This is a genomic window from Nonomuraea sp. NPDC001831 (genome assembly GCF_042892035.1).
Classification (GTDB): Bacteria; Actinomycetota; Actinomycetes; order Streptosporangiales; family Streptosporangiaceae; genus Nonomuraea.
Map to the genome: position 1 here is coordinate 1,000,174 of NZ_JBIATU010000002.1, position 54,872 is coordinate 1,055,045.

Sequence of the window (54,872 nt, forward strand, 5' to 3'; positions counted from 1 at the left end):
CAGAAGCTGCTGCGCATCGGCCTGTCCAGCCATCCGTTCAGCGACGCCCACCTGGCCCTGACCAGCGCGGCGCTGCTGCGGGACGGCGACGTCGCGGTGGCCATCAGCTGCAGCGGCGAGACGCCCGACGTGCTGGTCCCGGCCCGTACGGCGGCCGAGGCGGGGGCGCTGATCGTCGCCATCACCAACAACCCGCGCTCGTCGCTGGCCGACCTGGCCAGCCACACGCTGGTGTCGGCCGGCCGGGAGACCGCCTTCCGGCCCGGCGCGCTGGCCAGCCGGATCAGCCAGCTGCTGATCGTCGACTGCATCTTCGTCGGCCTGGCGCAGCGCACCTACGACCGGGCCGAGGCGGCGATCAGGGCCACCCGCGACGCGACCGACCGTTACCGCAACCGGTGACGGCGGAGACGGCGTCAGGCGCGGGTCACCGAGACCTTCGCCAGGTCGGCCTCGATGCACCCGGCCCATTGACGTGCAGCAGGCCGGGAAGCGGGTGCCGATGCTGATCGACACGCTCATGATCCGGGCGGTGGCGACGCGGGCGACGTACACGAGGTCCTCGCCGTCCTCGCCGTCGAGGACCGCGACCGAGGCCGACTCGTGCACCTCGGCGGCCAGGCGTTCCAGGTGGGGGCCGGCGACCTCGGGCAGCGACAGGCCGGACAGGTAGGCGTACCCCAGCTCCAGGACGCGCGGATCACCGCCAGCCCTCTGGCCGGCGACTGCACATGATCGCCCATGGTGATCCGTTGACAGAAGCCGACAAGGGCGTAGTTTCCGCCATATGGAGCTGTTCGGACAGAGGATTCCTGTGCGCATGGCGAACACCTAGGAGCAGCCGTGCGTCGCATGCAGCAGCGCGTGGCGATCGCACGGGCCGTGGCCTACGAGCCGCACGTCCTGCTCATGGACGAGCCGTTCGCCGCCGTGGACGCGCAGACCAGGCCGACCTGGAGGACCTGCCCATCGACCTGCCGCGCGACCGGGACCAGCTCACCACCCGGCCGCTGCCGCGTTTCGGCGAGCTGCGCGGGCAGGTCTACCGGCGGATCCAGCAGGCGAGAGGGGCACGATGAGCACGGTGCGGGCGGCGGCGTTCGAGGTGCTGCGGCGGTACGGCCTGACGACGATCTTCGGCAACCCCGGCTCGACCGAGGTGTCGCTGCTGACCGGCCTGCCGGACGACCTCCGCTTCGTGCTCGCGCTGCACGAGGGCTCGGTCGTCGGCATGGCCACCGGCTGGGCCATCGGGCACGCCGAGCCCGCGCTGGCCGTGCTGCACACCACGGCCGGGCTGGGCAACGCGGTGGGCGCCCTCGCCACGGCCCGGGTGAACCGGGCGCCCCTGGTCGTGCTGGTCGGGCAGCAGGACCGGCGGCACCTGGCGCTGGAGCCGTTCCTCGCCGGACGGCTGGCCGGGCTGGCCGGCGACTACCCGGTGTGGACCGACCAGCCGGTGCGGGCGCAGGACGTGCCGGGCGCGCTGGCCAGGGCCTTTCACGAGGCGGTCACGCACCGGGGCCCCGCGCTGGTCGTGGTGCCGATGGACGACTGGGACGCGCCCTTCGCCGGCGAGACGCCCGCCGCCCCGGCCCGGGTGCTGCGGCCCGCCGCCGTGCCCGACGCCGGCCTGGCGCCGCTGGTCGAGCTGCTGGCCGGGGCGCGGTCCCCGGTGATCGTGGCGGGGGCGGGGGCGTCCTGGGGACCGCTGGTGGAGCTGGCCGAGCGGCTGGCGTGCCCGGTGTTCCAGGAGTCGTTCGGGGCGCTGGCGGGGTTCCCGCAGGACCATCCGCAGTACGCGGGGGTGCTGCCGGCCGACCGGGGGCGGCTGCGGGCCGTGCTCGCGCCGCACGACGTCGTGCTGGCCGTGGGCGCGCCGGTGTTCCGGCAGTACCCGTACGCGCCGGGGCCGCTGGTCGAGCCGGGGACGGCGGTCGCCGTGGTCACCGACGACCCGGCCGAGGCGCACCGGAGCCCGGCCGCCCTGGCCGTCCTGGCCCCGCCCGGGGTCGTCTGCGAGCGGCTGGCGGCGCTGCTGCCGGCCCGTCCCGCCGCTCCGGCGGCCGTTCCGCCGGCTCCCGCTCCCGAGGTGCCCGGCGGGGAGCCGTTGCGGCCCGCGTACGTGCTGCGCGAGCTGGCCCGGCGGCTGCCGCGCGACGTCGTGCTGCTGGAGGAGACCCCGTCGTCCCGTCCTGACCTGCACCGGCTGGTCCCGGCACGGAACCCGCTGGGCTTCGTCTCGGCGGCCATGGGCGGGCTCGGGTTCGCCGTGCCGGCCGCGGTCGGCCTGCGCATGGCGCTGCCCGGACGCCCGGTGGTCACGGTCGTGGGCGACGGCTCGGCGCTGTACGGCGTGCAGGCCCTGTGGAGCGCCGCCCACTACCGGGTGGGCGCCCTGTTCGTCGTGCTCGCCAACGGCCGCTACGCCGTCATGGACCGGCTGGCCGACCAGCACGGCGGCAAGGCCCCCTGGCCGCCGTTCCCGGAGGTGGACCTGGCGGCGCTGGCCAGGTCGCTCGGCTGCCCCGCCCGGCGGGTGGACGGCCCCGCCGAGCTGGGGGCCGTGCTCGACGAGGTGATCCCGTCGCTGGCCGCCCGCGAGGAGCCCCTGCTGCTCGACGTCACCGTGGCCGTGGACCAGGACTTCCGGCCGTGAGCCGGGTCACCAGGCCGGAGGGCGGCGACCGTCGTCGGCTGCCGGGTCGAAGCAGAGCTCGGGGGTGGCGTCCGGCTTGAAGACCTCGTCCAGGGCCCACCGCTCGTACGGGCGGGCGCACGGCGGCGCGCCGGCGATGGCCAGCTCGCGGGCGTCGAGGTCCATGACGACGGAGTAGACCGTGTGGCACTCCTCGGCCGGGCCGGAGTCGGGGTCGAGGTGGCGGCAGACGCCGTCGGGGAAGGAGTAGTGGTCGCGTAGGGCGGCGACGACGTGTTCGAGGCCGACCGCGCGCTCGGCGGCGGTGTCCTCCAGCAGGTGGCGCACGCGTTCTGGGCGCAGCAGGGTCAGGCCGGACCTGGCCGCCTTCATGTCCTCCACCGGCAGCTCGGCCTCGAAGTGGTTGGCGTGGGTGAGCAGGCCGTCACGCGGCAGCAGCGCGCCGAACGCGCCCGGAGCCACCTCCAGGTCGATGGCCTCGCCTCCGGCGTCGGCGATGAGCAGGTTGCCCGAGGAGACGCGCGGCACGTCGAGCACCTTGCGGTGGGCCCGGCTCATGCGGTCGGACTGCAGCACCCCGCGCAGCAGGAAGTGGTACGGGACCCCCGCCCCCGCCTGGTCACGGTCGGACTGCAGGCGGTTGGCGCACACCCCGAGCCCCGCCGAGTTGAGCCCCGACTTGGCGAGCATGCCCGCCTCGGCCAGCGTGAGCACCGCGAACCCCTCGGTGTCGCGGGTGGCCAGCAGGAAGGTGACCGCGCCCTGCTCGGGATGCCAGTCCCAGTTCTGGGCGAGCAGGGTGTGGCCGTCGCGGGTGTACTTGGGCAGGACGGCCAGCGCGGTGCAGCCGTCGTCGTGGTAGCCGGTGCCGTCGAGCAGCTCGGTACGGGCGTTGAGCGCCGCGATGTGCTCGACCGGCTGCCCCGCGCCCGCCGCCAGCCCCTCCAGCATGGCGGCGATGCTCGGGTCGTACGCCCTGGCCACGTCGAGGAAGGTCTGGCCCCAGCGCAGCACGTCGGCCGAGGAGAGGCCGGACTTGTCGCGGAAACGCCGCAGGTAGGTCTCGACGCTCCGCGCGACCAGGTCGGCGGTGCGGTGGCCGACCTCGGCCCCCATCTCCTCGTAGGTGCCCTCGACAGCGATGAGCGGGGTGTCCATGAATCGGCCTTCCGTGATGGGGGTAGGGCTGGCTCTTCTTCCCATTCCCCCCATCAGGGCTGTATCCCCCGATCACTCAGGAACGCTCGGCCGCCTCCACGACGTTGGACAGCAGCAGCGCGCGGGTCATCGGCCCGACCCCGCCCGGGTTGGGGGTGAGGAAACCGGCGACCTCCTCGACGTCGGGCGCCACGTCACCGGCGATCTTGCCGTGGACCCGTGAGACGCCCACGTCGAGGACCGCCGCGCCGGGCTTGACCATGTCACGCGTGATGAGCTCGGGCACGCCGGCCGCGGCCACGACGATGTCGGCCCGGCGCACGTGGGCGGCCAGATCCTGGGTGCCGGTGTGGCAGAGGGTCACCGTGGCGTTCTCGCTGCGGCGGGTCAGCAGCAGGCCGAGCGAGCGGCCGACGGTGATGCCCCGGCCCACCACGACGACGTCGGCGCCCTTGATCGGCACGTCGTACTCCTGGAGCAGCAGCACGATGCCGTGGGGCGTGCAGGGCAGGGGCGCGTCGACCATGTGGACGAGGCGGCCGAGGTTGACCGGGTGGAGGCCGTCGGCGTCCTTGGCCGGGTCCATGCGCTCCAGCAGCGCCATCGTGTCGATCTGCTTCGGCAGCGGGAGCTGGACGATGTAGCCGGTGCAGGCCGGGGAGGCGTTGAGCTCGTCGACGGCCGCCTCGACGTCCTTCTGGGTGGCGGTGGCCGGGAGGTCGACGCGGATGGAGGCGATGCCGACCTCGGCGCAGTCGCGGTGCTTGCCCGCGACGTAGATCTGGCTGCCCGGGTCGTCGCCCACCAGGACGGTGCCCAGGCCGGGCGTGATGCCGCGGTCCTTGAGCGCGGCCACCCGGGTCGCGAGGTCTGCCTTGATCCTGGCGGCTGTCGCCTTGCCGTCGAGTTTCACTGCGCTCATGCCGTCAATCCTTCCATGACTGGTCGGCTTCCCGTCACCGGCCGCGCGCCCGTCCACAGTTTTTCCACAGATGGGAGGCAGGCGGCGTCCGTTGTCCACAGGCGAACGATGACATCGTTGTCATCGATCAAGGAAGGGCATATCGTGTCGGGCGCCGACACCATGCCCGTGTCGGGCGCCGACACCATGCTCTCCGGAGGTTCCCCTTGCGCGCCCGCTCCCCCCTGCCACGCCTCGGCGGCCTCCGCCGGCCCGGCCGCCGCGTACCCGGATGACCTGCGTACTCGCCGTCGACATCGGCGGCACCAAGCTCGCCGCCGCGCTGGTCGACGAGGCCGGCTCCCTGCTGCGCTCGGCCACGCGGCCCACGCCGCCCGCCGACGTCATGTCCGCGCTGGCGGCCCTGGTCGCGGAGGTGACCGGCGGAGGCCCGCCGCCGCACGCCGTCGGCGTCGGCTGCGCCGGCCCGCTCGACCTCACCACGGGCACGGTGAGCCCGGTGAACATGCCGAGCTGGCGCGGCTTCCCGCTGCGCGACGAGCTGCGACGGCTGACCGGCCTGCCCGTGGTGCTGGCCGGCGACGCCCAGTGCATGGCGCTCGGCGAACACTGGCTGGGCGCCGGGCAGGGCAGCACGTCGCTGCTCGGCGTCGTCGTGTCCACCGGCATCGGCGGCGGCCTGGTGATCGGCGGCGCGCCGCTGCTCGGCCCTGCGGGCAACGCGGGGCACGTCGGCCACATGAGCGTCGATCCCGGCGGCGAGCGCTGCGAGTGCGGCGGCCGCGGCTGCGTCGAGCGCTACTCCAGCGGCCCCAACCTGGCCCGCTGGGCCCTGGAGCACGGCTGGGCGCCCGCAGGCGACCGCGACGCCAGGGCGCTGGCCGCCGACGCGTCCGCCGGGCATCCGGTGGCGCTGGCGGCCTTCGAGCGCGGCGCCCGTGCGCTGGCCGGCCTGATCGCCTCCACGGCGGCCGCGGTCGAGCTCGACACCGTGGTCATCGGCGGCGGCGTGTCGGCGGCCGGCGCGGTGCTGTTCGGCCCGCTGGAGCGGGCGCTCGACGACGTGGCGGGGCTGGCGTTCGTCCGGGCGGTCCGGGTGCGGCCGACCACGCTGGGCGTGCGCGCGGGCCTGGCGGGGGCCGCCCGGCTGGCCTGGCGCCTGTCCGGCTAGCGGGCCGGGCGGCCTGGGCGGCGGCCTCCCGGACGGCCTCCGGGCTTCGACGCCCTAGCCGCTCTCTTCCTTCTCGGCCGCGGACATGGCGAGCATGTCGTCCACGCACCTGCGCATCAGTTGCTCGAACTGAACGAGGTCCCGGTCGCTCCATTCGGCGAACGCGGAGTCCACGAGCCGCTGCCGGGCCTCGTCGAGCGCGTCCGTGACGCGACGGCCCGCGCTGGTGATCACGGCTTCCTTGACCCGCCGGTCCGCCGGGTTCGCACGCCGCTCGATCAGGCCGAGCTCGGCGAGTTTGGCCACCTGCCGGCTGACGGTGGTGTGGTCGCGTCCCGCCCGTTCGGCGAGTTCGACCACGCCGATCGGCCCGAACCGCCGGATTCCGACGATCAGCTTGAACAACGCGCGGTCGAGATCGATGCCCGCTTCGGCCATGAGGACCTCGTCGCGTTGCGGCAGGTTCATGAGCGCGATCAGGTCGACGAGCGATTCGTGCAGGCGCCGGAACGTGATGTGCCGGCGGTGTTGGGAAGCCATGCTCGCCACCGATGCCTTACCTGCCCTTGCGGACGGACGGGGAGGTGCCAAGGATACCGGCCCCCTTCGGCACGCCCGCGAAGACGCCTCTTCGCACGGCGAAGATACGAAGACGTGCTCAGAATACACATAATTTCTGGCACCGGAACAGCGACACCTGGACCATGCGACTGCGCCATGCAAGCCCAGCTCAGCTCGCCCATAACGGTGATCGCGAAGGCTCCAAGGCACCAGGGGCGGCTTGACGGCCACTCCATCCACGGCACATACTCCGTGCTAAATACACATAATTTCGGATCGGGCGGGACCCCCTGCCCGGCCGACCGTCACCGACGGAGAGTGAACCGTGGCACGCAACGAAGACCTTGATGTGCTCGTCTGTGGTTCCGGCGCGGCGGGATTGACCCTCGCCATCGATCTCGCCCGAAGGAACATCGCGTTCCGGTTGATCGACAAGGCCCCGCACCCGTTCGCCGGCTCGCGCGGCAAGGGCATCCAGCCGCGCACCGAGGAGGTGTTCGAGGACCTCGGCGTGATCGACCGGATCGTCGCCTCGGGGGGCGAGTATCCTCCCCTGCGCACCTACACCCCCGACGGACCGGTCGACAGGCACGCCGGGATCCCGCCGGAGCCGACGCCCGCCGAGCCGTACCAGATCCCGCTGCTCGTTCCGCAGTTCCTCACCGAGCGCAGGCTGCGGGAGCGGCTGGCCGAACTCGGCCACGCCCCGGAGTACGGCTGCGAACTCGTCGGCTTCGAGCAGGACCCCGACGGCGTGACCGCGCGGATCGCCACCCCGGGCGGCGAGCGGAGCGTGCGAGCCGCCTACCTGGTCGGCGCCGACGGCGGATCGAGCTTCGTCCGCAAGGCCCTCGGCATCGAGTTCCGCGGGAAGTCCCTCGGCGTGCGGGCGCTCGTGGCCGACGTGCGGGCCGACGGCGCCTCCTCGCGCGTGTGGCACCGCTGGGGCGACGAGCAGCCCGAGCGCAGCGTCTCGCTGTGCCCGCTGCACGGCACCGACCTGTTCCAGTACATGGCCCCGGTCCCCCTCGACATGGACGTCGACCTCTCGGCCGAAGGGCTCACCGCCCTGCTCCACGAGCGCGGCGGCCAGGACGTCGTGATCCGCGAGGTGTCCTGGGCGTCGGTGTTCACGATGCAGGCCCGGCTGGCCGACGCCTACCGGCGTGGCCGCGTGCTCCTGGCCGGGGACGCCGCGCACTGCCATCCGCCGACCGGCGGTCAGGGCCTGAACACGAGCATCCAGGACGCCTACAACCTCGGCTGGAAGCTCGCCGCCGTGCTCGACGGCGCGCCGGAGTCACTGCTGGCGACCTACGAGGAGGAGCGCCGGCCGGTCGCCGAGGCGGTCCTCGGCCTGTCCGAGAAGCTGCTCGAAGCGGCCAGGAACCGCGAGATGCGCCGGGGCCGCGAGGTGACCCAGCTCGACGTCGGCTACCCGGACTCGTCCCTGTCGCCGGCCGGCCTGGAGCCCGGCGAGGGCGTGGCGTCCGGCGACCGCGCGCCCGACGCTCCCGTCACCGGCGCGGGCGGGCTGCCCACGCGGCTGTTCAGCCTGTTCCAGGGACCGCACTGGACCCTGCTCGGCTACGAGCCCGGCGCCGCCGCGGTCCCGGATCCGCGCAGGGGCCTGCGCGTCCACGTCGTCGGCGACGACATCCTCGACACCGGGGGCCACGTCCGGAGCGCGTACGGGCTGGCGCCCGGGCAGTGGGCGCTCATCCGGCCGGACGGATACGTCGCGGCCGTGGCCGGCACCGCCGAACTCGGCACGATCGAGACCTACCTCGACGGCGTCGGCGTCCGTCCCGTGCGGTGACGCGGCGCCTAGTCGCGCTCGGCGAAGCGGGCCTCGCGGCGCTCGATGATCCGGCGGGTGTACGGGATGAGCTCGACGACCCGGCTGCCGAGGTAGGCACCGATGAAGGCGAGGACCAGCAGGACGAACGGGCTGGTCGAGAAGCCGTTCATGGTCACGAAGGCATGCAGGGTCGCGTCGAGCATGGAAACTCCGGGGGAATCAGCACAGCAGGGCGGCAATCAGGGTAACCGGGGAGTGCCGATGCTCGCCGCCAAAAACGGATAAAGGGCAACAAGTGATCTCTTGTTGCCCTTTATCCGATGAACCGGTGATCAGTGGAAGAAGTGGCGGGTGCCGGTGAAGTAGAGGGTGACGCCCGCCTGCTCACAGGCGTCGATCACCTCCTGGTCCCGGATCGAGCCGCCCGGCTCCACGATCGCCTTGACCCCGGCCTCGATCAGCACCTGCGGCCCGTCGGGGAACGGGAAGAACGCGTCGGAGGCGGCGACCGAGCCGGCCGCCCGCTCCCCCGCCCGGCTCACCGCGAGGCGGCAGGAGTCGACCCGGTTGACCTGGCCCATGCCCACGCCCACCGTGGCGCCGCCGGCGGCCAGCAGGATCGCGTTCGACTTCACCGAGCGCGAGGCGCGCCAGGCGAAGGCCAGGTCGGCCAGCAGCTCGGGCGAGGCGGCCGCGCCGGTCTTGAGCTCCCACGCCGACGGGTCGTCGCCGGTGGCGTCGATCCGGTCGACCGCCTGCAGCAGCAGGCCGCCGTCGACGCGGCGGAACTCCAGCGGCTGGGACGGCCCCTCCGGGCAGCGCAGCAGGCGCAGGCTCTTCTTGGCCCGCAACACCTCCAGCGCCTCCGCGCTGAAGCCGGGGGCCACGACGACCTCGGTGAACACGTCGGCGATCTGCCGGGCCAGCTCGACGGTGACCTCGCGGTTGACCGCGATCACGCCGCCGTAGGCCGAGACGGGGTCGCAGGCGTGGGCCTTGCGGTGGGCCTCGGCCACGTCGGCGCCGACGGCGATGCCGCACGGGTTCTGGTGCTTGATGACGGCCACGCAGGGCTCGGCGAAGTCCCAGGCCGCCCGCCAGGCCGCGTCGGAGTCGAGGTAGTTGTTGTAGGACATCTCCTTGCCGTGCAGCTGCTCGGCGTTGGCCAGGCCGCCGGAGCCGGCGGTGTAGAGGGCGGCGCGCTGGTGCGGGTTCTCGCCGTAGCGCAGGGTCGCCTTGCGCTCGTACGCGACGCCGGTGAACTCGGGGAACTCCTCCTCCCCGCCCGCGTACGGCCCGGCGAACCAGTTGGCCACGGCGACGTCGTAGGCGGCGGTGTGGGCGTAGGCGACCCCGGCCAGGCGGCGGCGCTCGTGCAGCGTGAACCCGCCCTCCTCCAGCGCGGTGAGCACGTCGCCGTAGGCGGCGGGGTCGACCACGACCGCGCAGGTGGCGTGGTTCTTGGCGGCGCCCCTGATCATCGCGGGCCCGCCGATGTCGATCTGCTCGACGCACTCCTCGTCGGAGGCGCCGGAGGCCACCGTCTGCTGGAACGGGTAGAGGTTGACCACCACGAGCTGGAACGGGTCGATCTCCAGCTCGTCGAGCTGGGCCACGTGGCTGGGCTTGGTGAGGTCGGCCAGCAGGCCGGCGTGCACGCGCGGGTGCAGCGTCTTGACCCGGCCGTCGAGGCACTCGGGGAAGCCGGTGAGCTGCTCCACCTTGGTCACCGGGATCCCGTGGGACGCGATCGCGGCGGCCGTGCCGCCTGTCGACACGATCTCCACGCCGGCGCCGTCGAGTGCCCTGGCCAGCTCTTCGAGCCCGGACTTGTCGTAGACAGCGATCAGCGCGCGCCGGATGGCGATGCGAGTCACGTGCTTTCCCCTCCTGATTGGTTGCCGATGCGGACGGTGCGTCCGCTGACCGTCCAGCCCTCGCGGGCCATCCGGCCGACGATGTCGACGAGCAGGCGGCGCTCGACGGTCTTGATGCGCTCGTGCAGGACCGGCTCGTCGTCGTCCGGCAGCACGGGCACCGCCTCCTGGGCGACGATCGGCCCCGTGTCGATCCCCGCGTCGGCCAGCATCACGGTGCAGCCGGTCACCTTCACCCCGTGGGCCAGCGCGTCGCGCACGCCGTGGGCGCCGGGGAAGGACGGCAGCAGCGCCGGATGGGTGTTGAGCACGGGGAACGCGTCGAGCGTGGGCGCACCCAAAATCTTCATGAAGCCCGCCGACACCACCAGGTCGGGCTCGTACGATGCGATCCTGTCGGCGAGGGCGGCATCCCAGTCCGCCCGAGTCGCATGATCGCTCAGTTTTTCAACAAATGTCGGGACGTTTGCCCTGGTGGCCCTGGCCAGGCCCTCTATGCCGTCCCGATCCGCGCCCACCGCCACCACGCGCGCACCGTACGACGGGTCGGCGGAAGCGTCCAGCAGGGCCTGTAGGTTGGTTCCAGAGCCGGAGACGAGGACGACGAGCCGCCCAGCCTTTGACACGCACACTCCAAAGAATGGAAACAGGGTGGGGCTGACAGGGTATCTGTTCCTCGCCCGGCGACGCAGAGGAGGTCAGGTGTCGACACCGGTGCAGGCACCGGCGGGTCAGCAGCCCGCCGATTCAGCGGGTCGCCGTGCGATCTGGTTGTCCATCGCGGCGCTGGCCATGACGTTCATGCTGCCGCTCGCCGGCCTGGTCATGGCCCTGTTCGCGCTCATGTCGGGCATCCGCGCGCTGCCGCGGCTGCGCAGCGCCCACAAGCCCACCGGCACGGCCGTCGGCGGCATCACCATCTCCTCCATCGCGCTGGCCCTGTCGGCCATGGCCACGGGGATGCAGCTCTACCTGATGGACGAATACTCCGCCTACCAGGAGTGCATGAAGGGCGCGGGCACGGTCTCGGCCCAGGGCGAGTGCTTCACCCAGTTCAGGGACGCCGCACAGCGCAAGCTGCCGCCCGACGTCCTCCAGCTGCTCGGGGCGATGCAGTCCTAGACACCGGGCCGGCGGCCCGCACGTCGGGCGGCGTCCCGGCGCGGCTCGCCGGGCCCGGCTAGTCGCGGTCCCAGGCGTAGGGGTCGACGTAGATGACGTGACCGCCGCGGTCGTCGGACTCGTCCACGATGTCCTTGCGCGGCGGGCGGGCCGGGCCGGCTGAGGGCTCGGCCGGGCGCGGGCGGGCCTGGGCCAGGGTCTCGGCCTCGGCGGAGGCGTGCTCGTCCTGCCAGTCGTCCCTGATGACCGGGATCTCCTGGGTGTCGGCCTCGGTGGCGTCCATCCAGTGGCCGGGCAGCGGGCGCGGGTCGGACTCGGCCAGGCCCACCTTGCTGGCCGCCTTGGCGATGGCCGCCCCCGCCTTGCGGACCGGCGCGGCGGCCTTGTCGAGCGGCGCGCGAGCCTTCTTGTTGAGCAGCAGCAGGTTGGCCACGCCCGCCGAGATGCCGGCCGCCACGCCCACCTCCAGGGCCACCGACAGGGCCACCTCCCAGGGGGACGGGCCGATCGCCGACAGCCGGCCGCCGCCGATGGGCCCGCCGGACAGCGCGGCCAGCAGGCCGGCCACCAGGCCGGTGCAGACGCCGGTCAGGAAGCCCCACAGGGGGGCGGCCTCGTACGAATGCGAGGGCGAGATGCGGGCCACGAACACGCCCGCCACCGCGCCCGCCGCGAACGGCAGCGCGATCACCGCCATCATCCACGCGGGCACGGGCCCGCTCTCGGGCAGCGCGCCCAGCAGCGGCAGGCTCGGCACCGTGCCGAGCTCGACGCCGGTCGGGGCGACCAGCGTGTCCGCGCCGATGGCGAAGCCGGGGCCGGCGATGTAGGAGGAGGCCCAGATCACGGCGTTGAGCAGGTAGAGGAGCTGGAGCAGCAACAGCAGCACGCCGCCGACGAAGCCCGGCGCGAGCACGTTCGACAGCTCCCTGACCTGGCCGAAGTTCAGCACGACCGCGACCAGCACCAGCCCCAGCCCGCAGACCAGCAGCGCCGTGGTGGCGACCGCCGTGCCGACCGTGACGGCCCGCAGCCGCTCGGGCAGCAGCTTGAGCATGATCCGCCACGGGCCGATCATGCGCGCGGTGGCCAGCGAGCCCGCCAGGAAGGCCAGCACGAAGTGGCTGAGCAGCGCCTCGCCGATGAACGGCTGGGTGATCTCGTTGCGCGCCACCAGCGCGATCAGCCCGGCCAGCAGCGCGTACGGCGCCGCCAGCGAGACGCCCGCCTGGCCGACCAGCACGAGCTGCGCGCGGCGGCGGGCGTTGGCCTGCTCGCGCGGGCTGTTCTTGGGCAGCCGGGCGGGCAGGCGCAGCCGCAGGTCGGCGTCGCGGGCCATCCAGCGGCCGGCGCGGTAGAGCAGGAAGGCGGGCAGCACCATCAGCCCGAGGGGCAGCAGCCCGACCCGGCCGCCGGGCATCGCGAACCCCGCGTGGTGCGCGGCGAGCCAGAGCTGCGCCGCCGCGCGGAACACGCCGGGCAGGCCCGCGCCGAGCGTGCCGCGCGGCGCGGCGATCCAGCCGACGAGGGTGAGCGTGGTGAGCACGGCCAAGCCGACGCCGAGCGTGCAGGCGGCGGCGAGCATGCCCGACACGGGTAGCGGCCGCCTCGACTCGTCGTCGTCGGTCGAGACCCCGGGGAGCTTGCCGAGCACCGACTTGGGGGCGGTACGCAACTGGTCGAGAATGGCCGTCACAGATGCGATTTTCTCAATCTTTCCCAACCATCGCTTGGTTGACGCGCCGCAGAGGGTCCACTTTGTCGCCCGTGAGACCCCCGCGAACGCGCCTCGCCCCCTTTCCCCGCCCTTTACGCACCGCCCCGGCGGCCTCCGGACATGGAAAAGCCCCGCATGGCGGCGGCCAGACGGGGCTTTTCCATGCGTGACTAGCGGGACTGCATGATCTCGCGCATCAGGCGGGCCGTCTCGGAGGGGGTCTTGCCGACGCGGACGCCGACCTTCTCCAGGGCCTCCTTCTTGGCCTGGGCGGTGCCGGCCGAGCCGGAGACGATGGCGCCGGCGTGGCCCATCGTCTTGCCCTCGGGGGCGGTGAAGCCCGCGACGTAGGCCACGACCGGCTTGGTGACGTGCTGCTCGATGTAGGCCGCGGCCCGCTCCTCGGCGTCGCCGCCGATCTCACCGATCATCACGATCGCGTCGGTGTCGGGGTCGTCCTGGAAGGCCTGGAGCGCGTCGATGTGCGTGGTGCCGATGACCGGGTCGCCGCCGATGCCGACCGCGGTGGAGAAACCGAAGTCGCGCAGCTCGTACATGAGCTGGTAGGTCAGCGTGCCGGACTTCGAGACCAGGCCGATGCGGCCGGCGGTGGTGATGTCGGCGGGGATGATGCCGGCGTTGGACGCGCCGGGCGAGGCGATGCCGGGGCAGTTGGGCCCGATGATGCGGGTCTTGTTGCCCTTGGCCACCGCGTACGCCCAGAACTCGGTCGAGTCGTGGACCGGGATGCCCTCGGTGATCACGACGCAGAGCGGGATCTCGGCGTCGACGGCCTCCTTGACGGCGGCCTTGGTGTGGGCCGGCGGCACGAAGACGACCGACACGTCGGCGCCGGTCTGCTCCATGGCCTCCTTCACCGTGCCGAACACGGGCAGGCCCTCGTGCGTGATGCCCGCCTTGCGGGCGTTGACGCCGCCGACGACCTTCGCGCCGGAGGCGAGCATGCGGCGGGTGTGCTTGGTGCCCTCACCGCCGGTCATGCCCTGAACAATGATCTTGCTGTTCTCGGTCAGCCAGATAGCCATGACTCACGCACCTACCGCAGCGAGCTCGGCGGCCCGCTTGGCCGCGTCGTCCATCGTGTCAACCAGCTCGACCCGCGGGAGCGCGGCGTCGGCCAGGATCTGCCGCCCGAGCTGGGCGTTGTTGCCGTCGAGGCGGACCACCAGCGGGTGCGTGACGGCCTCGCCGCGGCTCTCCAGCAGCTTGAACGCCGAGACGATGCCGTTGGCCACGGCGTCGCAGGCGGTGATGCCGCCGAAGACGTTCACGAAGATCGACTTGACGCTCGGGTCGGAGAGGATGATCTCCAGGCCCGCGGCCATGACCTCGGCCGAGGCGCCGCCGCCGATGTCGAGGAAGTTCGCCGGGGACGGCTTGCCGGGGAACGCCTCGCCCGCGTAGGCCACCACGTCGAGGGTGGACATGACCAGGCCGGCGCCGTTGCCGATGATGCCGACGTTGCCGTCGAGCTTGACGTAGTTGAGGTCCTTCTCCTTGGCCTTGGCCTCCAGAGGGTCCTCGGCGGCCTTGTCGGCCAGCGCCTCGTGGTCGGCCTGGCGGAAGCCGGCGTTCTCGTCGAGGGTGACCTTGCCGTCGAGGGCCTTCACCTGGCCGTCGGCCGACAGGATCATCGGGTTGACCTCGACCAGCGTGGCGTCCTCGTCGACGAAGCAGTGCCACAGCTTCTCGATGAGCTCGGCGGCGCCGTCGAGCGACTTCTCGGGCAGCCCGCCGGCCACCGCGATCTCGCGGGCCTTGGCGCGGTCGATGCCGTCGAGGGCCGAGACCGGCACCTTGGCGACCTTCTCCGGCGTGCTGTGGGCGACCTCTTCGATGTCCATGCCGCCGGCGGCGGAGCAGATCGCGAGGAAGGTGCGGTTGGCGCGGTCGAGCAGGAAGGAGAAGTAGTACTCCTCCGCGATCGCGCTGGCCTCCTCCACGAGCACCTTGTGGACCGTGTGGCCCTTGATGTCCATGCCGAGGATGGCGGTGGCCTTCTCGACGGCGTCGGCGGCGTCGTCGGCCACCTTCACGCCGCCGGCCTTGCCCCGACCGCCGGTCTTGACCTGGGCCTTGACGACAACGCGGCCGGTCAGCTCCTCAGCCGCCGCCCGCACCTCCTCCACGGTGTTGGCGACGATGCCGCGTGGCACCGGGATGCCGTAGTCAGCGAAGAGCTCCTTCGCCTGATGTTCGAACAGGTCCACGAGGGTCCGTCCTTGCTTATCCGACTGATGTTCGACGGCCCGGGCAACTGCGCTGACGGTCGCGTCCGCTCGCCGCTCGTGTCGGCTTCGTGCCTCGCTCTCTCACGGCGAGCTCCTACGCTCAGGGGTGCGTGCCGGGCGTTTCCGCCAGTGAAGCCTAGCCCCAAGCTTGACCTGCACAGGTCATCGGGGCACGGTTCTTCCGCTATGTGACGGTGATCTCACTTCACCATGTCCCTCCCTGCACCGAAAGTGCACCAATTTGCCGCCTTATGCGGTGTCTGTCGATATATGGTCGTGATCTTCAATTGGCAGGATTCCTGCTCCCCTCATTCTTGATCTGAAGGAATCGGATGAAGCGAATTATCGCGGGCCTGGCCCTGGCCTCCGCGGCGGCGCTCGTGACCGCGACCCCGGCCCAGGCCGCGCCCGCGGACCCGGCGAAGGCGCTGAAGAAGCAGTACGTCGCCGGGCACGGCGTACGGTTCACCGAGACGTCCCGCTCCTCGATGGACGGCAAGAGCACCGGCGCCACGAAGACGTCCGGCGTTCTGGAGTTCGGCAGGTCCGGAATCGTCGCCTCGGACGTACGTAATCACGGCATCGGCAAGAACGCCGACGTGTTCGCGTCGCTCATGCCGGCCCGGGTCATCACCGTGGGCAAGCACGTATATGCGCAGGGCGGCCTTTACAGCGAGGGCCTGCCCGAGGGCAGGAAGTGGGTCCGCTACCCCGACACCGGCATGCGGATCAGCACCTCCAACCAGATGCTGGACGTCTTCGAGCCCAAGGTGCTGAAGGCCCTCGTCTCCCACGCCGCGAGCACCAAGGGCGGCATCTACCGCGGCTCGGTCACGGTGAAGGAACTGGGCAAGATCTACGGCCAGAGCGTCAACAAGAAGGTCGCCAAGGTCAAGGTCTCGTACCTGCTCGCCGTGGACTCCAAGGGCCTGGTCACCAGGGTCGTCAGCGACTGGACGCTCGACTACGGCATCCTCGGCACCAGCCACAGCACGACCGAGACCCGCTTCACCGGCTGGGGCGTCAAGGTCAAGGTCAAGGCCCCGCCGGCCGACCAGGTGACCGACGTCGCCGACCTCGGCGACGACAGCACGGTCCCGCAGAACATCCCGGACGGCTCACTCAACTCCCTGGGCAACGTCAGGTAGCCCCCCTCCTAAGGACCCCTCATGAAGCGAATGCTCGCGGCCGCGGTGACGGCCGCGGCACTCATCCCGGCCGTCCCCGCACAGGCGGCCACGGACCCGGTCGCCGCCCTGAAGCGGCAGTTCGCCCCGGGCCACGGGGTGACGATCTCGGAGACCGCGCGGACCGAGTCGAAGCGCCCGCGCGACGGCGAGGTCACCCGCATGGCCGGCTCCGTGCAGTTCGGCGCGTCCGGGCCCGTCGCGGCCGACGTCGTGTTCAGGACGATCGGCGAGGACGACAGCCGGCAACGCTGGATCAGCGTCGGCGGCAAGGTGTACGTGCAGGCGGCCGGCCTGGCCGACGACATGCCCATGGGCCGGACGTGGGTACTCATGGAGCACCTCAAGGGCAAGGTGATCACCTCGGCCCAGCCGGTCGACGTGCTGGCGCCCAAGACGGTCAAGGCCCTGCTCTCGCATGCCGCCGCCCCCGAGGACGGCCTCCGCCAGGGCGCGCTGACCCGCGCGCAGGCGCGCGGGGCCGGCGCGTACGAAGGCTTCCGCTACCGGCTGGGCCTGAACGCCCAGGCGTTGCCCGACCGCGTCGTCACCGGCCAGAACCTCGCGCCGGGCTCGCGGATCGTCGTCGAGACCCGGCTCTCGGGCTGGGGCGCGAAGGTCAGCGTCAAGGCGCCCCCGGTGGACGAGGTCATCACCTACAAGGACCTGATGGCCGAGCAGCGGGCCAGAGCCGAGAAGCTCCGCCAGGACATCCCCGACGGTTCCACCAGCTCGCTCGGCCTGTTCGACTGAGCCGCCGAGCTGTCCACACAATCCCCCTCGAACCAAGGACACAACCGCACATGAAGCGACCCCTCACCGGCGTCGCGCTGGCGACGGCCGCCGCCCTGGTGGCCGCCACCCCCGCGCTGCTGGCGGCTCCGGCCCAGGCGGCCGCGCCCAAGAACCCCGTGGCCGCCGTGAAGAAGCAGCTCGTCCCCGGCAAGGGGGTGAAGTTCAGCGAGCGCATCAGCGTCAGCGACGGTGTGCGCAGCGAGGTCTTCATCCGGCGCACGGGAACCTTCCAGTTCAGCAAGTCGGGCCTCGCCGCCTCGGACATCACCGCCAAGTTCGCCATCAACCTGTCCGACCTGGGCGAGGACGCGCCGGAGACGCTCAAGGCCCTGGCCACGCCCGAGCGCACGATCCGGATCGGCACCACGTCGTACCTGTCCGGCGGCATGTGGAGCAAGGTCCTGCCCGAGGGCGAGACCTGGTTCAAGGCCCCGCACGGCCCGACGGGCGGCCTCACCGGCACGTTCGGCCAGCCGGTGAACGTCGCCGAGCAGGCCACGCTCAAGACCCTGCTCAAGACCGCCAAGCCGGTGAGCGGCGGCTACGCCGGCAAGATCACCGTCCGCGACCTCCGGAAGATCTCGCCCTGGTACCGGTCGAGCGCGATCGACCCGAGCCCCAAGGCCAAGCAGCTGAAGAGCGTCATCAGCTGGAAGCTCACCGTGAACGCGGCCGGCCTGCCGGTGCGCCTGGTGGCCACGTTCCCGCAGACCGCGATCACCGGCTCGGGCTCCGCGAAGGACGGCGGCGTGCGGGTCGACACCCGGTTCACCGGCTGGGGCGACGCCGTGTCGATCAAGGCTCCGACGGGTGACGACGTCTCCAGCGAGTTCGAGAACGGCAAGGACGACATCTCCTCCCTCGACCTGCCGTTCGGCGTCAGCGTCGCCAAGTAGCACCCCGCCGCCGAGGCCCGCGCCTCTCCCGTCGCCGCTTGGCGGGAGGGGCGCGGCGCCCGGCGGGCGCGCGGGTCAGGCCGGGTCAGGCCAGGCGGGAGTCGCGCAGGGCGGCCCACTCCAGCGAGTGCCTGATGCCCTCCTCGACGGTGAACCTGGTCTCCCAGCCGAGCAGCCGCCGCGCCCGGTCGCTGCGCGTGTACGCCCCCGCCACGTCGCCGGGCCGGGCGGGCGCCTCGACCACGTCGATCGGCCGGTCGACGACCCGGTTGAACGCCTCGACCAGCTCGCGGACCGTCGTGCCGGCGCCGGTGCCGAGGTTGATCACGTCGGCGTCCAGGGAGTCGAACCGGCGCAGCGCCGCCACGTGCGCGGCGGCCAGGTCCCAGACGTGGACGTAGTCGCGGATGCCCGTGCCGTCGCTCGTCGGGTAGTCGGTGCCGGTGATCGCGAACGGCACGCCGTCCTCGTACGCCTCGATCATCTTGCCCAGGGCGTGGCTGGGACGGCGCAGTTGCAGGCCCGTGCGCATGGCCGGGTCGGCGCCGATCGGGTTGAAGTAGCGCAGCGACAGGATGCGGATCGGGCGGGTGGCGGCGATGTCGGCGAACATGGCCTCGCAGACCGCCTTGGTCCGCGCGTACGGGCTCTGCGGGGCGAGCGGCGAGCTCTCGTCCACGGTGTGGTCCGCGCCGGCCTGGTAGATCGACGCGGACGAGCTGAAGATCATCCGCTCGCAGCCGTTGCGCAGCAGGTGGTCGGTGAGCTCCAGGCTCTTGGCGACGTTCGCGCGGTAGTAGCCGACCGGGTCCGCGACGGAGTCGGGCACGACGATCAGGGCCGCGCAGTGGACGACGGCCTCGATGTCGGGTTGCTCGGCGAAGATCTTGTCGACGAGGGCGCCGTCGTCGATGTCGCCCTCGTAGAAGACCCGTCCCTCGGCGAACTCCCTGCGGCCCGTCACGAGGCTGTCGAGGATCACGGGCTCGATGCCGGCGTCGAGGCACGCCGACCCGATCGTGCTGCCGATGTAGCCCGCCCCACCGGTAATCAATACGCGCATGCCCCGAACCCTATGGGGATGTCACGGGGCCGCGCGCCGTCTCGATGATCTTCGTGGGATCCGGCACGCGGGGACATCGTGCCGATCTCCGGCTGGTCATGTCGGCCCAGTCGTGCGACATTTCCTGGTATGGGCAGGGACGTGCCAGTCGTCGTGTTCAGCCGGGACGATCGCCGGAAATATCGGGAAAAGGTGCGTCGATGTCTCGACGTCTTCGCCCAGATGTTGCGCGAGTCGCGCTTCGAGTTCGACCGCCCCCAGGCCGGCCTGGAGATCGAGCTCAACATCGTGGACGCCCGTGGCGAGGCCGCCATGCGCAACGCCCAGGTGCTGGCCGCGATCGAGCAGCCGGACTGGGCCACCGAGCTGGGCCAGTTCAACATCGAGATCAACGTCGAGCCCAGGGAGCTGACCGGCGACGGCCCGCTGCACCTGGAGGCGGACGTACGAAGGCGGCTCAACCACGCCGAGGAGCGCGCCCGCTCCCAGGACGGGCACCTGGTGCTGGTCGGCATCCTGCCCACGCTGCGCGAGCAGGACATCAGCGAGGGCACCCTGTCGGCCAACCCGCGCTACCGCCTGCTCAACGAGCAGATCTTCGCCGCCCGCGGCGAAGATCTGCACCTGTGCATCGAGGGCGTGGAACGCCTCGACACCCACGCCGACAGCGTCGCGCCCGAGGCCGCGTGCACCAGCGTCCAGCTCCACCTCCAGGTCAGCCCGGAGGCGTTCGCGCCGCACTGGAACGCCGCCCAGGTCATCGCGGGCCCCCAGGTCGCCGTCGCGGCCAACTCCCCCTACCTGTTCGGCAGGGAACTGCACCGCGAGACCAGGATCGCGCTGTTCGAGCAGGCCACCGACACGCGTCCGGCCGAGCTGAAGACGCAGGGCGTGCGGCCGCGGGTGTGGTTCGGGGAACGCTGGATCACCAGCGTCTTCGACCTGTTCGAGGAGAACGTCAGCTACTACCCGGCGCTGCTCCCCCTGTGCGAGGAGGAGGACCCGCGGGCCGAGCTGGACCAGGGCCGCATCCCCCAGCTGCACGAGCTGACCCTGCACAACGGCACCATCTACCGCTGGAACCGGCCGGTCTACGCGGTCGTGGACGGCGTGCCGCACCTGCGCGTGGAGAACCGCGTCCTGCCCGCCGGGCCCACGGTGGCCGACATCGCCGCGAACGCCGCGTTCTACTACGGCCTGATGCGCGTGCTCCCGTCGGCCGAGCGGCCGATCTGGAGCCAGATGTCCTTCCGCACCGCCGAGGACAACCTCGCCGCCGCGGCCCGGCACGGCCTGGACGCCCGGCTGTACTGGCCGGGGCTGGGCGAGGTGCCGGCGGCCGAGCTGATCCTGCGCCGGCTGCTGCCCATGGCGCGCGAGGGCCTGGCCGCGTGGGGGGTGCACACGCCGGTCGCCGACCGGCTGCTCGGCATCATCGAGGGACGCTGCCTGACCGGCCGCACGGGCGCGACCTGGCAGGTCGAACGGGTGCGCGCGCAGGGCGGCGACCGCCACGAGGCGTTACGCGCCATGACGTTGGACTACATCGACCGCATGCACGGCAACGATCCGGTGCACACTTGGGACGTGTGAACCTCGTGCGACCCCGCCTCCTCGTCCTGGCCCTCGTCCTGCTGCTGGCCGGCTGCGGCCTCACCCGGCCCGCGTCCAGGGACGTCCAGGGGGCCGACACGTTCGAGGACGACATCCGGGCCGCGCGCACGCTCACCGAGTCGTTCTGGACGGAGTTCTTCGACCAGCAGGGGATGAGATATCGGCCTATCGCCGACTTCATCCCCTACTCCGGGAGTTCGGGGCCTTCCTGTGGGGGCGAGCCGTCCGTGCCGAACAACGCCTTCTACTGCCCCGAGGGCCACTTCATCGCCTATGACCAGGCCTGGATGGAGTCCCTGTGGAACGACATGGGCGACGGCTCGGTGTACGTGATCATCCCCCACGAGTTCGGGCACGCCGTCCAGGCCCAGCTCAGGACCGGCTTCGAGCTGAACGTCCAGGCCGAGCTGCAGGCCGACTGCTACGCCGGCGGGACGCTGGCGGCCCTGGTCGGCTCAGGCTCCCTGCGCGCCCAGCCCGGCGACGAGGACGAGCTCATGACCAGCCTGGAGGCCGCCGGCGACCCCACGGACGACTGGCTGAACCCCGCCGCCCACGGCACCGCCGAGCAACGCCAGGCCTCCTTCGCCGGCGGCTACGAGAACGGCGTCCGCGCCTGCTGAGGGTGTACGCGCGGGTCAGCCCAGAGGATGATGTGTCTGATCATGACCTGCCTCTACGGTGGGTGCATGCCACTGGAGGAGATCGGCTGGCTGCGCAGAGGCGCGTGCAGGTCCAGCGACCCTGACCTCTTCTTCCCGCTCGCGCCCTCACCGTTGCAGGAGGCCCGCGCGAAGGCGGTCTGCGCCCGCTGCCCGGTCATCGACGAGTGCCGCTCCTACGCCTTACGTGAGGGCGAGACGGAAGGCATCTGGGGCGGCCTCACCCCGCAGGAACGCCGCCGCACCCGCTTCCCCGCAGGCTGGCGCAACTCCGCCGCCTCCTGACCCCGCCCACCGACCACCCCGCCCCCACCGGACGCCGCCGTACCGCGGTGCGACGTAGCCTGCAAGGGTGCTGTTGCGCTCGATCGCCGTCCTCACCGCCGCCAACGTCCTCAACAACAAGGTCGCCCCCAGGCTCGCCCCCCTCACGTCCGCCGCCGCCACCGCCGCGCTCGTGGCCATGGCACGCCGGCACGGGGTGTCGTGGCGTGAGCTGGGGTTGGAGAAGGCGTCCCGCGGAGCGGCCGTCGGCGGCGCGCTGGCGACGGCGGTGGCCGCCGTCTACACCGTGGGCATCGCCGTGCCCCGCACCAGGCCGCTCTTCCACGACGAGCGCGCTCTGTCGCTCTCGCGCGCCCGCGCCCTGGAGGAGGCCCTCATCCAGGTCCCCCTGGGCACGGTCCTGCTGGAGGAGGTCGGGTTCCGCGGCGCGCTGCACGGCATGCTGGCCCGCCGGCACGGCCCGGCCGCCGCCACGGCGCTCTCCTCGGCCCTGTTCGGCCTCTGGCACATCCTCCCGGCGGTCGACATGGCCCGCGCGAACCCGGCGCTCGGCGCGCTGACCGCGGGCGAGTCGCCCGGCCGGCTCGACGTCGCGCGGGTGGTGGCGGGCAGCGTGGTGTCGACGGCGGCGGCGGGGGTGCTCTTCTGCGAGCTCCGGCGCCGTGGCGGGCTGCTGGCGCCGTCGATGCTGCACCTGGCGACCAATTCGCTCGGTTACCTCTTCGCGCGGCTCTCCGCAACGGCTGCGAGTGACGGCCAGGTAGAGACTTCTTCCAGCGGGGGATGAGGTTTCCACCTCGGCGGATGAGAATCCTTCCTCTCAACTTTGGAACGGTCCAGAGAATTCGCCTCGATGCCCTTACCTTCACCCGAGACGCGCATTGCGGGAGCTCACACCGGCTCTCCGCATGCGTACATCAAGATCAGGACTTCTGATATGCGATGGAGGTACGGAGGTGGTGCTGCATGCGTACGGTGATCGACATCGACACAGGTCTTCTGGAGCTGGCCCAACACGAGCTGGGGACATCGACCCTGAAGGAGACGGTGAACGCGGCCCTGTCGGAAGTCGCAGCAAGGGGCAAACGCCGCGAAGCCTTCGAATACTGGCGTACCCGGGACAATACGCATCTTCTGGATCCATGGATCATGAAGCATGCGTGGTGACCACCGGAGTGCTCTACCTGATCGACAAGAGCGCCCTGGCCCGCATGCCGCATCCAGCGGTCCACCGGGCCCTCGAACCGCTCATCCTCAACAGGACGCTCGCGGTCTGCGAGGTCACGCAACTGGAGGTGCTCTACAGCGCCCGTGACCTCAAGGGCCACCAGCGGGACGCCCGCTACCTGCGGGAGGGCTTCCGCCTGCTGTCCATCGCGCACAAGAAGGTCGGGCCGAGGGCCCTGGAGGTGCAGGCGATGCTCGCCGGAAGGTCGCGCCACCGGGCGGCCGGGTCGGGCGACCTGCTGATCGCCGCCTGTGCCGAGGTGCATCAGGCGACGATCCTGCACTACGACCGGGACTTCGACGTCATCTCCGAGGTCACCGGGCAGCCGGCGCTCTGGGTGGTGCCGCCCGGCTCGATCCCCTGAGCCGGGGGCCGAAAGGCCGGGGTCAGGCCGTGGGCACGACCTGGAAGCCCTCCGCGTAGTGGCCCTCGCCGAACCCGGCCTGCTCGGCCCAGGCGGCGAAGCGGCCACGGACGAAGTCGACGAAACCCTCGACGTGGGCGACCTGGCTGACATGCGACTGCAAGGCCGCGAGCTTGCGGTCCATGACCGCGGTGACGTCCACCCAGTGGTTGGGGGTGGAGCCGCCGTTCAGCCAGACCTCCCTGACCGTCCACGCCTCCAGGCCCTCCTCGCGCAGCAGCTCGGGGAAGGCGTAGGGGTTGCGGGCGTCGGGGTAGACCGCGTCGAGCGCGGCCCCGCCCACGGCCCGGTGGTCGGGGTGGCTGGGGGCGACGAACTGGTAGTTGCGGTCGGGGTGGTGGGTGATGACCAGGTCGGGGCGTACCTGGCGGATCACCCGCGCGATGTCGCGCCGGAGGTCGAGCGAGGGCACCACCCGGCCGTCGGAGTAGCCGAGGAAGCGCACGTCCGTCACGCCGACGGCCTTGGCCGCGGCGAGCTGCTCGGTCCTGCGGAGCTCGGCCATGCCGGAGTTGTCCAGGGTGCGCTCGTTGCCGCCGGCGTCGCCGTCGGTGACGAGCAGGTACGTGACCTCCACGCCCCGCTCCACGAACAGCGCCACGCTTCCCGCCGCCGCGAAGTCGACGTCGTCGGGATGCGCGGTGACGACAAGTACCCGGTTGATCTCGGCTTCCGGCAGCATGGCTTCCCTTCCTGGACCCTGTACGGAGGACAACCGGCACCCCGTCGGAGTCATTCCGGGCGCCGTTTGTCGGTGGCGCGTCTTAACCTAGGTGGGTGCCGACCCAAGTCTCTGTTGACCACCCCTTGCTCGACGGCCTCAACCCCCAGCAGCGCGAGGCCGTGATCCATCATGGCAGCCCCCTGCTCATCGTGGCGGGGGCGGGGTCGGGGAAGACGCGGGTGCTCACCCACCGCATCGCCTACCTGCTGGCCGAGCGCAACGCCCATCCGGGCGAGATCCTGGCCATCACCTTCACCAACAAGGCCGCCCGCGAGATGAAGGAGCGCATCGACAAGCTCGTCGGGCCGCGTTCCAAGGCGATGTGGGTGATGACGTTCCACAGCGCCTGCATGCGCATCCTGCGGCGCGAGGCCAAGCGGCTGGGCTTCCCGTCCAGCTTCTCGATCTACGACCAGGCCGACTCCCAGCGGCTGATGGCGATGGTCTGCAGGGAGATGGAGCTCGACCCGAAGCGCTACCCGCCGCGTTCGTTCTCGGCGCAGGTCAGCAACTTCAAGAACGAGCTGATCGACTACGAGACCGCGCTCGACCGGGCGGGCTCGCACCTGGAGAAGACGCTCGCGCAGGCGTACAAGGCCTATCAGCTCAAGCTGACCGAGGCCGGCGCGATGGACTTCGACGACATCATCATGAACACGGTGACGTTGTTCCAGCTCTTCCCCGAGGTGGCCGAGCACTACCGGATGCGGTTCAGGCACGTGCTGGTCGACGAGTACCAGGACACCAACCACGCCCAGTACATCCTGATCCGCGAGCTGGTCGGCCATCCCGAGGTGCGCACCGCCGACGGCGACGTCGTGCGTCCGGGCGCCGACATGTCCGAGTTGTGCGTGGTGGGCGACGCCGACCAGTCGATCTACGCCTTCCGCGGCGCGACGATCCGCAACATCCTGGAGTTCGAGCGCGACTACCCCGACGCCCGCACGATCCTGCTGGAGCAGAACTACCGCTCCACCCAGAACATCCTGGCCGCGGCCAACGCGGTGATCGCGCGCAACGAGGGCCGCAAGCCGAAGAACCTCTGGTCCGACCAGGGCGACGGCCCCAAGATCGTGGGCTACGTCGCCGACAACGAGCACGACGAGGCCATGTTCGTGGCCCAGGAGGTCGACCGGCTCAGCGACGAGGAGGGCGTCAAGCCGAGCGAGGTCGCGGTGTTCTACCGCACCAACGCCGCCTCCCGGGTGTTCGAGGAGATCTTCATCCGCACCGGGCTGCCGTACAAGGTGGTCGGGGGCGTGCGCTTCTACGAGCGCAAAGAGGTCAAAGACCTGCTGGCCTACCTGCGGGTGCTGGCCAACCCGGCCGACGTCGTGTCGATGCGGCGCATCCTCAACGTGCCCAAGCGCGGCATCGGCGAGCGGGCCGAGGCCATGATCGAGGCGCTGTCCTCGCGCGAGCGCATCTCGTTCTGGGACGCGCTGCGCCGGGCCGACGAGGCGTACGGCATGGCGACGCGCTCGCTCAACGCGGTGCGCGAGTTCGTGGCGATGCTGGAGGAGCTGATCGCCAAGGCCGAGGGCGTGCCGCCGTCGACGCTGGCCGAGGAGATCCTGGTGGCCACCGGCTACCGCGCCGAGCTGGAGGCCTCAGAAGACCCCCAGGACGAGTCCCGCCTGGAGAACCTCAACGAGCTGATCTCGGTGGCCTCGGAGTTCGAGGAGGCCAACCCCGAGGGCACGCTGGTGGAGTTCCTGGAGCAGGTGTCGCTGGTCGCCGACGCCGACCAGATCCCCGACGCCGACGGCGGGCAGGGCGTCGTCACGCTGATGACGTTGCACACGGCCAAGGGGCTGGAGTTCCCGGTCGTCTTCCTGACCGCGATGGAGGACGGCGTGTTCCCGCACGTCCGGTCGCTGGGCGAGCCGAAGGAGCTGGAGGAGGAGCGGCGGCTGGCCTACGTCGGCATCACCCGGGCGCAGAAGCGGCTCTACCTCACGCGGGCGGCGGTGCGCAGCTCGTGGGGGTCGCCGTCGTTCAATCCGGCCTCGCGGTTCGTCAACGAGGTGCCGGGGCAGCTCATCGACTGGCGTACCGACCCCGAGAAGTCGGCCTGGAGCGCGGCGACGCGGCGGGAACCGGCCGCGCGGCCGGCGCCCAGGAGCGGCGGCGGGTCTCGGCAGATGTTGTCGCTGACGCCCGGCGATCGGGTGACGCACGACAAGTGGGGGCTCGGCACGGTGGTGGCCGTGGACGGGGTGGCGGAGAAGACCAAGGTCAAGATCGACTTCGGCGCCGACGGCGAGAAGACGCTGCTGCTGGCGTACGCCCCGCTGGAGAAGCTCTGACCCTGGGCGGCAACGGGCGCCCAGTCCTCGACGGAGGCCGGGCGCCCGACGACGGCACCTGGTTTGCGGTGTTCAGGGGCGGTGCGGGCAGGGCGCTTGGCGGCGGCCCTGCCGGTCCGCTGCGGGGTCAGGGCTTGAGGGCGCTGCCCTGCTTCCACTGGGTCCAGTTGAGCTGCCAGTAGCTCCAGCCGTTGCGCCAGTCGAGCTTGCGCTTGGTCCCGGTGATCTTGACGACGTCACCGCGCTGGGCGATGCCGTAGAACCACTTGGCGCCCTGCGGCGTGGCGCGCACGCAGCCGTGGCTCTGGTTGGAGCGGCCGAGGTACTGGTAGTAGCCGGCGCTCTGGTGCACGTACTCGCCGCTGTCGGAGATGCGCACCGCCCAAGGGATCTCCTCCTTGTAGTAGCGCGGGTCCTTGGGGTCGGTCACCCCCATCCAGGACGACGTCATCGTCTCGACGGACTTCTTGCCCATGGTGAGGTGCGTGCCGCTGGTGGTGAGGTAGACGTCCACGCCGTTGCGCATCAGGCCGCCGCGGCCGGCGCTGATCGCGATCTTCTTGGCGATCTTGCCGTCCCGGTAGACCTTCATCTGGTGCCTGCGGGTGTCGACGACCGAGATGTTCGCGTTGCCGACCGCGAAGCGGCGGGTGACGTCCTTGGCCTTGTTGCCGGGCAGCTGGCTGAGGCGCGCGGTGAACAGCACCTTCTGGTGCGGCTTCCAGTACGTCTTCGTCCGGTAGATGACCTTGCGGGCCGACACCCAGCGCCAGGCGCCCTCGACCGGTTTGTCGGCCTGGACCTCCAGCAGCGCCTCCACGGCGGCCTTGTCCTTCACGTCCCGGTCGAACGTGACGATGATCGGGAAACCGACGCCGACTTTCTCCGCCGTCTCCGCCATGGGCGTGATGTCGGCGATGTCTAGCTTGACCTTCTTGGCCGGGGCCGCGACGTGGGCAGCCGCGGCGACGCCCACGGCGGCGGTCGTCCGGACCGCCGGGGCCTGCGAGGCTGGCACGCCTTCTGCCGAACAGGCCGCAGCCGAGACCAGTGCGACCATGGCAAGCAACCGGGGGACGCGATTCAAGGGGGTTACTCCTGGATTATGTGCTTCTCCTTCCATGTGTGACTACTGAGACGCCTGATTCGTCTACGGATCGCCGTAACGACCTTGTAACGGTCCAGAGAGCAGGGTCAGACGAGGCGGCGCGCGGTGGCCCAGCGGGACAGCTCGTGCCGGTTGGAGAGCTGGAGCTTGCGCAACACGGACGACACGTGCGTCTCCACGGTCTTGACCGAGATGAACAGCTCCTTGGCGATCTCCTTGTACGCGTAGCCGCGGGCGATCAGCCGCAGCACCTCGCGCTCGCGCTGGGTCAGCGAGTCGAGCTCGGGATCGATCGAGGGCGCCTCGGAGGAGGCGAAGGCGTCGAGGACGAACCCGGCCAGCCGCGGCGAGAAGACCGCGTCGCCGTCGGCCACCCGGCGGATGGCGTCGGTGAGCTCCTTGCCGCTGATGTTCTTGGTGACGTAGCCGCGCGCGCCGCCCCGGATGACGCCGATGACGTCCTCGGCGGCGTCGGAGACCGACAGCGCGAGGAAGCGCACCTGCGAGCCCGTGCTGAGGACGCGGCGCAGCACCTCCTGGCCGCCGCCGCCGGGCATGTGCACGTCGAGCAGGACCACGTCGGGCTGGTGCTCGGCGATGGCCTTGACCGCCGTCTCGACGTCCTCCGCCTCGCCCACGACCTCGATCGAGTCGCCCAGCTCCGCGCGCACGCCGGATCTGAACAGCCGGTGGTCGTCGACGATCAACACGCGTGTCATTGCTTGTCCACCTTCATCGTCAGCATCACTTCCGTGCCCTCGCCGGGCTCGGTGCGGACCCTGGCCGTGCCGCCGTGACGTTCCATTCTCCCGATGATGGACTCCCTGATGCCCATTCTGTCGAGGGGCACCGCCTCAAGGTCGAAGCCCTTGCCGCGGTCCTTCACGAAGATGGTCACCTCCAAGCCCTCCACCTCCGCGTACACGGAGATGGCCGGGCTCTCAGAATATTTGGCCGCGTTGACCATCGCCTGCCTGGACGCCTTGAGCATCGCCGCCAGCTTGCCCTGCGCGTCGAGGTCGATGTCGCCGACGCAGACGACCTCGATGGGCACGCCGTGCGAGTCCTCCTCCTCGGCCGCGATCCGGCGGACGGCGGCGGCCACGGTGGCGTCGGCGTCCTGGGCGGGCTGGTAGAGCCAGTTGCGCAGCTCGCGCTCCTGGGAGCGGGCCAGCCGGGTGACCTCGCGCGGGTCGTGGGAGACGCGCTGGATGAGGGTGAGGGTGTGCAGCACCGAGTCGTGCACCATGGCGGCCACCTCGGCGCGTTCCTCCTGCCGGATGCGCTCGCGCCGTTCGAGCTGCAGCTCCTTCCACAGGCCGGCCAGCCAGGGCGCGGCGATGACCGCGATGCCGCCGACCACGACGACGGTGAACAGCAGACCGGGCCTGGCCTGGGCCAGCTCGCCCTGGGCGTACAGGAAGCCGGCCGCGCCGATGACGACCAGCGTCACGCCGAGCAGTGTGCGCACCCGGTTGGTCCGGATGCTCTTGGTGGCGCCGCTGACCCAGTTCTTGCGGCGTTCGGGGTCGGCCTGCTGCCACAGGATGAGCGCGCCGATGCCGCCGACGGCGAACGGCAACATGCCGATCCCGCCCTTCGAGGCCCCGGTCAGCCAGCCGAAGGCGGCCAGCGCCACGCCGATCGCGCTGAACGCGGCGAGCTGGCTCCAGTCGCGCTGCGGCGGCGGCCCCTCGTACGGCTCCCGCGGAGTGATCATCCACAGCACGGCGTACGCCACCATGCCGACCCCGTCCACGACGCTGAGCAGCACGAACATCAGCCTGATCACGACGGGATCGAGGGAGAGCTGCGCCGCCAGCCCCTGGGCCACGCCGCCGAGCAGGCGGCCCTCCATGGGGCGGAGCATCCGGCGATAGGGTCGATCGCCGGTGGGCTCGGCAAGTGTCTTCTGGTCTGCCATAACATCGCCATCGTCACATGTCGCGGGCGCTTCGGGCATCAGGGAACAACCCCCAGGGTCGAGTCAGGGGTCTCCCGGATGCGGCCACCCCGCCCGACGGTCCACGATGGTTCCATGACAGAAGCTCCGCCCAGGCAACCCGCCGCCCCGCCCCGGGAGCTGCGACGCAGCAGCGAGGGGCGCTTCCTCATGGGCGTCTGCGCCGGTCTCGGGCGGCACACCGGCATCGACCCCGTGGTGTTCCGCGTGGCGTTCGCCGTGCTCCTGCTCGGTTCGGGCATCGGGATCTTCCTGTACATCGCGGCGTTCCTGCTCATGAAGGAGCCCAACGGCGGGCCGGGCATCATCGAGCAGTGGACCCGCCGCGACCTCGACGCCGAGGCCGTGATGGCGCTGCTGACGGCGGTGCTCGGGTTCGGCCTCGCGCTCAACCTCGCGACCGTCTGGCTCGACACCGGCACGCTGGTGGTCGGCGTGCTGCTGGCCGTCTCGCTGCTGGCGGCCCACTCCAGAGGCGTCGACCTGCTGGGCCTGGCCCGCTCGATGCCCGAGCGGCTCGGTCGCCGGCGCTCTCCCGACGCGGAGCCGCCCGCGCCGCCCTACGCGCCGCCCGTGTCCACGCCTCGGGTGCGTCCCGCCGAACCCGGCTGGTCCGGCCTCGGCGACACCGTGACGGCCCACCCCGAGTCCCCGGCTCCGGCTCCCCGGCCGACGGCCGCCGCGCACGCCGAGGCCGTGGCCGCGCGGCTGCGGGCGATGTCCGCCGGCCGGCAGGCCGAGACGCCGCGTACGGACCGGCCCGAAACCCCTGCGGCGGGACAGGCGGAGGCCGGCCGGACGGAGATGTCGAAGATCGAGGCCGCGCAGGCGTTGGAGGCCGCCGGCGCCGTGACGGCGGAGCACCAGCTCCCCGACGACGCGACCCGCCAGGCGCAGACGCCCGGCACGGAGACGCCCGGCACAGGGGTCCCCGGCACAGGGACCCCTGACGCTGAGGCCGCGCAGCCGCGGCCGCAGGCTCAGGCGGCGTCGCGGCAGGAGCCGCCCGCCTACCGCCCTCAGCCCAGGACCGCGATCGACTACAGCGGCTACGGCGAGCCCTTCGCCCCGAAGGGCCCCTACCGCCCGCTCGACCCGGCCAGGCGGGCCGGCCAGTCGCCCTACGACCCCGCCCTGTACGGCCGCCCGGCCGCCGCCCCGGCACCGCAGCAACGACGCCCCGCGTCGTTCATCGGGGTCATCACCATCTTGCTCGCGATCATAGTGGGAGGGATCGTCGTGGCGGTCCAGGCCAGGTCGGCCGCGGGCGTGAGCCCGACCATCGTCGGCGGCGCGGTGCTCATCACCATCGGCGCCGGCCTGCTCATCGCCGCCTGGTGGGGCCGCGGCGCCGGTCTCGTCGCGGCGGGCACCACGGTCGCGCTGCTGATCGGCGTGGGGCTGATGCTGGGCGGCCTGCCGCGCAACTTCGGCGACTCCACCTGGTACCTGACCAAGCCCGCGGAGGCGGGCAAGGTCTACGACGTCGGCGTGGGCGACGGCCGGCTGGACCTGACGGAGCTGAAGGCGCTGCCGGGGACGAGCCTGACGTTCGACGCCCGGGTCTCCGTGGGCGAGCTGACGGTGATCGTGCCGCCGACGGCCAGGGTCGAGGTGCACGCGATGAACAAGGTCGGCGACATCAAGGTCGACCAGTCGATCAGGGGCGGCGTGGACGTCAAGTTCGACAAGGTGCTGGAGCCCGAGGTCGGGTCCGGGGACGAGGAGTTCACGATCGTGCTGAACCTGCGCGGCGGCCTCGGCGACATGGAGGTGCGGCGTGGCGCGTGACGTCGAGCGGGTCCGGCGCCTGCACCGGACCGACTGGATGGCCCTGCTGAGCGGCACGTTGTTCGTGGTGCTCGGCATCCTGGTGGTGACCCGCGTGCTCACGGACGCGCTGGTCGTGGTCGGGCTGACCGTGGTGGGGCTGGCCTTCGCGGGGGTGGTGGCGATCATCGCGCGGGTGGTCCGCGGCAAGTAACCCTTGACCGGGAAAAACACCGGCGTAGTTTCGGGTGTGTCCGCCTTTCCCCTGCTCCTGAGGGAGGACGTATGCCCCGAATCACCGTCACCGTCGACGGGATCAAGTACGAGGAGGACGTCGAGCCGCGGCTCCTCCTCGTCCATCTACTACGTGAGCGGCTCGGCAGGACCGGCACCCCGGTCGGCTGCGACACCAGCAACTGCGGCGCGTGCACGGTGCTGCTCGACGGCAAGAGCGTGAAGAGCTGCTCCGTGCTGGCCGTGCAGGCCGACGGCGGCGACGTCGTCACCGTCGAGGGCCTGGGCGCGAACGGGTCGATGCACCCGATGCAGCGGGCCTTCCACGAAGAGCACGCGTTGCAGTGCGGCTACTGCACCCCCGGCATGGTCATGGCCGCGATCGACCTGGTCCGGGAGGACCCGGAGCCGTCGGAGGAGTCGATCAGGCACGGGCTGGAGGGCAACCTGTGCCGCTGCACGGGTTACTGCAACATCGTGCGCGCGGTGAAGCGCGGCGCGCAGGAGATGGGGCAGGCGGTGAGGACGCAGTGAGCGAGCTGAGCCCCGAGGCCGTCGCCGGGCAGATCGACGGCAGCGGCCAGATCAACGAGCCGGCCGGCGTGCACGAGGTGGGCCGGCCGCGCCGGCGCAAGGAGGACGCCAGGCTGCTGACGGGGCGTACGCGCTGGACGGACAACCTCTCCAGGCCCGGCACGCTGCACGTGATGTTCCTGCGCAGCCCGATGGCCCACGCCCGGATCACCCGGGTGGACGTGTCGGCGGCCCGCGGCCTGCCCGGCGTGGTGGCCGCGTTCAGCGGCCAGGACTTCGCCGCCGAGCAGGGCAGCCTGCCGTGCGCGTGGCCGGTGACCGACGACGTCGTCATCCCCGACCACCCGCCGATGGCCACCTCCGAGGTGCGGTACGTCGGCGAGGCCGTGGCCTGCGTGGTCGCGACCGACCGGTACCTGGCGGCCGACGCGCTGGAGGCCGTCGAGGTCGACTACGAGCCGCTGCCCGCGGTGCTCGACATGACCGAGGCGTTGTCGCCGGACAGCCCGAAGGTGCACGAGGCGGGCAACCAGGCGTTCTCCATGAAGGTCACCTCCGGGGACCTCGACGCCGCGTTCGAGGGCGCCGCCGTCGTCGTCGACCGGACGTACGTGCAGCAGCGGCTGATCCCGACGGCCATGGAGCCGCGGGCGGTGCTCGTGGACACCGACGGCGACTCGTTCACGATGTGGACCTCCACCCAGATCCCGCACATCCTGCGCGTCATGCTCGCGGTGGTGACCGGCATCCCCGAGCACGACCTGCGGGTGATCGCCCCCGACGTGGGCGGCGGGTTCGGCTCGAAGTTGCAGGTCACCGCCGAGGAGGTGCTCTGCCTGCTGATCGCGCGCCGGCTGGGCCGGCCGGTCAAGTGGACGGAGTCCCGCTCCGAGGGCAACCTGACCGTGCACCACGGCCGCGACCAGCTCCAGCACATCCGGCTCGCGGCCGACGCCGACGGACGCATCCGGGGGCTCCAGGTCGACCTGCTGGCCGACATGGGCGCGTACCTGATGCTGGTGACGCCGGGGGTGCCGCTGCTCGGGGCGTCCATGTTCAACGCCATCTACAAGATGGACGCCTACGAGTTCGGCTGCCGGGGCGTGTTCACCACCAAGATGCCGACGGACGCCTACCGGGGCGCGGGCCGTCCCGAGGCGACGTTCGGCATCGAGCGGACGATGGACGAGCTCGCCGCCGAGCTGGGCCTGGACCCGCTGGAGGTGCGCCGGCGCAACTGGATCAGGCACGAGGAGTTCCCGTACACGACGATCTCGGGGCTGACCTACGACTCGGGCAACTACGAGGCGGCCACGGAGCGGGCGCTGTCGTTGTTCGGCTACGACAAGCTGCGGGCCGAGCAGGCCGACCGGCGGGACCGGGGCGATCCGGTGCAGCTCGGGATCGGGGTCAGCACGTACACGGAGATGTGCGGGCTGGCGCCGTCGAGGCTGCTCGGGGCGGCCAGGTTCGGGGCGGGCGGCTGGGAGCACGGCTCGGTGCGCATGTTGCCCACCGGCAAGGTCGAGGTCATCACCGGCACGTCCCCGCACGGCCAGGGGCACGTGACGGCGTGGAGCCAGATCGTGGCCGACGCGCTGGGCGTGCCGTTCGAGGACGTGCGCGTGCTGCACGGCGACACGGCCGTCGCGCACAAGGGCATGGACACCTACGGCTCGCGCTCGCTGGTCGTGGGCGGCATGGCCGTGCTGCGGGCGTGCGAGAAGGTCAGGGAGAAGGCCAGGAAGCTGGCCGCCCACATGCTGGAGTGCTCGCCGGACGACGTGGAGTTCGACGGCGGCGTGTTCAAGGTGCGCGGCACCGGGTCGGGCCGCACGATCCAGGAACTGGCCTACGCCGCGTTCCAGGCGCACGACCTGCCCGACGGCGTGGAGGCGCGGCTGGACTCCGACGCCACCTTCGACCCGGACAACTACTCCTTCCCGCACGGCACGCACCTGTGCGCGATGGAGGTGGACACCGAGACGGGCATGACCCGGATCCGCTCGTACGTCGCCGTGGACGACGTCGGCAAGGTGGTCAACCCGCTGATCGTCGAGGGCCAGGTGCACGGCGGCATCGCGCAGGGCGTGGCCCAGGCGCTGTTCGAGGAGGCCGTCTACGACTCCGAGGGCAACCTGCTGACCGCGACCATGGCCGACTACCTGCTGCCGTCGGCGGCGGACCTGCCGTCGTTCACGACGGACCGCACCGAGACCCCCGCGACCGGCAACCCGCTGGGCGTCAAGGGCGTCGGCGAGGCGGGCACGATCGCCTCCACCCCGGCGGTGGTGAACGCGATCGTGGACGCGCTGCGGCCCTACGGCGTCGGCGACATCCGGATGCCGTGCACGCCCGAGCGTGTCTGGCGAGCGCTGGAAGGAGCGCGGCGATGATCCCCGCACCGTTCGACTACGTGCGTCCCGACTCGCTCTCGGCGGCCTGCGCGGAGCTCGCCGCCGACGAGGACGCCAAGGCGCTGGCCGGCGGGCAGTCGTTGCTGCCGTTGTTGCGGTTGCGGCTGGCGTATCCATCCAAGCTGGTGGACATCGGGCGGCTGCCCGGCCTGAACGGCGTGCACGACCGGGGCGACCACGTCTTCATCGGCGCGCTGGCCACGCACGACGAGGTCATGCGCTCGCCGGTGGTGAACGCCGGCGCCCCGCTGGTGGCGCTGGCCACGGCCAGGGTGGCCGACCCCGCGATCCGGCACCGGGGCACGTTCGGCGGCTCGCTGGCGCACGCCGACCCGGCGGGTGACCTGCCGGCCGTGGTGCTGGCGCTGGACGGCGTGATCGTGGCCGCGTCGGCGCAGGGCGAACGGGAGATCCCGGCCGCCGAGTTCTTCGTCGACTACCTGGAGACGTCTCTGCGCGCCGGGGAGATCCTGGTCGGCGTGAAGGTGCCGAAGCTGGGCGAGGGCTGGGGCTTCCACTACGAGAAGTTCCACCGGACCGCGCAGTCGTGGGCGATCGTCGGCGTGGCGGCCGCGGTCAGGCGGGCCAACGGCTCGATCGCCGAGGCCAGGGTCGCGCTGACGAACATGGGCCCGACCCCGGTGCGCGCCCGCGCGACCGAGGACGCGTTGCGCGGCGTCGAGCTCGGCGACCGGGTGCGGCAGGCGTGCGAGGAGGCGGCGGAGGGCACCTCGCCCCCCGCCGACCTGCACGCGCAGCCCGACTACCGCCGTCACCTGGCCCGGGTGCTGACCCATCGGGCAGTGCGCACGGCCGCCGGGACCCCGTGAGTGAGGCGGGGGCGCCTCTTCCGGGCGTCCCCGCCCCGACGTAGTGTCGCAACCAACCTCGGAAGGAGCGGATCGATGGCGATGCGGTTCGAGCACGAGTTCACTGTCCCGGTTCCGGTCGAGCAGGCGTGGGCGGTGCTGCTCGACGTCGAACGGGTCGCGCCGTGCCTGCCCGGGGCGACGCTCGACATCTTCGAGGGCGACGAGTTCACCGGCCGGATGAAGGTCAAGGTCGGCCCGATCACCGTCACCTACCGGGGCTCGGCCAGGTTCGAGGACGTCGACAAGGACTCCCACACGCTCGCCATCCAGGCGTCGGGCAAGGAGGCCAGGGGCTCCGGCACGGCCTCGGCCACGGTCAGGGCGCGCATGACGCCGGCCGAGGGGGGCACGTCGGTGGCCGTGGAGACGACGTTCAACGTGACCGGGCGGCCGGCGCAGTTCGGGCGCGGGGTCATGGCCGAGGTCGGGGCCAAGCTGATCGACAGGTTCGCCGGCAACCTGGCCCAGCTGCTCTCCGAGCCGATGGTGGAGCCGGTCGCGCCGCTGGAGCGGGAGCAGCCTCAGGAGGAGGAGCGGCACCTGAGCACGGTGACCGTCCCCGAGCCGGACGTGCGGCCCGCGGGCACGCTGCGGACCTCGCGCACGCCCGACGAGGAGGCGCTCGACCTGATGGAGATCGCCGGGCAGCCGCTGCTCAGGCGGCTGGCGCCGATCGCGGGCGGCCTGCTGGCGCTCACGATCCTCATCTGGGTGGTTCGTCGCCTTATGCGCTGATTTTCAGCAAAAACAGCATAAAGTCCGGTCACTTCCCGCTATCGGGGGAAGTGCCATTCCCGCAGGTCATTTCTGGGGGGACATGGGCATGCCGGACTGCAGCGTCGTCGTGATCTCGTACAACGACGCGGCCCGCCTGCCCAGGGCCGTGCGCTCGGTGCTGCGGCAGACGTTGCGCGACCTGGAAGTGATCATCTCCGACGACGCGAGCACGGACGGCACGCCCGAGGTGGCCGCGCGGCTCATGGCCGAGGACCCGCGGGTGCGCTACCTGCGCAGGCAGAGCAACAGCGGCGGCTGCGGAGCTCCCCGCAACGACGGCATCGACGCGGCCAGGGCGCCGTACGCCATGTTCCTCGACAGCGACGACGAGCTGCCCAGACACGCGTGCAAGAGCCTGCTCACCGAGATCGAGCGCACCGGCGCCGACTTCGTGTCGGGGCAGATCTCCCGGCTGTTCGAGCGGGACGGACGGCTGCGCCCGTACTATCCGTCGTTGTTCGCCCGGCGGCGGGTGGTCGAGGGCATCCGCGCGGAGCCCGAGCTCTTCCTCGACTCCTTCAGCACCAACAAGCTCTACGACGTCGCCTGGCTGCGCGACAACGTGCTGCGCTTCCCCGAGGACATCCACTACGAGGACCACGTCTTCGCCACCGAGCTGTACGCGCTGGCCCGCCGGTTCGCGATCGTCCCGTGGGTGGTCTACCACTGGCACCGGGCGAGCTCGAACGAGTCGATCTCCCTGAGCATCGACGAGATGGACAACGTGCGGCAGCGGGTGATCGCGGCCCGGCTGAGCGACGACATCCTGCGCGGCTACGGCGCGCACGACCTGGTGCCGCACCGGCAGTACCGGTTCCTGCGGCAGGACCTGCGGGTCTACCTCAACCCGCTGCCCGCCCGCGACCTGGTGTGGGTCAAGGAGTTCGCCTCGGTCGTGCGGCCGTACCTGGAGGAGATCCCCGGCGCGGTGTTCGACCGCATCGAGCCGATGGACCGGGTCTGCTGCCGGCTCATCCTGGACGACCGGATCGAGGACCTGCGCGTGGCGGCCGGCTCGCTGACCGGCCCCCGGGCCGCGCCGCGGGCGGCCGTGCAGGTGGACGGGCGCACGTACTGGGGAACCACGGCCGCGCCTGGGCTGGACATCACCGCGCTGCGCCTGGCCGAGCTGCCCTACACCGACTCCCGGCTGCGGCACGAGGTGACCGGCCTGGCCACGAACGGCGAGCGGGTGCGGATGACCGTGCGCACCTACGACCCGTTCGGCGTGCTGCCGGCCGAGTGGGACGCCTTCCTGGAGGCGGGCCGGGAACGGGTGCCGATCCAGCCGGTTCCCTCGGGCGAGGGCGGCTACGTCAGCGAGGTCGTCTTCGCGCCCTGCGGCAGGAGCGACCCGCGCATCGGCTTCCGGCGCCGCTCCGACGGCCACGTCACCACCGACCGGCTGATCGTGGACCCCAACCTGGAGCCGATCGAGCTGCCCGGCTGCACGGTGAAGGCCGACGGTTACGCCGCCTACCTGTGCGTGCGCACGCATTCGCGCACCCGCTCGGCGCTGCGGCGGGCGCGGCGGCTGCTGCTCAGGAAGCTCAACACGCCGGGCGTCAAGCTGCGCGCGTACAAGCTGCTGATCAGGGTGGTGCCGCGGCGCGACGACCTCGCCCTGTTCGAGTCGGACGTCGGCAAGGGCTACAACGGCAGCCCCCGCGCCATCTACGAGGAGGTGCGCCGGCGCGGCCTGCCGATCGAGGCGGTCTGGTCGGTCGCCAAGGGCCGCAAGAACTTCCCCGCCGACGTGCGGCTGGTCCGCCGGGGAAGCTGGCGCTACCTGTGGACGATGGCCCGCGCCGGGATCTGGGTGGACAGCCACGGCTTCCCGCTGGACTACCCGAAGCCGCCCGGCACCCGCTACCTGCAGACCTGGCACGGGCAGGGCATCAAGTCGATCGGCTTCGACGCGCCCGACCTGCGCGGTGACTTCGACCGGCCGCGCGAGCAGTGGCGGGCCGCCGTCGCCCGGTGGGACGCGCTGGTCTCGCCGAGCGCCGAGTTCTCGCGGGTGTTCCTGCCCTCCAACGGCTACGACGGCAAGGTCTACCGGTGCGGCACCCCGCGCTGCGACGCGCTGGTGCGGGCGGAGGCGGCCGATGACGTGCGGGCCCGGCTGGAGATCCCGCCGGGGCGCAAGGTCCTGCTCTACGCGCCCACCTACCGCGACCGGGACAAGATGAGCGGCCGTTCGGTACGCGCCGACCTGGACCTCATGGCCAGGGAGCTGGCCGGCGAGTGGGTGGTGGTGCTGCGCACGCACCCGGTCGAGAAGTACGACCCGCCCGAGCGGCTCAGGCACTTCGTGCGGCCGGCCGCGTCCTACCCGGAGATCAACGACCTGATGCTGGCCTCCGACGCGCTGCTGACCGACTACTCGTCCGTGATGTGCGACTACGCGGTGACCGGCCGGCCGATGGTGTTCCTCATCGACGACTGGGACGACTACCGGCTCTCCGAGCGCGGCGTCTACCACGACCTGCCCGCCATCGCCCCGGGCCCGTGCGTGACGACCACGGCGGAGCTGGTGGACGTGCTGCGCAACCTGCCCGAGGTGCACGCCGCCTTCGCCGCCAAGTACGCCGCCTTCCGCGCCCTGTGGTGCGCCGACGAGCACGGGGACGCCTCCGCCCGCATCGTGGACGACTTCTTCGAGGGGCGCACGCGATGACCGTCGTCTTCGCCTGCCTGGAGGCCGACACGCTCGGCGGCGTCCAGCAGGTCACCCACACCCTGGCCCAGGGCCTGGCGGAACGCGGCCACGAGGTGCACGTCGTCGGCCTGCACCGCGCCGCCGCGCCGTTCCGCTACGTGGACCGGCCGCTCTACCGGCAGCACGTCGTGGGCGGGCCGCTCGGCGAGCAGGGCCCGCTGGCCAGGCGGCTGGCCGACCGCAGGGTGAAGGAGCTGCTGCGCGGCGTCCGTCCCGGGTACGCGGTGCTGACGTCGCCGTCGGTGGTGACCAGGCTGTCGGGGCTGCTGCCCGCCGGGTTCCGCTCGATCGGGCAGTACCACGGCTCCTACGACCACGCCCGCGACTGCTGGCACCTGGCCTCGATCAAGAAGCACTACCCCGACCTCGACCAGGCGCTCTTCCTCAGCGAGGACGACGCCTGGGCCTTTTCCGAGCACGCCCTGCTGCCCAACGCCTGGACGCTGCCCAACCCGCTGGGCGCCTGGCCGCGGGAGACGTCGGCGCTGGACGTGCCGCGGGTGCTGGGCGTCGGGCGGCTGGAGGGCGTCAAGCGGTTCGACCGGCTGATCAGCGCGTTCGCGCGGGCGCAGGCGCCGCCGTCCTGGGAGTTGCACCTGATCGGCGACGGCGCCGAACGCGAGCGGCTGCGGGCGCACGCGGCCCGGGAGGGCGTCGCGGACCGGGTGGTCTTCCGCGGCCTGGTGCCCGCTCACCGGATGGGCGAGGAGTACCTGAACGCCTCGCTGGTGGCGCTGACCAGCGAGCACGAGGGCCTGCCGGTCGTGCTGCTGGAGGCGTGCGCCCACGGGGTGCCGTCGGTGGCCTTCGACGTGTCGGGCGGCGTGCGCTCGGCGGGCCCGGTACGGGTGCCGCCGGGGGACGTGGACGCGTTCGCCGCCGAGCTGGCCGCGCTGATGGGGTCGGCGCGGGAGCGGCGGCGGCTGGGGGCCGCCGCCCGGGCACGGGCCGAGGCGTTCCGCCTCGACCACGTGCTGGACCGCTGGGAGCGGCTGTTCGCGCACATCCAGCGCTAGACGGTCACCTCGGGACGCTGCTGCGGGATGCCGGCCAGCGACTTCTGCGTGGAGGTGAGCAGCGCGCCGACCGGGCTGGGCTCGCGCAGCCGGTTGAAGCGGTCGCGCATGGCCTTGCGCGACCGGCTGGCCTTGCGCTTCTGCATGGTCTTCTGGCAGGCCGTCACGTGCTCCTTGGCCGGTCTGGGCGCGCCGGTCAGCTCGTAGCCGTTGGCCTGGAGGCGCTCGGCGAGGACGTGCTCGCAGAGCGCGATCTCCCAGTCGTCCAGGCGGTTGGCCCAGCTGCCGACCCGGCTGCGGGTGACCTCGCGGTGGGTGTTGCTGTGCCAGACCTTGTGCTGCGGGACGGCCTGGACGGCGGCCTCGCGCGGGGAGATCATCGACGGCGCGAAGTCCTCCTCCAGGAAGTGGCAGAGCTTCTTCATCTCGGTCATCGGGTCGTCGGTGAGGTCTTCGTAGCGCAGCTCGTAGTAGGTGTCGTCGGGCAGCGTGCGCCGCAGCCGCTGGCCGGCGTCGATGGCCTCGGCCCAGGTCGAGATCGCGTGGAAGGAGTCCAGCGTGTACCAGGGCATCTCCTTCAGCGAGGCCACGCAGTCGCGGCCGTCCCTGATCAGGTGGATGAACTGGGCGTCGGGGAACAGGCGCAGCAGCAGGTCGGTCTGCTTGACGTAGCTGGGCCTCTTGTCGCCCCAGCGGGCCTTGTCGAAGCGGTCGGCGTACATGCGGAAGGCGGTGCCGATGACCGAGCCGAGCGAGCCCGGCCCCTCCACGGCCTGCCGGATGAACTCGTCCTTGTCGATCTTGAGTTCGCGGAACTTCGTGCTGCGGTCGGTCGCGATCCACTGCGCCAGTGCCTTGCGCCGCTGAGGGACCCGCAGGTCGCCCCATGTGCGGCGCCGGTAATAAGCGGGAACGAGGAAGCGCGTCTCCGGCGGCACCGCCATGCGCGGGTGCGAGTGGAGCATGAGCTGGAGCATCGTGGTGCCGGACCGCGGGCATCCAATGACGAAGACTGGCCGGTCGGACATTTCGTACTAACCCCCGAAAACTTAGACGAGAACGTGCTCTCGGCTCTCCTGGGAGGGCACGCTGTGCCTGCGCGTGAAGAGCCACATCCGGTAGACAAGGAAGATCTCGTTGGCGAGGAGCAGGAGGCCGGCGGCCATGGCGAGCGGGATCAGCGCCCACGCCCCCGCGAGCGGCGCCACCACGAAGACCGCGGCATGGAACTCGATGCCGCTGATCAGGTGCGAACGCACCCGGTGCCTGGCCAGGAACCTGTTGAGGCGCCTGAAGAAGGAAGGCAGCCGCCGCCTGCGACCGCCGGGGCGCGGACCGCGGTCCACGAGCAGGTGCAGGTCGAGGTCCGCGGGCGCGCACTCCAGCGGGACGGTGTCCTCGCCGGGCAGCTCCGGCTCGCCCCGCTCCTCCCTGACCGCCTCGCGCACCCGCTTCATCTGCGGGGCGTTGACGTACCTGAACAGGTCGAGCACGGCCACCGCCGCGCCGAGCAGCACGTAGCGGACATCGTCCGTCAGGACGTACTGCCCGTACGCCAGTCCCCCGGCACACAGGACGACCCTGACCCGGTCCCCCACGTAGTCCAGCCAGAGGCCGAAGGGCGTCCCCGTGCCCTTGAGCCGGGCTATCTTGCCGTCCACGCAGTCGATGGTGAAGCTCAGGTAGAACATCAGGGCGCCGGCGACGAGCTGGTCCAGCGCGAAGCAGGCCGCTGACACCATGCCGAGGACCAGCGAGAACACCGTGAGCCCGTTGGGCGTGATCCGGGTGCGGTTGGCGACGGGAAGGGCGACCCGGCAGGCGACCGGATCCACGAAATACACGGTCCACCAGGAGTCTCTCCGCTTGCGTGTCTCGTAGACGTCATCCAGCGAATAGGTCCTCATGGATCCCAGCATGGCTACGGAACGCCGTCTGACGATTACTGTCTGGAACTACTGGGGGATGTCCATGCCGCTTCTTGACCAACCCTGCAGGGAAAACCGCCACGCACCGTGCGCGTCTCCATCCCTGAACGAGCCCTTGAGCACGAGCCCGCGGGTCTCGGCCTTGACCAGGAGCCGCCAGGTCGGGCCGCCGCCGTCGAGTGCCCTGGGGTCGATGTCGGCCACCACGCCGTACCGGCCGGTGCGCCGGACCTCCAGGGGCACCCGGCGGCGGCCGTCGCTCAGCCACATGTTGACCTTGCCCACCTTGCGCTCGACCCGGTGGATGGCCACCTCGCCGCGCAGGCGGTACGCGGCGCCCGTCCAGGAGCAGTCGTCCACCCTGGCGATCAGCCTGAGCTCGTCGCGGGCGTCGTAGACGTCGTCGGGGATGCCGAGCCGCCGTCGCCGCCGGAAGTAGGGGTAGTCGCCGTACCAGTTGACGGTGCGGAAGCCGCGGGGGCGCACCCGGGTGCCGTCCACGCGGCTGCGGCGGAAGTCGCGGACCGCGCGCAGCTCGTCGATCATGCCGCGCCTGACCAGGTGCAGCTCCAGGCGGCGCAGCGAGGGCGCGCCGGCCAGCGCGCGCGGGCTCAGCTCGTCCAGCCAGGCGTCGGCCAGCCCCAGCAGCGGCACCAGGTCCTCGCCCGCCTCCCGCGCCGACTCCAGCGCCTGGAACAGGAAGACGATGTCCTTCTCCAGCACCAGGGCGTCGAACTCGGGCAGCAGCTCCGGCGCGCCGTCGTCCAGGAAGGCGCGCACCGCGCGGATGGCGGCCAGGCGCTCGTGCAGGTTGGGCAGCTGCGAACGGCGTTGCGTGATCGAGGTCTCCCCCTCCTCACGCCGGCGCCAGTGGTAGACGACGTCGTCCACCATGTCGACGCTCGTGGCCAGGACGTGGGCCTGCATGGCGACCGGCACGTCCTCGTAGATGCCGGCGGGGAAGCGCAGGCCGTGCCGCCGCCAGAAGTCGGCGCGGTAGACCTTGTTCCACACCGTACGGTCCCTGACCAGCACCTTCTTGTCGGTGATGTGGGTGCACAACACCGGCCGCCGGAAGACGCGCTCGTGCAGGATCGACTCCTCCAGCACGCCGTCCACCATGCGCCTGACCGCGCCGCACGCCAGGTCAGAGCCGGTCTCGCCGAGCTTGGCGATCAGCACCTCGTACGCATGCGGCGGCACGACGTCGTCGCTGTCGGCGAAGGCCAGGTAGGTGCCCCTGGCCCGCCTGACGCCCTCGTTGCGGGCCGGCCCCGGGCCCATGTTCTGCTGTTCGACCAGGGTGAAGCGGGGATCTCGGGCCACGAAGTCGTCGGCCAGCCGCCGACTGCCGTCGATCGAGCCGTCGTCGACCATGATGACCTCGAAGTCCTCCATGGTCTGGGCGGCCAGCGACTTCAGGCACTCCGTCAGGTACGGCTCCACGTTGTGGACCGGTACGACGACACTGAGCAGGGGGATCATGACGCTCCTTGGCTTTCGTGGAAGGCGGTCGAGGGCAGCATGCCGTGGCCGCCTCGCCTGTTCCGCGTTCGATGCCCGTCCCTGATGAGCTCTTTACCCGGCATCGAATCCGCTACGTTGTGCAATGAGTCGAGCACGAATGGTAGGGGGAGCGGTGCTGAGACGCGTCCGGGACGATGATCTGCCCGTTATGCGCCACTGGCGCAACCATCCGAGAGTGCGCGCCGCCAGCTTCACCGGCCACGAGATCTCCGAGGACGAGCACGCCCGCTGGTGGGCCGCCGTCCGCGCGGACGCGACCAGGCAGGTGCTGATCTACGACCACGCCGGGGCCCGCGCCGGGGTGGTGACGTACTCGGAGCTCGGCGGCGACAGCGCCTATTGGGGCTTCTACCTCGACCTCGACGGCCTCGAACGGTCCGGCGCGGTGCTGAGGGCGTGGGTGGGCCTGGAGCGGGCCGCCATCGACCACGCGTTCGGCCCGCTCGGCCTGACGACCCTGCGCGGCGAGGTGCTGGCCGACAACGAGCCGGTGCGGCGGCTGCACCGGCGCTTCGGGTTCGCCGAGGTCGCGACCTACCGGATGCCGGTCGACGGGGTGCCGCGCGAGGTCGTCGCCGTCCAGCTGACCAAGGAGGAACGAGGATGATGTCCATCGCAGGGCGGGCGATCGGGGCCGACCGGCCGCCGTTCGTGATCGCCGAGATGTCCGGCAACCACAACGGCAGCCTGGAACGGGCCCTGGCCATCGTCGACGCGGCGGCGGCCGGCGGGGCGCACGCGCTGAAGCTGCAGACCTACCGGCCCGACACGATCACCGTGGACGCCGACGGCCCCGCCTTCCGCGTGGGCGACGGGCACGAGTTGTGGGGCGGCGAGAACCTCTACCGCCTGTTCGAACGCGCCCACACCCCCTGGGAGTGGCACGAGCCGATCTTCGAGCGGGCCCGCGAGCACGGCCTCCTGGCCTTCTCCGCCCCCTTCGACCCCACGGCCGTGGAGCTGCTGGAGAAGCTCGACACGCCGGCGTACAAGATCGCGTCGTCGGAGATCGTCGACCTGCCGCTGATCAGGCTGGCCGCCTCCACCGGCAAGCCGCTGATCATCTCCACCGGCATGGCCACGGCGGGCGAGATCGAGGCGGCGGTGACGGCGGCCCGCGCGGCGGGCTGCACGCAGCTCGCCGTGCTCTCCTGCACCGCCTCCTACCCCGCCTCCCCCGCCGAGAGCAACCTGCGCTCGTTGCCGCTGCTGGCCGCGCTCACCGGCGCGGAGGTCGGCGTCTCCGACCACACCCCCGGCATCGGGGCCGCGCTGGCGGCGGTCGCGCTGGGCGCGTGCCTGATCGAGAAGCACGTGACGTTGTCGCGGGCCGACGGCGGCGTCGACGCGGCCTTCTCGCTGGAGCCGCCCGAGCTGGCGGCGCTGGTGGAGGAGAGCGAGCGCGCGTGGCAGTCGCTGGGCCGGCCGGTGCTGGGGCCGCGCGAGTCCGAGCGCGAGGGCCTGCGCTTTCGCCGCTCGCTCTACGTGGTGCGCGACGTACGCGCGGGCGAGGCGGTGACCAGGGAGAACGTGCGGTCGATCCGCCCCGCCGGCGGCCTGCCCCCCGACGCCCTCGACGAGGTGACCGGCCGCCGCTTCACCCGCGACGCGCCCCTCGGCACGCCGCTGACCTGGGACCTCATCTGATCCACAGGTCGAGGAAGGCGTCGGCGACGCGTTCCCTGCCCTTGCCGTCGACCAGCCCGCCGCCCCGCCTGCCGTGCTCCTCCCGCAGCGCGGGGTCGGCGAGCAGCCGGGCGAGCACGCCGACGGCCTCGGCGTCGGCCGCCCGGCCCAGCCCGGCGGCCACCCCCCGGCCGACCAGCGCCCGGTAGCCGACGAGCTGGTTGTCGGCCACCCAGCTCAGCGCCGTGGGCACGCCGAGGTGCAGCAGCTCCCAGATGGCCGACCCCGCGGCGGTGATCACGAGGTCGGCGGCCGCCATCAGCTCGGGCAGGCGGTCGGTGGGCGGGATGACGGTGATGCCCTCGCCCGCCTCGAACGGCTCCGGGCTGACCAGCGTCGCCTGGAACGGCACGCCCGTGCAGGCCAGGGCCTCCGCCCAGGCGGGGGCCACGCCCGCGCTGTCGGTGCCGCCGAAGAAGCAGAGCACCCGCGGCACCGGCCCCGGCTGCCGTACCCTGCGCCGCCCCCGGACGCTGTCGCGCAGCAGCGCGTACCGGGTGCCGGCCAGCCGCCAGGAGTCGCGCGGCAGCGGGAAGGGCCGGTCCTCGGCGCCGAGGTTCTGGTCGAGGTAGAGGTCGGCCTCCTGGCCCAGCGGGTCGCCGTCGACGATCGCCAGCACCGGGAAGCCCGCCCCCCGCAGCGCCCCGCCGGTGCCCTCGGCCAGCTCGTAGCTGTCCAGCACGACGGCGTCGAGCCGCAGCTCGCACGCCAGCGCGGCGAGCCGGTCGGGCCGCCCGGGGGCGGCCACCAGCGGCAGGCCGCGGCTCCTGAGCTGGTCCATGGCCCATTCCGAACCGGAGACCGCGCCGAGGAAGACCACCTCGACGCCCCGCCCGCACAGCTCCTCGGCCAGCGCCACGCACCGCACCAGATGTCCGGCCCCGCTCCCCGCCGCGGCGTCGCAGCGCACGCCCACCCGCCCGCTCATGCGTCCTGCAGCTCCTTCTGGCGCACGTGGGCGTTGAGCCGGCAGACCTCGGGCCGGGCCCGCAGCCAGCCCACCAGCGTGCGCACCGGGACGCAGGCGTCGCCCAGCTCCTCGACCACGCGGGCGATGAGCCGCCAGTCGTCGTCGGTGTCGAGGGTGACCCGCAGGTCGTCGGCCGCGGGCTGGTGGGCGAGGCCGAGCAGCCGCGACTCGCCCGGGTGCGCGTAGACGTAGGAGGTCACGTGGGTGCGGTGGAATCCGGTGGCCTCGGCGTCGGCGCGCTCCAGGGCCGCCCGGCCGACGATCTCCACGTCGAGCCCGCGCGGCAGCGTCCTGGCCAGGCTCGTGCTGAGGTAGTCGAGGCCAGGGACCGCGCGGAAGACCAGCGCCGCCTCCCTGATCACGACGGGGTCGAGCAGCGGGCAGTCGGCCGTGAACCGCATCACCGCCTCCGCCTCCCGGCCGGCCAGCGCCTGCACGAACCGGGTGAGCACGTCGTCGACGGGCCCGCGGTGGCAGGCCACGCCGAGCCGGTCGCACTCGGCCGCCACCGCGTCGTCGGCGGCCTGCGTCGTCGTGGCCACCACGAGGTCGTCGAGCGCCCGCGACTCGCGCGCGGCGCGCACGACCCAGCCCAGGACGGACCGCCCCCCGAGGTCGCGCAGCACCTTCCCGGGCAGCCGAGTGGAGCCCATCCGAGCCTGGATGATTCCGACAATACGCATCAAAACCACATTCCCCCGTGTGACCGTACGTGGTTGATCGATCGCGCTATGCTACCGGCCAGCTCTAACGACCACAGTTCGTCAGCGCGATTTTCAGGGGGCCGCGTGAGCATTCTCAGTGGATCGTCCATTCTGATCACCGGCGGCACGGGCTCGTTCGGGAAGGCGTTCATCCGCCACGCGCTCGACTCGCTCGGGGTGCGCCGCCTGGTGGTCTTCTCCCGCGACGAGCTCAAGCAGTACGAGCTCAAGCAGCTCTTCCGCGACGACGACCGGCTGCGCTGGTTCATCGGCGACGTGCGCGACCGCGACCGGCTCACCCGCGCCATGCACGGCGTCGACCACGTCGTCCACGCCGCCGCGCTCAAGCAGGTCGACACTGCCGAGTACAACCCGTTCGAGTACGTCCGCACCAACGTCGCCGGGTCCCAGAACGTGGTCGAGGCGGCCATCGACTGCGGCGTGCGCAAGGTCGTCGCCCTGTCCACCGACAAGGCGTCCAGCCCGATCAACCTCTACGGCGCCACCAAGCTGGTCGCCGACAAGCTGTTCGTCTCGGCCAACCACTACGCCGCCGCCCACGAGACCCGCTTCGCCGTCGTCCGCTACGGCAACGTGGTGGGCAGCAGGGGCTCGGTGGTGCCGTTCTTCCTGCGGCTGGCCGAGCAGGGCGGCAGCCTGCCGATCACCGACAAGCGCATGACCCGGTTCTGGATCACCCTCGACCAGGCCGTGCGGTTCGTGGTCGACTCCTTCGACCTCATGCAGGGCGGCGAGCTCTACGTGCCGCGCATCCCCAGCATGCGCATCACCGACCTGGCCGAGGCGCTGGCCCCCGACAGCCCGGTCTACGAGATCGGCATCAGGCCGGGCGAGAAGCTGCACGAGGAGATGATCGGCCCCGACGACGGCCGCCGCACCCTCCGCCTGGCCGACCGCTACGTCGTCCAGCCCACGATCGCGACCTGGGGCTACCAGGCGCCGCAGACCGGCGAGCTGCTGCCCGAGGGCTTCTCCTACCGTTCCGACACCAACGACCGGTGGTTGTCCGTGCGCGACCTGCGTGACATGGTGGCCGGCTGATGCTGCCCTACGGACGGCAGTCCATCATCGAGTCCGACATCGAGGCGGTGGCTGAGGTGCTGCGCGGCGACTGGCTGACCACGGGCCCCGCGGTCCGGCTGTTCGAGGACGAGCTGGCCCGCTGGACCGGCGGCGTGCCCTGCGTGTCGGTCACGTCCGGCACGGCCGCGCTGCACGTCGCCTACGTGGCGGCCGGCGTCGGCCAGGGCGACGAGGTGATCACCTCGCCGCTCACGTTCGTCGCCACGGCGGCCACGGCCGTGCTGCGCGGCGCGCGGGTGGCCTTCGCCGACGTCCAGCCCGACACCGGCAACATCGACCCCGACTCGGTCGCCGCGCTGGTCACCCACCGCACGAAGGCCGTCACCGGCGTCGACTACGCCGGCCATCCCGCCGACTACGACGAGCTGCGCACGGTCGCCGAGCGGGCCGGCGCGGTGCTGGTGGCCGACGCGGCCCACTCGATCGGCGCGTCGTACAAGGACCGGCCGGTGGGCTCGGTGGCCGACCTGACGACGTTCTCGTTCTTCCCGACCAAGACCGTCACGACCGCCGAGGGCGGCGCGGTGGCGGTGGCCGACCCCGGCCGCTTCGAGCGGGCCGCCCGCTTCCGCAACCACGGCCTGGTCCGCGACCCGGCCGAGCAGCGCGACCCCGGCCACGGCGGCTGGCACCAGGAGGTGCACGAGTTCGGCCTCAACTACCGGCTGCCCGACGTGCTCTGCGCGCTGGGCGTCAGCCAGCTGCGCCGCCTCGAACGGTTCCGCGCCCGCCGCGCCGAGCTGGTCGCCCGGTACGACACGCTGCTGCGCGACGTGCCCGGCCTCACGCTGCCCGGCCGGCGGGCCTACGTCACGCCGAGCTGGCACCTCTACCCGGTCCGGGTGCGCGACGGCCGCCGCCGGGAGGTCTACGAACGCATGCGCGCCGCGGGCATCGGCGTGCAGGTCAACTACATCCCGGCGTACTGGCACCCGGTGTTCGAGGACCTCGGCTACCGGCGTGGGCTGTGCCCGCGCGCGGAGGCGTACTACGCCGAGCAGCTGTCGCTGCCGCTGTTCGCCGACCTGACCGACGGCGAGCAGGACCTCGTCGTCGAGACCCTCACCTCGATCCTCGGCCGGTGAGCCCGGCGCTCAGCGTTCGGCCAGCAGCAGGCAGCCGTCCTCGCTGCGGTCGATGAGGAAGCGCCGGTCGTCCACGGTGGCGACCTGGCGCTCGGCCCGCCGCACCAGCGGGCGGATGGGCCGGCCCTGGTCGATGACCACCTCCCACCACGACTCGCGGCCGACGCTCTCGTCGATGCCGGCCAGCGGCACCCGCGCCGAGAAGTCCTGGCCGGTCAGCGCGACGGGGAAGTACATCTCCTCGCCGTCGCTCTTGCGCCGCAGCCGCACCACCGGCTCGCCGTCGCCGAGGTCGTCGATCCGGCCCGAGAACACCAGGTCGCCGTCGTCCACGCGGCACTCGCCGATGAGCGCCTGGGCGTTGCGCAGCCGCAGCCCCCACCCGCCCTTGGAGCCGCGCGCCGGCACCAGCCACACGCCTGACCTGCGGCGCGGCGCGGGCACCTGCGGCGGCAGCCAGCGCGGCCCGGCCACCCTGGCGTCGAGCCTCAGCCCGTGGCCCCTGAGCTGCACGCGCAGGTCCCAGTGGCCGCGCCGGGCGAGCTGGGCGGGCGTGAACACCGCGGGATCGACCGCGAAGGCGAACGGGAAGGCGTGCTCGGGCGCCTCGACGCCCTCCTCCAGCTCGACGGTCTCCCAGACGGGGGCGCTCTGCTCGTCCGACAGGCGGATGATCTCGCCGGTCGCGCGCTCGGCCAGACAGGCGCGCAGGCGCACCCGGCGCAGCGCGCCGGCGTCGAAGCGGCCCAGCGCGGCCCGGCCCGCGCCGGCCAGCACGCCGTCGCGCCACTCCAGCGACACCAGGCGGGCGGTCAGGGCCAGCTCCTCGGAGACCTCCGACAGCTGCGCCGGGATCGCCGGGTGGCGGCCGTACCAGCGCCTGCGCAGCAGGCCCGCCGGTCTGACGCGGGGTTGCAGCCGGCCCTCGCGGGCCTGCTCGTGCACCCCGGCCAGCTCCTGCAGCCGCCGCCGGTGCAGCAGGTGCACCTGGATCCGGTGCTCGAACGGGACGCTCAGCCACGACTCGCGGGACACGCCGTCGAGGTAGCGGACCATCAGGTCGAGCAGCTCGGGCCGCATCCCCGTCGTGGCGGCCGCCTCGACCGCCACCGTCATGTCGATGTCCAGCGTGTCGCGGTCGAAGTCGGGCTTGAGCCCCGGCGCGTCGCGGGCCAGCAGGTCGGCGGTCTGCAGCACCGACAACATGCGGTCGCGCAGGTTGCCCGGCTCCAGGCGGCGCTGGGTGATCGAGGAGCCTGGCTCGTCGCGCTGCCGCCAGTGGTAGACGACCTTGGACAGCACGTCCACCGAGCGGGCGCCCACGTGGGCGGCCATGGCGACGGGCTGGTCCTCGTACATGCGCTCGGGGAAGCTCAGGCCCAGCCGGTCCCAGAAGGACCGGCGGTAGACCTTGTTCCACAACATGCGGTCGCGGATCAGCAGCGGGTGGCGGGTGATGTGGGTACGCCTCATCGGCGTCGCGAACGCCTCCCGATGGGCCCAGGAGGGGATGAGCAGGTTGCGGTAGAGCCGCATGACGTTGCCGCAGGCCAGGTCGGAGCCCGTGGACTCCAGCGAGGACACCAGCCGCTTGAACGCCTCCCGCGGCACGGTGTCGTCGCCGTCGACGAAGGCCAGGTAGCGGCCGGTGGCCTGGGTCAGGCCGACGTTGCGGGCCTTTCCGACGCCCTGGTTGGGCTGCCTGATGAGGCGGATCCGGGGATCGGCCGCCTGCCTGGACTCGACCTCGGCGCAACCGTCGTCGCGGCTGCCGTCGTCGACGCAGATGACCTCCAGGTCGGACATCGTCTGGCCGGAGATGGAGTCCAGGCAGGGGCCGATGTACTTCTCGACGTTGTGGAACGGGACGATCACCGAAAGAACCGGCACATGCACTCCTCAGCGTTGTCGTCGGCTCGTCAGCCGGACAGCAGTCGGAAGACCCGGCGGGCGACCTTGCGCGGACGGGCCAGACGGCGGGAGAGGCGGTACCCGAGCGTGCGCCGGTAGGCGGCGGTCTTGCGCTGGGTCCTGCGCAGCTTGGACCTGGCCCGCACCAGCTCGCGCTCGCGGTAGGAGAGCTTGGTCTCCAGCCGGGAGATCCTGGCCAGGGCGGCGGTGAGCTGGTCGGCCAGGCGGTCGCGGGCGCCGAGCAGGTCGCGGTAGGTGGGCGGGTCGGCGTGCTCGGCCGGGTGGCCCAGCTCGGCGTCGAACTTGCGGGCCAGGTCGAGGTCGCCCTGGTCGCAGGGGCGTCCGGCCATGCCGCAGAGGGTCAGCGTGAGCTGGTCGGCCTCCAGCGGCCACGGCCACGGGTGGTGGTGGCCCGCCGCGAGCAGCCGTACGGCGAACCGCCACAGGACCCGGCACAGCACCACGCGCGGCTCGGGCGGCACGGCCGGCGCGGCGGTCTGGACGATGGCGGCGAACCGCTCGCCGTCGTGGACCAGGCCGTCGGCGGTCACGCAGGGGCCGCCGTCGGCCTCCAGCCAGTCGGCCAGCGCCGACAGCAGCTCGCGCACGGCCCTGGTGTCCTCGCGGGCGCACGCCTCGACCAGGATCTCCTCGACCACCCGGCCGGCCGGGACCGGACGCTCGGCGCCGTCGGGCAACCGCCGCATGCCGCCCCTGGTCAACTCATGGACGACGGCCCCCTCCTCGATCAGGCCGAGCGGCAGCTCGACCGCGCCCTCCGCCCCTTCCGCGCCCGGCGTGTGCGGGGGCGACGGCGGCCGGGTGGCGACGGCGAGCCACAGCGGGGCCAGCTCCTCCCCCAGCCGGTGGCGGAACACCAGCCGGGTCAGCCGCAGCGGGTCGGCCACCAGCAGGCGGTCGCCGCCCTTGGCGCTCAGCGGGAACGTGATCGCCTCCGGCAGGTCGAAGGCGAGCGCCTCGCGCGCCAGCAACGCCCGGGGGGCCTGCCGCCCCGGATAGGCCGCGTAGCAGCGCTCGACGCTCAGCCCCGCCCCCTCAAGGGCGCCGTCGAGCGCGCCGGGCCCGCTCGGATGGCTCGGGTCGAAGCCGTGCGGGGCCCACTGGTCGTCGCCGCCCTCCCGGTCGGCTGGCCTGGCCTCGATGAACCGGTCGACGCCCAGGTCGTTGCGCACGCCCAGCACCAGCCGCCCGCCGGGCGCGACGAGGGCCGACAGCGCGTGCAGCGAATCGATCCACGCCGCCGCCGGCGCCTCGGCCGAGTGCGTGCGCAGCAGCCCGTCGAGCGCCAGCACCAGCTCGTACGGCTCGTCGGCGTCGAACAGGTCGAGCCGCCCGCAGTGGACGGCGAGCCGCGGGTGCCGTTCGCCGAGGGCGCAGGCGTCGGGGTAGGAGCGCAGCAGCACGGCCGTCTCGCCGGCCCGGTCCACCACGTCGTCGACCAGCGCCTGCGGGTGCGGCCCGACCAGCAGCACCCGGCCGGTCGCCGGGATCACGCGGCCGACCAGCTCCAGGGCCGCGCCGCGCCAGTCGGTGACGCCGGCCGGGTTGGACAGGTCGGACCACAGCAGCATCTCGCCGCCGATCAGGCGCACGTTCGCGGGCGCCTCGCTCACGCGCTCGCTCATGACGTCACCCCGTGGAGCGTGCCCGGCCGCCCGGCGGCGGTCGCCCTCACCCAGGGCCCGGGACGTCCGGCTCCCGCCGCGCCTCCTCCTGCCGGCGTTCCCCCGGGCACCCGCTTCCATCCGAACATTCGCCGTAGCTCCTCCGGTGTCGCCTGATATTCGAATCCCAGCTCCTGCCGCGCCACCTCGGCGGCCAGCTCGGGATCGACGTGCGTGCCGTGCAGCTCGGGCCAGAGCCGCATGCGGCGCGCCGTGCCGCCGTACTCGGGGCGCTCGTCCTCGTACTGCATCGGGTCTCCGTAGACGGCGACCTCGCAGCCGACGGAGGCGCCGTAGAACAGCGCGCTGCCGAGCCGGTTGGAGGCCACCCTGCGGTGGCGCCGCAACTGGATCAGCTGCCGGCGCAGGAAGTCGCGCCCCTTGCTCTCCCACCGGGAACCGCGCTCGCCGTGACAGATGACCTTGAATCCCCTCGATTCGTACGCCTGCCGAATGTCCGGATTTGCATATTCCAGCCAGTAAAGACAGACAGTTACCGGTTCGGTCTCGACATTTCGGATTTCGTCGGCGAGAAGGGCATGATCCCCGGTCACGGACGACTTCTCCCAGCCATGAAAGGGATACCAGATCGTACCCTTGCGTTCGGAGACCACGCCGAGCTCAGGCTCCAGGTGAAGCAGGTAGATCCAGGGTGCGCCGATGAGGTAGTGGCCACGCCTGCCCATCGACCAGCCCCGGCGACGAAGCACGTCAGACCAGATGAAACGGGGATATCCGGGACTACACCAATGGTCGTTCGGGGGAAATCCGTGGAGATAGTTCCATCCGTGTTGAAGGAAGCCCTGGATTCGCTTCGGCGTCTCGTCCGGCAGCTCGCAGTACCTGCCCAGAATGCGCGAGTGCCCGTACCAGTGATTGGATTCGTCCATCATTCCCCCTGTAGCGGTTGGCGCGCCCCTTGGGACATTCCCAGCCCCGAACGACGGCCACGCGCCGTTATACGTTTCCATTACTCACGTCGGGGGTTTGGTTTCTCCTGCCGCCGCGATCCCCGCTACACTGCGTCGTGGCTTGAGGACAGAGAGTGAGACATCATGAGTCATCTCGACCGCCTGCGGGCCGTCTTCCGCACGGCGCTCAACCTGCCGGCCGACGCACACGTCGACGGTCTCGAATACCGCGGCATCCCCCAGTGGGACTCCCTGGCCCACATGGCGTTGATCGCGGCGATGGAGGACGAGTTCGCCATCATGATCGACACCGACGACATGATCGACATGAGCTCGTTCGCCAAGGCGGGCGAGCTGCTGGAGAAGCATGGAATCGGCGCAGGCGCGCTCTGAGGCCCGCGTCGCCCTGGTCACGGGGTCGACGAGGGGCATCGGCCGGGCCGTCGCCACCACCCTGGCCGCCGCCGGCCACACCGTCGTCCTGCACGGCCGCGACGCCGAGCTGGCCGAGAAGGCCGCCTCCGAGGTGGCCGCGGCGACCGGCGGCCGCACGTGGTCCGTCCACGGCGACGTCGCCGACCGGGCCACGGTCGCCCGCCACATGCGCGAGATCGGCCGGCGCCACGAGCGGCTCGACGCCCTGGTGGTCAACGCCGGCGTCTACGCCTCCGGCCCGCTGGCCATGACCCGCGCCGAGACCCTCGACGAGCTCTACCGCACCAACGCCCTGGCCCCGGCCCACACGCTGCAGCTGGCCTTCCGGCTGCTGCTGCGCGGGCAGGACCCCGCCGTCGTGCTGGTCTCCTCGCTCATGGGCCGCGCGGGCGGCGCCAACCAGGCGGCCTACTCCGCGACCAAGGCGTCCGTCATCGGCCTCACCGTGGCCGCCGCCAGGGAGATGGGCCCGGCGGGCATCAGGGTCAACGCCGTGGCCCCCGGCTACGTCGAGACCGACATGCTGAAGACGCTGCGGCCCGACGACCGCGAGGCGGCGATCTCGGCGACCCCGCTGCGGCGCATCGGCCGGCCCGACGACGTCGCCCAGGCGGTGGCGTTCCTGCTCTCGCCCGGCGCGTCGTACATCACCGGCCAGGTGCTCGGGGTCGACGGCGGGCTGGTGCCGTGATGTTCCCATCCCGGCAGGCCGGGCTCGTCGTCGCCGGCGACCAGGAGGGGCTGGCCGGCGACGAGCTGGCCCGGCGCGTCGCCCGCGTGGCCGAGGCCCTGTCCCGGCTGCGGCCGGGGCCGCTGTTCTGCGGCATGCGCAACAACCTGGCGTCCGTGCTGCGCTACCTCGCCGCCTGGCAGACCGGCAGGCCGATCGCGCTGCTCGACCCCGACCTGTCGGCCGCGGCCCTGGCCGACCTGGTGAGCCGGTTCCGGCCCGCGGCGCTGGTGGGGTTCACCCACGCGCCCGACGGGCCGCCGGGCCCCCGCGGCCAGGCCCCCGACCCGCATCCCGACCTGGCCGTGCTCCTGGCCACCTCGGGCTCGACGGGCAACCCCAAGCTGGTGCGGCTG

The 54,872-nt window shown here is 72.0% G+C and carries 52 protein-coding genes and 2 pseudogenes (2 of these 54 only partly in view); 31 read left to right on the top strand and 23 right to left on the bottom strand.

The window, feature by feature from the left end:
• On the top strand, positions 1-402 hold the 3' end of the coding sequence (locus ACFYYW_RS10165; protein WP_352328557.1) for a MurR/RpiR family transcriptional regulator. The gene continues 471 nt to the left of window position 1, outside the view; 402 of the gene's 873 nt are visible here — the last part of the coding sequence; its start codon lies beyond the left edge, outside the window; it ends in the stop codon at positions 400-402.
• Between the two features lie 57 nt (positions 403-459).
• Here the strand turns inward: ACFYYW_RS10165 and ACFYYW_RS10170 are convergent.
• Positions 460-699, bottom strand: a pseudogene (locus ACFYYW_RS10170) (IclR family transcriptional regulator); the annotation flags it as partial.
• A gap of 153 nt (positions 700-852) precedes the next feature.
• Between ACFYYW_RS10170 and ACFYYW_RS10175 the strand changes: the two are divergent.
• Positions 853-1,067 (top strand): annotated as a pseudogene (locus tag ACFYYW_RS10175) (ABC transporter ATP-binding protein); the annotation flags it as partial.
• Between the two features lie 8 nt (positions 1,068-1,075).
• On the top strand, positions 1,076-2,659 hold the full coding sequence (locus ACFYYW_RS10180; protein WP_387647067.1) for a thiamine pyrophosphate-dependent enzyme: 1,584 nt from the start codon (positions 1,076-1,078) through the stop codon (positions 2,657-2,659).
• 6 nt (positions 2,660-2,665) lie between these two features.
• Here the strand turns inward: ACFYYW_RS10180 and ACFYYW_RS10185 are convergent, their stop codons facing one another.
• Both ACFYYW_RS10185 and ACFYYW_RS10190 read right to left on the bottom strand, forming a co-directional pair.
• Positions 2,666-3,817 carry a C45 family autoproteolytic acyltransferase/hydolase gene (locus tag ACFYYW_RS10185; protein WP_387647070.1) on the bottom strand — a complete coding sequence of 384 codons (1,152 nt, stop codon included), beginning with the start codon at positions 3,815-3,817 and terminating at the stop codon, positions 2,666-2,668.
• A 76-nt stretch (positions 3,818-3,893) separates the two neighbouring features.
• The gene (locus ACFYYW_RS10190; RefSeq protein WP_352329176.1) at positions 3,894-4,739 is read right to left on the bottom strand and encodes a bifunctional methylenetetrahydrofolate dehydrogenase/methenyltetrahydrofolate cyclohydrolase; all 846 of its coding nucleotides are present in this window, start codon (positions 4,737-4,739) and stop codon (positions 3,894-3,896) included.
• A gap of 271 nt (positions 4,740-5,010) precedes the next feature.
• Between ACFYYW_RS10190 and ACFYYW_RS10195 the strand changes: the two genes are divergently transcribed.
• Positions 5,011-5,910 carry an ROK family protein gene (locus ACFYYW_RS10195; protein ID WP_387647072.1) on the top strand — a complete coding sequence of 300 codons (900 nt, stop codon included), beginning with the start codon at positions 5,011-5,013 and terminating at the stop codon, positions 5,908-5,910.
• 54 nt (positions 5,911-5,964) lie between these two features.
• Here ACFYYW_RS10195 and ACFYYW_RS10200 read toward each other — a convergent pair whose 3' ends face one another.
• On the bottom strand, positions 5,965-6,450 hold the full coding sequence (locus ACFYYW_RS10200) for a MarR family winged helix-turn-helix transcriptional regulator (RefSeq protein WP_387647075.1): 486 nt from the start codon (positions 6,448-6,450) through the stop codon (positions 5,965-5,967).
• A gap of 346 nt (positions 6,451-6,796) precedes the next feature.
• Between ACFYYW_RS10200 and ACFYYW_RS10205 the strand changes: the two genes are divergently transcribed.
• Positions 6,797-8,290 carry an FAD-dependent oxidoreductase gene (locus tag ACFYYW_RS10205; protein WP_387647078.1) on the top strand — a complete coding sequence of 498 codons (1,494 nt, stop codon included), beginning with the start codon at positions 6,797-6,799 and terminating at the stop codon, positions 8,288-8,290.
• A gap of 8 nt (positions 8,291-8,298) precedes the next feature.
• On the opposite strand, the gene ACFYYW_RS10210 is transcribed toward ACFYYW_RS10205, so the two are convergent.
• From ACFYYW_RS10210 to purN, 3 genes are all read right to left on the bottom strand, one after another.
• The gene (locus tag ACFYYW_RS10210; RefSeq protein ID WP_352323910.1) at positions 8,299-8,475 is read right to left on the bottom strand and encodes a hypothetical protein; all 177 of its coding nucleotides are present in this window, start codon (positions 8,473-8,475) and stop codon (positions 8,299-8,301) included.
• 129 nt (positions 8,476-8,604) lie between these two features.
• Complete coding sequence (gene purH / locus ACFYYW_RS10215) at positions 8,605-10,149, bottom strand: bifunctional phosphoribosylaminoimidazolecarboxamide formyltransferase/IMP cyclohydrolase (RefSeq protein ID WP_387647081.1); 1,545 nt, start codon at positions 10,147-10,149, stop codon at positions 8,605-8,607.
• A complete protein-coding gene (gene purN / locus ACFYYW_RS10220; RefSeq protein ID WP_352323907.1) occupies positions 10,146-10,775 on the bottom strand; it encodes a phosphoribosylglycinamide formyltransferase in 630 nt (209 codons plus the stop codon). Before purN ends, purH begins: the two co-directional genes overlap by 4 nt.
• A gap of 76 nt (positions 10,776-10,851) precedes the next feature.
• On the opposite strand from purN, the gene ACFYYW_RS10225 reads away from it, so the two are divergent.
• Positions 10,852-11,271 (top strand): hypothetical protein, encoded by a 420-nt coding sequence (locus ACFYYW_RS10225; protein WP_352323906.1) that lies wholly within the window; start codon positions 10,852-10,854, stop codon positions 11,269-11,271.
• A 58-nt stretch (positions 11,272-11,329) separates the two neighbouring features.
• On the opposite strand, the gene ACFYYW_RS10230 is transcribed toward ACFYYW_RS10225, so the two are convergent.
• The 3 genes from ACFYYW_RS10230 to sucC form a co-directional block, all read right to left on the bottom strand.
• Positions 11,330-12,967, bottom strand: a complete 1,638-nt coding sequence (locus ACFYYW_RS10230) for a DUF6350 family protein (RefSeq protein ID WP_352323903.1) — start codon at positions 12,965-12,967, stop codon at positions 11,330-11,332.
• Positions 12,968-13,158: 191 nt separating this feature from the next.
• Positions 13,159-14,034 (bottom strand): succinate--CoA ligase subunit alpha, encoded by an 876-nt coding sequence (sucD, locus tag ACFYYW_RS10235; protein WP_125644468.1) that lies wholly within the window; start codon positions 14,032-14,034, stop codon positions 13,159-13,161.
• Positions 14,035-14,037: 3 nt separating this feature from the next.
• Positions 14,038-15,219 carry an ADP-forming succinate--CoA ligase subunit beta gene (gene sucC / locus ACFYYW_RS10240; RefSeq protein WP_352323902.1) on the bottom strand — a complete coding sequence of 394 codons (1,182 nt, stop codon included), beginning with the start codon at positions 15,217-15,219 and terminating at the stop codon, positions 14,038-14,040.
• 353 nt (positions 15,220-15,572) lie between these two features.
• On the opposite strand from sucC, the gene ACFYYW_RS10245 reads away from it, so the two are divergent.
• Genes ACFYYW_RS10245 through ACFYYW_RS10255 form a run of 3 tightly spaced genes read left to right on the top strand, consistent with a single transcriptional unit; the run spans position 15,573 to position 18,118 of the window.
• On the top strand, positions 15,573-16,388 hold the full coding sequence (locus ACFYYW_RS10245; RefSeq protein WP_364415157.1) for a hypothetical protein: 816 nt from the start codon (positions 15,573-15,575) through the stop codon (positions 16,386-16,388).
• 21 nt (positions 16,389-16,409) lie between these two features.
• A complete protein-coding gene (locus tag ACFYYW_RS10250; RefSeq protein ID WP_387647087.1) occupies positions 16,410-17,180 on the top strand; it encodes a hypothetical protein in 771 nt (256 codons plus the stop codon).
• 50 nt (positions 17,181-17,230) lie between these two features.
• Positions 17,231-18,118 carry a hypothetical protein gene (locus ACFYYW_RS10255; protein ID WP_387647090.1) on the top strand — a complete coding sequence of 296 codons (888 nt, stop codon included), beginning with the start codon at positions 17,231-17,233 and terminating at the stop codon, positions 18,116-18,118.
• An 85-nt stretch (positions 18,119-18,203) separates the two neighbouring features.
• On the opposite strand, the gene galE is transcribed toward ACFYYW_RS10255, so the two are convergent.
• Positions 18,204-19,181 (bottom strand): UDP-glucose 4-epimerase GalE, encoded by a 978-nt coding sequence (gene galE / locus ACFYYW_RS10260; RefSeq protein ID WP_387647092.1) that lies wholly within the window; start codon positions 19,179-19,181, stop codon positions 18,204-18,206.
• A 192-nt stretch (positions 19,182-19,373) separates the two neighbouring features.
• Here galE and ACFYYW_RS10265 point away from each other — a divergent pair, with 192 nt between their 5' ends.
• The 6 genes from ACFYYW_RS10265 (at position 19,374) to ACFYYW_RS10290 (ending at position 23,334) form a co-directional block, all read left to right on the top strand.
• Positions 19,374-20,774 carry a glutamate--cysteine ligase gene (locus tag ACFYYW_RS10265; protein ID WP_387647095.1) on the top strand — a complete coding sequence of 467 codons (1,401 nt, stop codon included), beginning with the start codon at positions 19,374-19,376 and terminating at the stop codon, positions 20,772-20,774.
• Complete coding sequence (locus ACFYYW_RS10270; RefSeq protein ID WP_352323896.1) at positions 20,771-21,418, top strand: neutral zinc metallopeptidase; 648 nt, start codon at positions 20,771-20,773, stop codon at positions 21,416-21,418. The genes ACFYYW_RS10265 and ACFYYW_RS10270 overlap by 4 nt, the downstream gene beginning before the upstream one ends.
• A gap of 66 nt (positions 21,419-21,484) precedes the next feature.
• Positions 21,485-21,742 (top strand): WhiB family transcriptional regulator, encoded by a 258-nt coding sequence (locus ACFYYW_RS10275; protein ID WP_352323895.1) that lies wholly within the window; start codon positions 21,485-21,487, stop codon positions 21,740-21,742.
• 67 nt (positions 21,743-21,809) lie between these two features.
• A complete protein-coding gene (locus ACFYYW_RS10280) occupies positions 21,810-22,529 on the top strand; it encodes a type II CAAX prenyl endopeptidase Rce1 family protein (RefSeq protein ID WP_387647100.1) in 720 nt (239 codons plus the stop codon).
• Positions 22,530-22,708: 179 nt separating this feature from the next.
• Complete coding sequence (locus tag ACFYYW_RS10285; RefSeq protein ID WP_352323892.1) at positions 22,709-22,909, top strand: type II toxin-antitoxin system VapB family antitoxin; 201 nt, start codon at positions 22,709-22,711, stop codon at positions 22,907-22,909.
• A complete protein-coding gene (locus ACFYYW_RS10290; protein ID WP_352323891.1) occupies positions 22,885-23,334 on the top strand; it encodes a PIN domain-containing protein in 450 nt (149 codons plus the stop codon). The genes ACFYYW_RS10285 and ACFYYW_RS10290 overlap by 25 nt, the downstream gene beginning before the upstream one ends.
• Before the next feature lie 22 nt (positions 23,335-23,356).
• Here ACFYYW_RS10290 and ACFYYW_RS10295 read toward each other — a convergent pair whose 3' ends face one another.
• Positions 23,357-24,076 carry a PIG-L deacetylase family protein gene (locus tag ACFYYW_RS10295; RefSeq protein WP_387647103.1) on the bottom strand — a complete coding sequence of 240 codons (720 nt, stop codon included), beginning with the start codon at positions 24,074-24,076 and terminating at the stop codon, positions 23,357-23,359.
• 125 nt (positions 24,077-24,201) lie between these two features.
• Here ACFYYW_RS10295 and pcrA point away from each other — a divergent pair, with 125 nt between their 5' ends.
• Positions 24,202-26,427 (top strand): DNA helicase PcrA, encoded by a 2,226-nt coding sequence (gene pcrA, locus ACFYYW_RS10300; protein WP_387647303.1) that lies wholly within the window; start codon positions 24,202-24,204, stop codon positions 26,425-26,427.
• 127 nt (positions 26,428-26,554) lie between these two features.
• Here the strand turns inward: pcrA and ACFYYW_RS10305 are convergent, their stop codons facing one another.
• From ACFYYW_RS10305 to ACFYYW_RS10315, 3 genes are all read right to left on the bottom strand, one after another.
• Positions 26,555-27,445, bottom strand: coding sequence for a L,D-transpeptidase (locus ACFYYW_RS10305; RefSeq protein WP_352323888.1), 891 nt, complete (start codon positions 27,443-27,445; stop codon positions 26,555-26,557).
• A 176-nt stretch (positions 27,446-27,621) separates the two neighbouring features.
• The gene (locus ACFYYW_RS10310; protein ID WP_352323887.1) at positions 27,622-28,254 is read right to left on the bottom strand and encodes a response regulator transcription factor; all 633 of its coding nucleotides are present in this window, start codon (positions 28,252-28,254) and stop codon (positions 27,622-27,624) included.
• On the bottom strand, positions 28,251-29,459 hold the full coding sequence (locus tag ACFYYW_RS10315) for a PspC domain-containing protein (protein WP_357982519.1): 1,209 nt from the start codon (positions 29,457-29,459) through the stop codon (positions 28,251-28,253). Before ACFYYW_RS10315 ends, ACFYYW_RS10310 begins: the two co-directional genes overlap by 4 nt.
• A 114-nt stretch (positions 29,460-29,573) precedes the next feature.
• Here ACFYYW_RS10315 and ACFYYW_RS10320 point away from each other — a divergent pair, with 114 nt between their 5' ends.
• The 8 genes from ACFYYW_RS10320 to ACFYYW_RS10355 all read left to right on the top strand — a co-directional run bounded on the left by ACFYYW_RS10320 (position 29,574) and on the right by ACFYYW_RS10355 (position 39,840).
• A complete protein-coding gene (locus tag ACFYYW_RS10320; RefSeq protein WP_387647108.1) occupies positions 29,574-31,289 on the top strand; it encodes a PspC domain-containing protein in 1,716 nt (571 codons plus the stop codon).
• Positions 31,279-31,482 (top strand): hypothetical protein, encoded by a 204-nt coding sequence (locus ACFYYW_RS10325; protein ID WP_352323884.1) that lies wholly within the window; start codon positions 31,279-31,281, stop codon positions 31,480-31,482. Before ACFYYW_RS10320 ends, ACFYYW_RS10325 begins: the two co-directional genes overlap by 11 nt.
• A gap of 71 nt (positions 31,483-31,553) precedes the next feature.
• The gene (locus tag ACFYYW_RS10330) at positions 31,554-32,036 is read left to right on the top strand and encodes a (2Fe-2S)-binding protein (RefSeq protein ID WP_352362730.1); all 483 of its coding nucleotides are present in this window, start codon (positions 31,554-31,556) and stop codon (positions 32,034-32,036) included.
• Positions 32,037-32,086: 50 nt separating this feature from the next.
• On the top strand, positions 32,087-34,432 hold the full coding sequence (locus ACFYYW_RS10335) for a xanthine dehydrogenase family protein molybdopterin-binding subunit (RefSeq protein WP_387647306.1): 2,346 nt from the start codon (positions 32,087-32,089) through the stop codon (positions 34,430-34,432).
• Complete coding sequence (locus tag ACFYYW_RS10340) at positions 34,429-35,283, top strand: FAD binding domain-containing protein (RefSeq protein ID WP_387647112.1); 855 nt, start codon at positions 34,429-34,431, stop codon at positions 35,281-35,283. The genes ACFYYW_RS10335 and ACFYYW_RS10340 overlap by 4 nt, the downstream gene beginning before the upstream one ends.
• A 75-nt stretch (positions 35,284-35,358) precedes the next feature.
• Positions 35,359-36,060 carry an SRPBCC family protein gene (locus tag ACFYYW_RS10345; RefSeq protein WP_387647114.1) on the top strand — a complete coding sequence of 234 codons (702 nt, stop codon included), beginning with the start codon at positions 35,359-35,361 and terminating at the stop codon, positions 36,058-36,060.
• A gap of 88 nt (positions 36,061-36,148) precedes the next feature.
• Positions 36,149-38,782, top strand: coding sequence for a CDP-glycerol glycerophosphotransferase family protein (locus ACFYYW_RS10350; protein ID WP_387647117.1), 2,634 nt, complete (start codon positions 36,149-36,151; stop codon positions 38,780-38,782).
• Entirely contained in the window at positions 38,779-39,840 is a 1,062-nt protein-coding gene (locus tag ACFYYW_RS10355) for a glycosyltransferase (RefSeq protein WP_387647120.1), read from the top strand. The genes ACFYYW_RS10350 and ACFYYW_RS10355 overlap by 4 nt, the downstream gene beginning before the upstream one ends.
• Here ACFYYW_RS10355 and ACFYYW_RS10360 read toward each other — a convergent pair.
• The 3 genes from ACFYYW_RS10360 to ACFYYW_RS10370 are packed head-to-tail and all read right to left on the bottom strand — an operon-like array spanning position 39,837 to position 43,253.
• Positions 39,837-40,868 carry a sulfotransferase gene (locus ACFYYW_RS10360; protein ID WP_352318779.1) on the bottom strand — a complete coding sequence of 344 codons (1,032 nt, stop codon included), beginning with the start codon at positions 40,866-40,868 and terminating at the stop codon, positions 39,837-39,839. The genes ACFYYW_RS10355 and ACFYYW_RS10360 overlap by 4 nt on opposite strands.
• A gap of 21 nt (positions 40,869-40,889) precedes the next feature.
• Complete coding sequence (locus ACFYYW_RS10365) at positions 40,890-41,747, bottom strand: CDP-alcohol phosphatidyltransferase family protein (protein ID WP_352318778.1); 858 nt, start codon at positions 41,745-41,747, stop codon at positions 40,890-40,892.
• Positions 41,748-41,795: 48 nt separating this feature from the next.
• Positions 41,796-43,253: a glycosyltransferase family 2 protein gene (locus tag ACFYYW_RS10370; protein WP_387647124.1), complete on the bottom strand. Its 1,458-nt coding sequence runs from the start codon at positions 43,251-43,253 to the stop codon at positions 41,796-41,798.
• Between the two features lie 139 nt (positions 43,254-43,392).
• Here ACFYYW_RS10370 and ACFYYW_RS10375 point away from each other — a divergent pair, with 139 nt between their 5' ends.
• Together ACFYYW_RS10375 and pseI are read left to right on the top strand one after the other, a co-directional pair.
• Positions 43,393-43,902, top strand: coding sequence for a GNAT family N-acetyltransferase (locus ACFYYW_RS10375; RefSeq protein ID WP_364389307.1), 510 nt, complete (start codon positions 43,393-43,395; stop codon positions 43,900-43,902).
• Positions 43,899-44,942 carry a pseudaminic acid synthase gene (gene pseI / locus ACFYYW_RS10380; RefSeq protein WP_352318772.1) on the top strand — a complete coding sequence of 348 codons (1,044 nt, stop codon included), beginning with the start codon at positions 43,899-43,901 and terminating at the stop codon, positions 44,940-44,942. Before ACFYYW_RS10375 ends, pseI begins: the two co-directional genes overlap by 4 nt.
• Here the strand turns inward: pseI and ACFYYW_RS10385 are convergent.
• Together ACFYYW_RS10385 and ACFYYW_RS10390 are read right to left on the bottom strand one after the other, a co-directional pair.
• Positions 44,935-45,909 carry a hypothetical protein gene (locus ACFYYW_RS10385; protein ID WP_352318770.1) on the bottom strand — a complete coding sequence of 325 codons (975 nt, stop codon included), beginning with the start codon at positions 45,907-45,909 and terminating at the stop codon, positions 44,935-44,937. The genes pseI and ACFYYW_RS10385 overlap by 8 nt on opposite strands.
• Positions 45,906-46,634 (bottom strand): cytidylyltransferase domain-containing protein, encoded by a 729-nt coding sequence (locus tag ACFYYW_RS10390; protein ID WP_387647129.1) that lies wholly within the window; start codon positions 46,632-46,634, stop codon positions 45,906-45,908. The genes ACFYYW_RS10385 and ACFYYW_RS10390 overlap by 4 nt, the downstream gene beginning before the upstream one ends.
• Positions 46,635-46,739: 105 nt before the next feature.
• On the opposite strand from ACFYYW_RS10390, the gene pseB reads away from it, so the two are divergent.
• Together pseB and ACFYYW_RS10400 are read left to right on the top strand one after the other, a co-directional pair.
• The gene (gene pseB / locus ACFYYW_RS10395) at positions 46,740-47,717 is read left to right on the top strand and encodes a UDP-N-acetylglucosamine 4,6-dehydratase (inverting) (protein WP_352362753.1); all 978 of its coding nucleotides are present in this window, start codon (positions 46,740-46,742) and stop codon (positions 47,715-47,717) included.
• Positions 47,717-48,844: an aminotransferase class V-fold PLP-dependent enzyme gene (locus tag ACFYYW_RS10400; RefSeq protein WP_352318765.1), complete on the top strand. Its 1,128-nt coding sequence runs from the start codon at positions 47,717-47,719 to the stop codon at positions 48,842-48,844. Before pseB ends, ACFYYW_RS10400 begins: the two co-directional genes overlap by 1 nt.
• A 9-nt stretch (positions 48,845-48,853) precedes the next feature.
• Here ACFYYW_RS10400 and ACFYYW_RS10405 read toward each other — a convergent pair whose 3' ends face one another.
• Genes ACFYYW_RS10405 through ACFYYW_RS10415 form a run of 3 tightly spaced genes read right to left on the bottom strand, consistent with a single transcriptional unit; the run spans position 48,854 to position 53,333 of the window.
• On the bottom strand, positions 48,854-50,734 hold the full coding sequence (locus ACFYYW_RS10405) for a glycosyltransferase (protein WP_387647133.1): 1,881 nt from the start codon (positions 50,732-50,734) through the stop codon (positions 48,854-48,856).
• A gap of 29 nt (positions 50,735-50,763) precedes the next feature.
• On the bottom strand, positions 50,764-52,401 hold the full coding sequence (locus tag ACFYYW_RS10410; RefSeq protein ID WP_387647136.1) for a hypothetical protein: 1,638 nt from the start codon (positions 52,399-52,401) through the stop codon (positions 50,764-50,766).
• Positions 52,398-53,333 carry a hypothetical protein gene (locus ACFYYW_RS10415; protein ID WP_387647139.1) on the bottom strand — a complete coding sequence of 312 codons (936 nt, stop codon included), beginning with the start codon at positions 53,331-53,333 and terminating at the stop codon, positions 52,398-52,400. The genes ACFYYW_RS10410 and ACFYYW_RS10415 overlap by 4 nt, the downstream gene beginning before the upstream one ends.
• Positions 53,334-53,495: 162 nt before the next feature.
• On the opposite strand from ACFYYW_RS10415, the gene ACFYYW_RS10420 reads away from it, so the two are divergent.
• The 3 genes in view from ACFYYW_RS10420 to ACFYYW_RS10430 are tightly spaced (each overlapping or abutting the next) and all read left to right on the top strand, a layout consistent with a single transcriptional unit that may run on beyond the window.
• A complete protein-coding gene (locus ACFYYW_RS10420) occupies positions 53,496-53,744 on the top strand; it encodes an acyl carrier protein (protein ID WP_364415184.1) in 249 nt (82 codons plus the stop codon).
• A complete protein-coding gene (locus ACFYYW_RS10425; protein WP_387647142.1) occupies positions 53,719-54,477 on the top strand; it encodes an SDR family NAD(P)-dependent oxidoreductase in 759 nt (252 codons plus the stop codon). The genes ACFYYW_RS10420 and ACFYYW_RS10425 overlap by 26 nt, the downstream gene beginning before the upstream one ends.
• Positions 54,477-54,872: the 5' end (the start) of an AMP-binding protein gene (locus ACFYYW_RS10430; protein WP_387647144.1), read on the top strand. Its footprint extends 918 nt past the window's final position; only the first 396 of its 1,314 coding nucleotides appear in the window; the start codon lies at positions 54,477-54,479; its stop codon lies off the right edge, out of view. Before ACFYYW_RS10425 ends, ACFYYW_RS10430 begins: the two co-directional genes overlap by 1 nt.

Excerpts from the sequence above, each read along its gene's own strand:
- ACFYYW_RS10180 (WP_387647067.1), top strand. The coding sequence starts at position 1,076 with ATGAGCACGGTGCGGGCGGCGGCGTTCGAGGTGCTGCGGCGGTACGGC.
- ACFYYW_RS10185 (WP_387647070.1), bottom strand. The coding sequence starts at position 3,817 with ATGGACACCCCGCTCATCGCTGTCGAGGGCACCTACGAGGAGATGGGG.
- ACFYYW_RS10190 (WP_352329176.1), bottom strand. The coding sequence starts at position 4,739 with ATGAGCGCAGTGAAACTCGACGGCAAGGCGACAGCCGCCAGGATCAAG.
- ACFYYW_RS10195 (WP_387647072.1), top strand. The coding sequence starts at position 5,011 with ATGACCTGCGTACTCGCCGTCGACATCGGCGGCACCAAGCTCGCCGCC.
- ACFYYW_RS10200 (WP_387647075.1), bottom strand. The coding sequence starts at position 6,450 with ATGGCTTCCCAACACCGCCGGCACATCACGTTCCGGCGCCTGCACGAA.
- ACFYYW_RS10210 (WP_352323910.1), bottom strand. The coding sequence starts at position 8,475 with ATGCTCGACGCGACCCTGCATGCCTTCGTGACCATGAACGGCTTCTCG.
- sucD (WP_125644468.1), bottom strand. The coding sequence starts at position 14,034 with ATGGCTATCTGGCTGACCGAGAACAGCAAGATCATTGTTCAGGGCATG.
- ACFYYW_RS10245 (WP_364415157.1), top strand. The coding sequence starts at position 15,573 with ATGAAGCGAATTATCGCGGGCCTGGCCCTGGCCTCCGCGGCGGCGCTC.
- ACFYYW_RS10250 (WP_387647087.1), top strand. The coding sequence starts at position 16,410 with ATGAAGCGAATGCTCGCGGCCGCGGTGACGGCCGCGGCACTCATCCCG.
- ACFYYW_RS10255 (WP_387647090.1), top strand. The coding sequence starts at position 17,231 with ATGAAGCGACCCCTCACCGGCGTCGCGCTGGCGACGGCCGCCGCCCTG.
- galE (WP_387647092.1), bottom strand. The coding sequence starts at position 19,181 with ATGCGCGTATTGATTACCGGTGGGGCGGGCTACATCGGCAGCACGATC.
- ACFYYW_RS10275 (WP_352323895.1), top strand. The coding sequence starts at position 21,485 with ATGCCACTGGAGGAGATCGGCTGGCTGCGCAGAGGCGCGTGCAGGTCC.
- ACFYYW_RS10285 (WP_352323892.1), top strand. The coding sequence starts at position 22,709 with ATGCGTACGGTGATCGACATCGACACAGGTCTTCTGGAGCTGGCCCAA.
- ACFYYW_RS10290 (WP_352323891.1), top strand. The coding sequence starts at position 22,885 with ATGGATCATGAAGCATGCGTGGTGACCACCGGAGTGCTCTACCTGATC.
- ACFYYW_RS10295 (WP_387647103.1), bottom strand. The coding sequence starts at position 24,076 with ATGCTGCCGGAAGCCGAGATCAACCGGGTACTTGTCGTCACCGCGCAT.
- ACFYYW_RS10310 (WP_352323887.1), bottom strand. The coding sequence starts at position 28,254 with ATGACACGCGTGTTGATCGTCGACGACCACCGGCTGTTCAGATCCGGC.
- ACFYYW_RS10315 (WP_357982519.1), bottom strand. The coding sequence starts at position 29,459 with ATGGCAGACCAGAAGACACTTGCCGAGCCCACCGGCGATCGACCCTAT.
- ACFYYW_RS10320 (WP_387647108.1), top strand. The coding sequence starts at position 29,574 with ATGACAGAAGCTCCGCCCAGGCAACCCGCCGCCCCGCCCCGGGAGCTG.
- ACFYYW_RS10330 (WP_352362730.1), top strand. The coding sequence starts at position 31,554 with ATGCCCCGAATCACCGTCACCGTCGACGGGATCAAGTACGAGGAGGAC.
- ACFYYW_RS10340 (WP_387647112.1), top strand. The coding sequence starts at position 34,429 with ATGATCCCCGCACCGTTCGACTACGTGCGTCCCGACTCGCTCTCGGCG.
- ACFYYW_RS10345 (WP_387647114.1), top strand. The coding sequence starts at position 35,359 with ATGGCGATGCGGTTCGAGCACGAGTTCACTGTCCCGGTTCCGGTCGAG.
- ACFYYW_RS10350 (WP_387647117.1), top strand. The coding sequence starts at position 36,149 with ATGCCGGACTGCAGCGTCGTCGTGATCTCGTACAACGACGCGGCCCGC.
- ACFYYW_RS10355 (WP_387647120.1), top strand. The coding sequence starts at position 38,779 with ATGACCGTCGTCTTCGCCTGCCTGGAGGCCGACACGCTCGGCGGCGTC.
- ACFYYW_RS10360 (WP_352318779.1), bottom strand. The coding sequence starts at position 40,868 with ATGTCCGACCGGCCAGTCTTCGTCATTGGATGCCCGCGGTCCGGCACC.
- ACFYYW_RS10365 (WP_352318778.1), bottom strand. The coding sequence starts at position 41,747 with ATGAGGACCTATTCGCTGGATGACGTCTACGAGACACGCAAGCGGAGA.
- ACFYYW_RS10370 (WP_387647124.1), bottom strand. The coding sequence starts at position 43,253 with ATGATCCCCCTGCTCAGTGTCGTCGTACCGGTCCACAACGTGGAGCCG.
- ACFYYW_RS10375 (WP_364389307.1), top strand. The coding sequence starts at position 43,393 with ATGGTAGGGGGAGCGGTGCTGAGACGCGTCCGGGACGATGATCTGCCC.
- pseI (WP_352318772.1), top strand. The coding sequence starts at position 43,899 with ATGATGTCCATCGCAGGGCGGGCGATCGGGGCCGACCGGCCGCCGTTC.
- ACFYYW_RS10385 (WP_352318770.1), bottom strand. The coding sequence starts at position 45,909 with ATGAGCGGGCGGGTGGGCGTGCGCTGCGACGCCGCGGCGGGGAGCGGG.
- ACFYYW_RS10390 (WP_387647129.1), bottom strand. The coding sequence starts at position 46,634 with ATGCGTATTGTCGGAATCATCCAGGCTCGGATGGGCTCCACTCGGCTG.
- ACFYYW_RS10400 (WP_352318765.1), top strand. The coding sequence starts at position 47,717 with ATGCTGCCCTACGGACGGCAGTCCATCATCGAGTCCGACATCGAGGCG.
- ACFYYW_RS10410 (WP_387647136.1), bottom strand. The coding sequence starts at position 52,401 with ATGAGCGAGCGCGTGAGCGAGGCGCCCGCGAACGTGCGCCTGATCGGC.
- ACFYYW_RS10415 (WP_387647139.1), bottom strand. The coding sequence starts at position 53,333 with ATGATGGACGAATCCAATCACTGGTACGGGCACTCGCGCATTCTGGGC.
- ACFYYW_RS10420 (WP_364415184.1), top strand. The coding sequence starts at position 53,496 with ATGAGTCATCTCGACCGCCTGCGGGCCGTCTTCCGCACGGCGCTCAAC.
- ACFYYW_RS10425 (WP_387647142.1), top strand. The coding sequence starts at position 53,719 with ATGGAATCGGCGCAGGCGCGCTCTGAGGCCCGCGTCGCCCTGGTCACG.